We start from the raw sequence: 51,158 nt of genomic DNA, 5'->3' as shown, positions 1-51,158 counted from the left end.
TAGAGAAGATCGGGCTCTTCCAGGTCGCACGCTTCAGGATCTCCGGCCTGGTCGGCGACCTCTTCGAGGTGCTGCCGGAACTCGAGCAGAAGCTGTAAGGCTACAAGCCGCCACTTTAGGCGCACGATGCGAGCCGGCCCAAGGGCCGGCTCGCTGCCGTTTGGGCGGCGTGTGATAACTTTAGGCTATATTAGCTGAAAACGGTTTTTATTAGCACTGTGCGGCAGAGTCTGCCATCCTAGGGAATGTGGTAAGGGCAAGACCCGATTGAAACCTTTCACGGAGGAGCCAGTATGCCGCATACACTACCCGATTTACCCTATGGCTATGATGCGCTGGAACCGCACATTGATGCCATGACCATGGAGATCCACCACTCCAAGCACCACCAGACCTACGTCAATAACCTCAATGCCGCCCTCGAAGGGACCGGCCTCGAGGAGGTGCCGGTGGATGAGCTGATCGCCAATCTCGACCGGGTGCCCGAAGCGAAGCGGCAGGCGGTCATCAACAACGGTGGCGGCCACTCCAACCACTCCAAGTTCTGGCAGATGATGTCGCCCAACGGTGGCGGGGCGCCCCAGGGCCAGGTGGCCCAGGCCATCGACGGCGAGCTGGGCGGTTTCGACGCCTTCAAGGACGCGTTCACCAAGGCGGCGCTGGGCCGCTTCGGCAGTGGCTGGGCGTGGCTCTCCGTCACCCCCGAGAAGCAGCTGGTAGTGGAGAACACCCTCAACCAGGATAGCCCGCTGATGCACGGCAATACCCCGGTCCTGGGCCTGGACGTCTGGGAACACGCCTACTACCTGAAGTACCAGAACAAGCGCCCGGACTATGTGGCGGCCTTCTTCAACGTCATCAACTGGGACGACGTCGAGCGCCGCTATCAGGAGGCCAAGGCCTGATCCGTTCCCCGCGCCTAGACTGACTCTCGCCAGCCCCGAAGCCCTTGCTTCGGGGCTGTGTCGTTGGTGCCCGGGTCGCGCTCACCGGCCTGGATCGCGACAGGATGCCGGCCTCCCCTTGCCAAGCCGCCGTGGCATGGTAGGCTATGCCGCACTACGCAAATACTAATCACTTTTATTCCGCCCGGCACCCTGGCCGGGCGCCGGTCATGGGAGACCCCGCGTGAGTGATACCCCTCCCTTCGCCGCCCATGGGCGTGCGCTGCTGCTGGGTACGATCCTGGTGGCGCTGCCGGCCGCGGGTGACACCCCGCTGCCCGAGGAGGCGCTGGAGGCGCAGCGGCAGCAGGCCGCCCTGCAGGAACGCATCGATGCCGCCGACGAGGCCACTCGCGAGCAGCTGCGGGAACTGCGCGAGCTGCGCGACGAGACCCGGCGCCTGGCGGAGCACAACGCCGAGCGGGCGCCGCGCCTCGACCGCCTGGCCGAGCGGTTGGAGAGTCGCGAGGCGGCGCTGAATGCGCTGGAAAACACCCGGGAGGCGCTACCCGGCCTCAAGCGCGCCCTGGTGGAGCGCCTGGCGCGCTGGATCGAGCGAGACCTGCCGTTTCTCGTCGAATCGCGCGAGGCGCGCGTGGCGAGCCTGGAGCAGAGCCTCAGCGACCCCGAACTCTCCGAGGCCGACCAGCTCGAACGCATCCTGGGCGCCTGGCGCACCGAGCTCGACTACGGGCGCGAGCTGGATGCCTGGCGCGGCTACCTCGGGAGGGAGGGCGAGCGCCGCCGCGAGGTCGACTTTCTGCGCCTGGGGCGCGTGGGGCTGTACTACCTGACGCCGGACGGCCGCGAGGGCGGCGTGTGGCTGGCCGACGCCCGGCAGTGGGCCTCGCTGGACGAGGCCGAGCGCCGCGAGGTGCGCACCGGCCTGCGCATTGCCCGCGACCAGCGTGCCCCGGAGCTGCTGACCCTGCCGGTTTCCCAGCCCCTGGAGCGGCGCGACGACGAGGAGGGTGCGTCATGAGGCGCATTCGATACTGGCTCCAGGCCGCCCTGGTGGCGATCGCCCTGGGGGGCGCAGCGCTGCCGGCGCTGGCGCAGACCGAGGCATTGACCACGCTGCGCGCCGAGCGGGAGGCCGCCGAGGCCCGCGATCAGGCACGCCTGGCCGAACTGCTCGACGACCGGGCAGCGCTCGAGGCCACCCTGGAGGAGGCGCGAGCGGCGCATGCCGAGGCGGTGGCACGACGCGACGCCCTGGACGAGCGCGAAGCCGCGCTGACGGCCCGCCAGGCCGACCTCCAAGCCCGCCAGGCGGAGCAGGGCGACAACCTGGCCGCGGTGCTCGCCACCCTGACCCGGCACAGCGGGGAGCTGCGCGATGCCTTGAGCGACAGCTGGCTGACCCAGGGGCGTGCGGCGCTGCCGCCGCGACTCGAGGATGTCGAGGTGCTCGAACTCGAGCACCTGGAGGGACTGGCCGACGGCCTGATGGCGTTGACCGTCGAGAGCGGACGGGCGGTGCGGTTCACCGCACCGGTGGCCGGCCACGACGGCGAGGTGACCGCGCAGCCGGTGGTGCGGCTGGGCGCGGTTGCCGCATTTACCGATGCCGACCTGCTGCGCCGGGGCAGCAATGACGAGGCCCTTTCCGTGGTGCCGCGCACCCCGGCGGCGGTGGCCGAGACGCTGGCCGCCTTCCACGCCGGCGAGTCGCAGCGTCTGGCTCTCGATCCCACGCGGGGCGACGTGGTCGCGGCCCTGGCCCAGCAGCCCACCCTGATCGAACGTTTCCACCAGGGTGGGGCGGTCGGCTACGTGGTGGTGGCGCTGGGTGGCCTCGGGCTGCTGGTGGCGCTGGGCCAGTACGCCTACCTGCTGCGGGTCAGTCTGACGGTGCGTCGCCAGCGGCGCGACCTCTCGCGGTTGCGCGACGACAACCCGCTCGGGCGCGTGCTGGCGCGCTTTCGCGCCCTCGAGGCCGACCAGCCGCCGGAGGCTCTGGAGGCTCGCCTGGACGAGGCGGTGCTCGCCGAGCTGCCGCGCCTCGAGCGCGGCCAGCCGCTGGTCAAGCTGCTCGCCGCGGTGGCGCCGCTGCTCGGCCTGCTGGGCACCGTGACCGGCATGATCGTCACCTTCCAGGCGATCACGGTCTTCGGCACCGGCGACCCGCAGCGCATGGCCGGCGGCATCAGCCAGGCGCTGGTCACCACCGTGCTCGGCCTGATCACCGCCGTGCCCCTGCTGTTCGCCCATACTGCGCTGTCGGCACGCAGCCGCCACCTGGCAGGTGCGGTGGAGGGCGAGGCGAGTGCCGCCCTGGCCGAGCATCTGGAAGGGCGCCCCCATGGCGCCTTGGATCTGGCGGAGACGCGTCGCCGTGATTCTGCCCTGGCTTGAGCCCCTCGAACGCCTGATCGAGGCGGGCGGGGTCATCCTGGTGGTGATCGTGGCCGTGGCCACCGTGCTGTTCAGTCTCGCCCTGGAGCGCGTCTGGTACTTTCGCGTCACCTATCGCCGCGCGCGGCGGCGCCTGATCGAGCGCTGGGTGGCGCGCCGCGACCACCTGAGCTGGAGTGCGCGCACCCTGCGCGAGGCCTGGACGCGCCAGCTGATCGCCCGGCTGCGTCGGCCGCTGCCCTGGCTGAAGCTGCTGGTGGCCCTGTGTCCGCTGCTCGGGCTGCTCGGCACGGTCACCGGCATGATCACCGTCTTCGACAGCCTGGCGGTCAGCGATTCCAATCAGGCCCGCGCCATGGCCGACGGCGTGGCGCGCGCCACCCTGCCGACCTTGAGTGGTATGGCCGTGGCGGTGGTGGGCCTGCTGTTCACCAGCCGCCTGGAGCACATCATCCGGCGCGAGGATCAGCGGCTGCACGACCGCCTGGCCCGTGCCCTGGAGGACACCGATGCGTAGACGCCGCCTGGGCGCCGAGTCCGACGAGTCGAACGAAGTCAACCTCACGCCGATGCTCGACGTGGTCTTCATCATGCTGATCTTCTTCATCGTGACCACCAGCTTCATCAAGGAGAGCGGCGTGGAGATCGAGCGGCCCGAGTCGAGCGCGGCAAGCCCGCGTCCCGATGCCCAGGTGATGGTCGCCATCACGCAGGAGGGCGCGGTCTGGGTGGATGGTCAGGCGGTGGACGTGCACCGCGTGGGTGACACCGTGGCCCCCCTGGTCAGCGGTGACGGCAGCGTGGTGATCCAGGCCGACCGCGAGGCGGCCACCGGGCTGCTGATCCAGGTGATGGACCGCATCCGCGAGGCTGGCGTGGAGCAGGTCGCCGTGGCGGCGAGTCGGGGCACGTCATGACCCGCGCGCCCGTCTCGCTGCTCGGGGGTGGGGCGCTGGCGCTGGCGCTGTTCTGGCTGCTGGCCCTGCTGGTGGCGCCGCCGGAGGCGGACATCGAGGTGCTCGAGCCGACGACGCTGAGTCTCGTCGAGGCCGAGGCGCCGACGGAGCAGGCGCCCGCCGAGACGGCGCCCCCCACGTCGCCGCCGCCACCGCCCGCCGCGCCGGAAACGCCGCCGCCCATGCCGGAGCCGGCGCCGCTGGCCGACAGCCCCATTGCGCTGCCCGACCCCGAGCTGCCGGCCGTCGAGCCGCCCCCGCTCGAGCTCGATGCGACGCTGCCCGACCTCACCGAGCAGCAGCCCGAACCGGAGCCCGAGCCGCAACCGGAACCCGAGCCGGCCCCCCAACCGCCCCAGGCGGAACCGGAGCCGGCCACCGAACCGGCCGAAGTGGCCGAGGCGTCGCCCAGCGACAGCCTGGCCGAGGCGACTGCGGCCCCTTCCGCGGCCGCCCAGCAGGAGCCCGTTGACGTGGGCGCCCTGACCCCCACCAACCGTGTGCCGCCGGAGTATCCGGCCAGGGCCCAGCGGCGCGGCATGGAGGGCTATGTCGAGCTGACCTTCGTGATCCGCCCCGACGGCAGCGTCGATCCCGGCTCCATCCAGGTGGTAACCGCGCGCCCGCGCAATGTCTTCGACAAGGCTGCACGCCAGGCGGTGGCGCGCTGGCAGTTCGAACCCGGCAGCGGCCTGCGCCGGGCCCGCCAGCGCCTGGAATTCCAGCTGAGGTGATGCCATGACTCGCTTTCGTTTCCTTGCCGCCCTGCTGCTGTGCCTGGCGATGGCCCCGCCCGTGGCGGCGGCGCCGGCCCTGCCGGGCGACATCATCGCCGACCTGGAGGCGCTCGAGCGTCGCCTCCAGGCGGGCGAGGTTGCAGCCGTCAGTGAGCGATCCCAGGCCCAGGCCGAGCGCCTGGCCGGTGGCAATGCCGCCGATCGCTGGGCCCGGGCGCTCTACCTGCAGCTTGCCGCCAGTGCCTCGGCGCGCGCCGGCCGCGCCGAGGCGGCGGCCGACCGGCTGCGCGAGGCGCGCGACAGCGACGGGGTCGATGCCGAGCGGCGCGATCGCTGGCTGCGACAGGAAGCGGCACTGCGCCTGTCGGCCGGACAGACGGCGCAGGGAGTGGCCCTGCTCGACGACTGGTTCCAGAGTCATGCGGGCGCGCCTGACGATCACTGGCGGATGGCGCGTGCCCTGGCGGAGCTGGAGCGCTGGTCGGCGGCCGCGCGCTGGGTGGAGCGGGCGCTGGCCGATGGCGAGCCGGACGCGGCGCAGCGGGCGTTGGCGGTGGCCGTCTACCGGCGTGCCGGTCAGGACGAGCGGGCCCTCGCGCTGCTGGGCGAGGGCCTGGATGCCGACAGCGACGCTGCGGCATGGCGAGGCGCGGCAGGGCTCGCCCAGCGGCTGGGAGCACCCGGGCAGGCGGCGGCCCTCTGGGAAGCCGGGTGGCGTCTCGGCGTGCTGCGCGGCGGCGAGGATCGCCTCACCCTGGTCAAGCTGCACCTGGCCGGCGGCACCCCGGCCCGCGCGGGCGAGCACCTGGTCGAGGCGCTCGAGGAGGGCGTGCTGGCCGACACCCTGGCCCACCGACGCCTGCTGGCCCAGGCCTGGGAAACGGCACGGGATCGCGAGCGGGCGCTTTCGGCCTGGCGTTACGTCGCCCGGCGCAGCGATAGCGGCGATGACTGGCTGCGCCTGGGCCAACTGGCCCACGGCTGGGGGCGTGACGCCCTGGCGAAACGTGCTCTGGAAACCGCCCTGGCGCGAGGCGCCGAGGCGGCCGAAGCCTGGCTGGCAGTGTTGGAGAGGGAGGAGCCCGGCCGCGATGCCCGGGGAAAAAGGGAAGACTTGACCCAGGTCCCTTGACGTCCGAATTATTAATAATAATGGTTTGCATTTGCGGAAGCGGCTGATAGGCTTTCTTCCGTGGGCAGGAAGCTCCTGCCGTGTTTATCCGCACTGCCAACTCGACGAACAGAAGGGGATACGACATGAAACAGCCGCTGATCGCACTCGCCGTTGCCGGCCTGCTGAGCGCCGCACCGCTGGCCATGGCCGATGAGCAGGAGCGCGTCGATCACTTCGAGGCCAAGTCATCGGAAACCCTGGTGGAAGCGGTGGCCAACTTCACCGAGTACAACGAGAAATTGGCCGCCATTCTCGAGAAGGACGAACTCAGCGACGAGGACATGGGTAACATCCACCAGCTGAGCTATACCATCGAGGAAGCGCTGGCCAAGATCCACACCGACCTGGAGGCCGTGGCTGCCACCCTGGAGGAAGTCCACATCGGCTCTGAAACCGGCGATTACGAGGGCGTCAAGGCCAACGGCGAGGCCTACCTGAAGACGGCCTGGACCGTGGTTCGCTGAGAAATCGCGCCAGCGCCAGGTGATCGGCGGCCGCCCCCTAGGGGCGGCCGCCGGCGTCTTGGCGAGTCACAGGGAGAGGTCGGCCCAGACCGGGGCGTGGTCGGAGGGCTTCTCCATGCCGCGCAGATCGTAGTCGATGCCCGCTGCCGTGACGCTGTCGGCCAGGGCCGGCGTGACCAGGATGTAGTCGATGCGCAGGCCGCGCTTGGGGTCGCGCTCGAAGCCGCGGGAGCGGTAGTCGAACCAGCTGAAGCGGTCGTCGACCTGGGGGTGGCAGAGCCGGTAGCTGTCGGCGAGACCCCAGCGCTTGAGTCGGGCGAGCCAGTCGCGCTCTTCGGGCTGGAAGCTGGTCTTGCCCTCGCGCAGCCAGCGCTTGCGGTTGGCCTCGCCGATGCCGATGTCGATATCCTCGGGGGAGATGTTGAAATCGCCCATCACCGCCAGGCGCTCGTCGGGGCGGTGGTGCGTCTCGAGCAACTGGGATAGCTGGGCATAGAAGGCCCGCTTGTGGGGGAATTTCACCGGGTGCTCGACGTTCTCGCCCTGGGGAAAGTAACCGTTGTAGACGGTCAGCGGCGCGCCCTCGGCCGGGCGCAGGCGCACGCCGATCAGGCGGCGCTGGGCTTCTTCACCGTCGTAGGGCAGGCCGTAGTAGACCGCTTCCGGCTCGCCGCACTGGGCCGTGTCGATCATCAGCGCCACGCCGTAGTGCCCCTTCTGGCCGTGGAAGGCGACCCGGTAGCCCAGCGCCTCCACCGCCTCGCGGGGGAACTCGCTGTCCTGCACCTTGGTCTCCTGCAGGCCGATCACCGCCGGACGGTGGGTCTCCACCAGGGCCGAGAGCTGGTGAGGGCGGGCCCGCAGACCGTTGATGTTGAACGACACCAGGCGCATCAGTCGGTCTCCTTGTCGTCGTGCGGCGGATGGATGGGGATATCCTGACCGTCCTGCTGCCGTGCCTGCTTGCGCGCCGCCTGCAGCTTGCGCTGCTGACGCTTCTTCTGGGTAAAGCGGCGCGACGAGGTCACCTCGTCGGGGTTCTCGTGACGCCACTTGCGGTAGTCCTTGCGCCGGCCGGTACGGATGGTCACCTTGTCGGCCAGCGAGCGGGTCTTCTTGCGGCGGGTCATCGGCCGGACTCCTGAACGTGTCGAATGCCAAGCGGGAGGGCATTCTACCAGCCTCGACCACCGGACGCGCCCTCGTCGCGCGAGGCTGGTACAATGCCCGCCGAACGAGGCTTTCCATCCACTGTTACGGACAAGACACACAGCCTATGAGCGAGTCGGAACAGACCACAGCCCCGGCCCAGAATCGCAAGCCGAAGCGTCGGCGCCGCAAGCCGCGCCGTCGCCAGTCGAACTGGGACCTGCGCCAGTTTCAGGTGCCTGCCGTGGCGGGCAAGTGGCGCTTTCACGACTTCGACCTGCCGCTGCCGCTGATGCGCGCCATCCATGCGCTGGGCTTCGAGTACTGCACGCCGATCCAGGCGGAAGCCCTGCGCCATACCCTGCTGGGTGGCGACGTGGTCGGCAAGGCCCAGACCGGCACCGGCAAGACGGCCGCCTTTCTGATCTCGATCCTCGCCTACTTCCTTGAGGAGGAGACCCCGGACGGCCAGAAGCCCGGCGCCCCGCGGGCGCTGATCGTGGCGCCGACCCGCGAACTGGCGCTGCAGATCGAGAAGGACGCCAAGGCCCTGGCGCGCTTCACCTCACTCAACGTGGCAAGCGTCGTGGGAGGCATGGACTACCAGAAGCAGCGCGACAACCTGGGCAAGAACCTCGACATCCTGGTGGCTACGCCCGGACGGCTGCTCGACTTCCACGAGAAGCGCGACGTCGACCTCACCCAGGTGGAGATACTGGTGCTCGATGAGGCGGATCGCATGCTCTCCATGGGCTTCATCCCCGACGTCAAGCGCATCATCCGCCACACGCCCAAGAAGGAGGAGCGCCAGACCTTCCTCTTCTCGGCGACCTTCTCCCAGGACATCCTCAACCTGGCGAACCAGTGGACCCATCAGGCGGAGTACGTGGAGATCGAGGTCACCGTCGAGAACCAGGCCGACATCGATCAGCGCGTCTACCTGGTCAGCGACGACGACAAGCAGAAGCTGCTCGTCAAGCTGCTCCAGCAGGAGGATTTCGACCGCGTGATGGTGTTCGGCAACCGCCGCGACCTGGTGCGCAAGCTCGACGAGTTGTTGCGCAAGGCGGGCATCAACGTCGCCATGCTTTCCGGCGACGTGCCGCAGAACCAGCGCATCAAGACCCTGGAGTCCTTCCGCGAGGGCGAGATCCAGGTGTTGGTGGCCACCGACGTGGCGGGGCGCGGCATCCATATCGAGGACGTCAGCCACGTGATCAACTACACCCTGCCGGAGGATCCGGAGGACTACGTGCACCGCATCGGGCGCACCGGACGTGCCGGCGCCAAGGGAGTGTCGATCAGCTTCGTGGGCGAGGAGGACGCCTTCTCGCTGCCCGAGATCGAGCGCTACATCGGCGACAAGCTGCCCTGCGAGCACCCGCCTGAAGGGCTGCTATAGGCCACGCATGCTTGACGAAGCCCTGAAGGGCGAGATCCAGGGTGCCTACCGCCGCGTGCTGGACGCACTGGAACTCACTCCGCGCTACGGCCAGCGGCTGATGATCGCCGAGATCGCCCGCACCCTGGGCGGCATCACCGCCGACGAGGCGGGGCGACGCACCTCGGACGAGCACGTCTGCGTGCTCGAGGCGGGCACCGGCACCGGCAAGACGCTCGCTTACCTGCTGGCCGCGCTGCCGGTGGCCCGAGCTCACGGCAAGCGACTGGTCGTCGCCACCGCCACGGTGGCGCTGCAGGAGCAGGTGCTCCACCAGGACCTGCCGGCGCTCAAGGCACACAGCGGTCTCGACTTCGATTTCGCCCTGGCCAAGGGGCGCGGCCGCTACCTCTGCGTGGCCCGTCTCGAGCAGGCCCTCGACGGCGTGGCCGACAATCCCACGCTGTCACTGTTCGAGCAGAGCCTCGCCACTCGAGGAGGCGACGACTTCCAGGTGCTGGTGCAGGAGATGGCCGACGCCTATGGCAGCGGCCGCTGGCCCGGTGACCGGGACAGCTGGCCCAACGCCATCGAGGATGCCGACTGGCGCCGCCTGACCATCGATCATCGCCAGTGCACCAACCGGCGCTGTGGCCACTTCGGCGCCTGCGCCTTCTTCCGCGCCCGTCGCGATCTCGACAGCGCCGACGTCATCGTCGCCAATCATGACCTGGTGCTCGCCGACCTGGCCCTGGGCGGGGGCGTGGTGCTGCCGTCGCCCGGCGACTGCATCTACGTCTTCGACGAGGGGCACCACCTGCCCGACAAGGCCCTGCAGCACTTCACCCACCGCGTTGGGGTGAGCGGCGCGCTGCGCTGGCTGGGTACGCTGAAGAAGTCGCTCACCGAGCTCAACACGGCGCTGGCCGTGCAGCCGACCCTGGCGCGCCTGCTGGCCGGCCTGCCCGAGCTGATCGCCGCGCTGGAGCCGCGCCTGGGCGAGGCTTTCGCGCTCGGCCACCAGCTGGCCGGGCGGCCGGAGGGGCTGGGCGACGGCGAGGAGAGCAGGGTTCACCGCTTTGCCATGGGGCGCGTACCCGATGCCCTGCGCGACCAGGCTGGCGCGCTGGTCACGGCCTTCGCCGAGCTCTCGCGCACGCTGGAGACGATGAGCGACATCCTGCGCGAGAGCCACGACCCCGACAAGCACACCGGCCTGGCCCGCGAGCAGGCGGAAGCTTGGCTGCCGCTTATCGCCCTGCTGCATGGCCGCGCCCTGGAGGCCCACGCGCTGTGGCAGGCCTACGCTGAAAGCGACGCGGAGGGCGAGGCGCCGCGGGCGCGCTGGCTGGTGCTCGAACGTCAGGGTAGCGACGCCGAGCTGACGTTTGCGGCGAGCCCGGTCTCCGCCGCGCCGACGCTGGCGCGCACCCTGTGGGGTAGCTGCTTCGGGGCGGTGGTCACCTCGGCGACGCTCACCGCTCTGGGGCGCTTCGAACGCCTGCAGGAGCGCGCCGGCCTGGCCAACCGCTACCGCTATCAGCGCCTGCCGAGCCCCTTCGACTACTCCCAGGCGGTTCTCAGCGTGCCGCGCGAGGCGGCGGACCCAGCCGACCGCGAGGCCCACGAGCGAGCGATCGTTGATTTCGTGGTAAGCCTGGCTGACGACGAGGCGGTGCTCATGCTCTTCTCGTCGCGCGCGCAGCTGCGCGCCGTGGAGAAGGCGCTGCCGGGCGCGCTCGTCGAGCGGGTGCTGGCCCAGGATCGGCTACCCAAGCGCGAGCTCATCGCGCGTCACCGCGCGCGGGTCGACGCGGGGGAGGGCAGCGTGATCTTCGGCCTGGCGAGTTTCGCGGAAGGCATCGACCTGCCCGGCGACTACCTGACCCACGTGGTGGTCACTCGGCTGCCCTTCGCGGTCCCCGACGATCCGGTGGGGGCGACGCTGGCCGAGTGGATCGAGAGCCGTGGCGGCAATCCCTTCATGCGCATCAGCGTGCCGGATGCCTCCATTAAACTGGTCCAGGCCTGCGGGCGGTTGATTCGCAAGGAGGCCGACCGCGGGCGCATCACCCTGCTGGATCGCCGGGTGCTGACGCGACGCTACGGCCGCGCGCTGCTCGATGCCCTGCCGCCCTTCGAACGCGAGATCGACGGGGTGCGGCAAGTGCCCTGACACACAACGGCCCGCCGGAGGCGGGCCGTTCAGGCAGAGGGGCGAAGGAAGGCTCAGGCGTCGGTGCGCCGCTCGGCCAGCACCGGGGCGAGCTTCTGCGCCATGCGCGTCATGGCCTGCTCGGTAGTGTCCCAGTCGATGCAGGCGTCGGTGATGGAGACACCGTACTGCAGGTCGTCCAGGTTGTCGGGAATTTTCTGGTTGCCCCAGCCGATGTGGGATTCCACCATGAGGCCCATGATGGAGCGGTTGCCCTCGAGGATCTGATTGGTGACGTTTTCCATCACCAGCGGCTGCAGGGCCGGGTCCTTGTTGGAGTTGGCGTGCGAGCAGTCGATCATGATGTTGGGCTGCACGCCCGCCTTGCGCAGTTCCTGCTCGGCCAGTGCCACGCTGACGCTGTCGTAGTTGGGCTTGCCGTTGCCGCCGCGCAGCACCACGTGGGCGTAGGCGTTGCCGCGGGTGCGGATGATCGCTACCTGGCCGGCCTGGTTGATGCCCAGGAAGTTGTGCGGGTGGGCCACCGACTGCAGGGCGTTGACCGCCACGTCGAGGCTGCCGTCGGTGCCGTTCTTGAAGCCCACTGGACTCGACAGGCCGGAGGACATTTCGCGGTGGGTCTGGGACTCGGTGGTGCGCGCGCCGATGGCCGACCAGCTGATGCAGTCCTGCAGGTACTGCGGCGAGATGGGGTCCAGGGCCTCGGTGGCCAGCGGCAGGCCCAGCTCGGAGAGCTCGACCAGCAGCCTGCGTGAAATGTGCAGGCCCTGCTCGATCTCGAAAGAGCCGTTGATGTGCGGGTCGTTGATCAGCCCCTTCCAGCCCACGGTGGTGCGGGGCTTCTCGAAATAGACGCGCATCACGACATACAAGCTATCCTTCACCTCATCGGCCAGGCGACGCAGGCGACGTGCGTAGTCCAGGGCGGCATCCACGTCGTGGATGGAGCAGGGGCCGATCACCACCAGCAGGCGCGGGTCGCTGCCGTCAAGGATGTTCTGGATGGTGCGGCGCCCCTCGATCACCGTGCGCTCCGCGGCCTCGCTCAGGGGAATTTCCTCCTTGAGGGCCTCGGGCGTGACCAGGACATCCTGGGAGAGAACGTTGAGGTTGCTGACCTGCTGATCGGACATGGGTGCTACCTGTATCGTGTCGTGATGCGTTGATGGCAAGTTATCCGCCTACTATCGCTCGCCGATGAGGCAAAAATCAATTGGATGGGGAACCGCAAGGTGCGCCGGTCGGTCACAGCGCGGGCATCGGCATGGGCACGGCCGCTTGATGCGCAAGCGAGAAACAGGAACACTTGCCGTTTCCAGAAACGGCGATATTCAGGGACATGAGCTGCCGCCGGGCAGCAGGTTGAGACCATGCATGCAGACTTTGTTGCGACGCCCCGCCACTCCGTCACGCCGCGCCAGGATCTCTCCCGGTCGGGGAGGGTGTGAATGGGCAACCGTGAAACCGATCAGCAACTCGTGGAACGCGCCCAGCAGGGGGACACGCGCGCCTTCGATCTGCTGGTGAAGAAATACCAGCACAAGATAATCGGCCTGATTGGCCGTTACGTGCAGGACCATGCCGAGGTGCAGGACGTGGCCCAAGAGGCGTTCATCAAGGCGTATCGGGCACTCGGCAAGTTTCGCGCCGAGAGTGCCTTCTATACCTGGATGTACCGCATCGCCATCAATACGGCCAAGAACCACCTCGTCTCCAAGGGACGCCGCCCCCCCGGCAGCGACCTGGACATCGTCGATGCCGAGGTCGTCGACCACAGCGGTCGGCTGGCCGATATCGAGACGCCGGAAGCCGCGATCGCCCGCGACCAGCTCGAAGAGGCCGTCTTCGAGGCGATCGAGAAGCTCCCCGACGACCTGCGCACCGCCATCACGCTGCGCGAACTCGACGGCCTCTCCTACGAGGATATCGCCAACATCATGCAGTGCCCGGTGGGCACAGTGCGTTCGCGGATCTTCCGTGCCCGTGAAGCGGTGGATCAGCACATCCGCCCGCTGGTCACGACCTCGCGAACCCGCGAGTCGGTGGCCGATTGATGATCCAGTGCAAGGTTTTTGCACGCTTGCTGAACTGTCAGCCGTGATTGGCGTCAGATGCAGTGATCGATAGACAAGCAGGTCGGTTTTCGGTATTCCCGAGGGTGATGGCACGCCCGGTGTGCAGGGAATATGGGGAATTCATCGTAGCCAAGGCATCGGCCTTGTGGATGTGAGGACGTGAAGAATGAGTCAGAACGCACGGGAATCGCTTTCTGCCCTGATGGACAGCGAAGGTGATGATCTCGAGCTGCGCCGGGTCCTGAAGTCGCTGGAGGACGAGCCCGACGCCGCGGACGCCTGGCGACGCTATCATTTGATGCGTAGCCTCTTGCGGCGGGATCATGACATCGATGTCAGCACAGACCTCTCGGCCGGCATCCTGGCCCGCCTTGAGGAGGAGCCGGTTCCTGCGCCGGCGGCGCGCACCCCGTCGCCGCGTCGCTCCCTGCCGCTGGCCCGCGGTGCCGGCATTGCGGCGGCGGTGACCCTGATGGTGATCAGCGGCGTGCAGTTCTACAACGGCAGCGGGTTTGGCGGTGGTCAGCCCGAAGTCGCCGATACGCGTGCCGATGCACCGGCTTCCGTCGACACCGTGGCGGGGCAGCGTCGCTTCTCCCTGCCGGCTGCCTCCGGCCAGGCCGCCCAGGTGGGCCTGCCGCTCTTCGGTACCCCGCCGTCGGTCAGCGATGGGCCTTCCTTCCTCACGCCGGTGGGCAGCGACTTCGACAGTCCGCTGTTTCTGTCACCCAGCCTGCGCCAGTCGGCGAGTCGCGATCAGGAACAGGCGCGACTGCTCCAGACCTACCTGGACCGCCATGCGGAAGGGGCTGCCTATCGCAGCGGCGACGCCTGGATGCCGCTGCTGCGCGCCTCGGGTAGCGAGACCCTGGGACAGCCCTGATGCAGGCCGGGCGCACAGCGTGGCGTCTGGCGCTGCTCGCTTCACTGGCGCTGGTCGGGTCGCTGGCCCTCACGGCCTTCGCCCAGGAGGGCCCCGACGATTCCGAACCGCGGCACTTCGACTGTGCCCAGATAGCGGATTGGGAAACACCTGACTCGGCCAGGGCCTGGTATGAACGCAGCCTGTGGGCCAGCCACTGCTATGTGTTTCAGGCACGTGCGGTGCGCATCAGCTTGGATGGCGTGCGCACCGTGGCGCTCTCCCATGACGTCCAGGACGGCGTCGAGCGCCAGGTGGCGCGCTTTCTGGATGGCCCACCGGTGGTCTTCGAACGGCGCGGACGTATCGGCCGGCTGACCTGGACCGATGAGGGGGCCGAAGCGCCAGCCTCACCGGCCGGCATCGCGGCCCATCTTGAACGCTTCTACCGGCTCAGCCTTGGCGGTGAGGCGCGTATCGCCAGCCGGCGAGTGGTGCGACTGGATCTCGAGCCACTCGACGATCACCGCTATGGCCATCGGTTTTGGCTGGATCGCCAGACGGCACTGCCCCTCAAGCAGCAGCTCGTCGATGAGCAGGGGCGTGTGGTGGAGACCTTCCAGTTCACCGAACTCCAGCAGCCCCAGCTGCACGAGGGCAGTGTGATGCTGGATGAACGCCGCGCCTCTCCGCCTCTGGCGTGGCGCCCCGCCTGGCTGCCCGACGGTTTCATCGCCCAGCCCGTGGACACCCGCAGCCGTCGCCACGGCGGGCGCGTGGAGCACCGCATCTACAGCGACGGCCTCTCGACCCTGAGCTTGTTCGTGGAACCGCTCGCGGAGGAGCGCCAGCGGCTGATCCCCGGCCTGCACCGCCTGGGCATCTCGCTGGCCGTGGTGCATCACCTGCGCCGCGCGCAGCAGCCGATGCAGGTGGTCGTGATGGGGGAACTGCCGCCCCAGGTGCTGATCCGAGTGGCGGAAAATCTCGCCTGGGACACCTCGGGCTCGGCCGAGTAATGGAACCGCTGGAGCCAGCGCGGGTCGAGAAGGGCAAGTTGTCGCCGCTGTCGCGGTGGCTGACGTGAACCTTTTTCGTGGGACACGGTTATCAACTCGACGCCGGTGAGACGTACTGGCGTGACCTATTGGATACCTTGACGCAGGAGCTTTTCATGAGGCCAACAACGCGATACCTCTCTTTGTGGGTTCTGCTGGCTGCCCTGCTGCTGGGCTGGCAGTCGGCCACGGCGCAGGAATTGCCGGACTTCACCGAGCTGGTGGATGAAGTTTCCCCGGCGGTGGTGAACATCTCCACCTCGCGCACCATCGAACGCCGTGACCCTTTCCAGGGTTTCGGGGGGCAGGAGATCCCCGAGATCTTCCGCCACTTCTTCGGTGAACGCTTCCCCATGCCGCCCGGAGGCGGCGGCGGGGGCCGCAGCGAGGAGCGTCAGTCGCTCGGCTCGGGCTTCATCATCAGCGAAGACGGCTACATCATGACCAACGCCCACGTGGTGCAGGAGGCCGACGAGATTCTCGTGCGCCTCAGTGATCGCCGCGAGCTCGAGGCGGAACTGGTGGGGGCCGACGAGCGCACCGACGTGGCGCTGCTCAAGGTCGACAGCAGTGGCCTGCCCACCGTACGCACCGGCGACTCCGACGGACTCCAGGTCGGGCAGTGGGTGGCCGCCATCGGTTCGCCCTTCGGCTTCGAGCATTCGGTCACCGCTGGCATCATCAGTGCCATCAACCGCACGCTGCCCCGCGACGCCTACGTGCCCTTCATCCAGACCGACGTGGCCATCAACCCGGGCAATTCCGGCGGGCCGCTGTTCAACCTGGATGGCGAGGTGGTCGGCATCAACTCGCAGATCTTCACCCGCAGCGGCGGCTTCATGGGGCTCTCCTTCGCGATTCCCATCAACGTGGCCATGGACGTGGCCGACCAGCTGCGCGACGAGGGGCGCGTTCAGCGCGGCTGGCTCGGGGTGATGATCCAGCCGGTGTCTCGCGACCTGGCCGAGTCCTTCGGCATGGACAGCCCTCAGGGCGCCCTGATCGCCGATCTCGACCCGGAAGGTCCGGCGGCCCGTGGCGGCCTGCAGGCCGGCGATATCATCCTCGAGGTGAATGGCCAGGAGGTCGACCGCTCCAGCACCCTGCCGCGGCTGATCGGGCGCATCAACCCCGGCGAGGAAGCGGAGCTGACCATCCTGCGCGACGGCCGGGAGCGCACCGAGACGATCACCATCGGCGACTGGCCCGAGACCGAACAGGCGTCCGCTGGCGGCAGTCCCAGCGAGCCCAGCGCCCAGGCGCGCCTGGGCATCGCCGTCGAAGGGCTGGACGATGCCGAGCGCGAGCAGCTGGGCATCGAGGGCGGCGTGATGGTCAGTGACGTCGACCCGCGCGGTGCGGCTGCCGCGGCGGGCATCCGGCCGGGGGACGTCATCGTCAGCCTCGACCATCGCCTGGTGGAAAGCCCCTCCCAGCTGGCCGAACTGGTCGGCTCGCTGCCCTCGGACCGGGCCGTGCCCGTGCGCCTCTACCGCGACGGCCGCTCGCTCTTCGTCGCTCTGCGCCTCGCCGAGGAGTAGCCGATCGGGCCCTGGCTGCCCGGTGCCAATGACGCCTCGCCGCCCAGCGGCGAGGCGTCGCTGTTGTGGGGCCTTGGACGAGGCGCGCTGTCCAACCCCGTGCCATGCCGGTACAATGCGCGCATCTCTCTCGACGCGCCTGGCGGGGTGGCAAGCAAGCCCGCAAGGCGGCGCGTACACGACCCAGGTTCTATCGCATGGCAACCACAGAAGAGCGCAAAGTCATCAAGGGAATACGGAACTTCTCGATCATCGCCCACATCGACCACGGCAAGTCCACCCTGGCCGACCGCCTGATTCAGACCTGCGGTGGCCTGACCGAACGCGAGCTCAAGGAGCAGGTGCTCGATTCGATGGATCTCGAGCGCGAGCGGGGCATTACCATCAAGGCGCAGTCGGTCACGCTGGACTACCACGCCCAGGACGGCAACACCTACCAGCTCAACTTCATCGACACCCCCGGTCACGTGGACTTCTCCTACGAGGTCTCGCGCTCGCTCTACGCCTGCGAAGGGGCGCTGCTGGTCGTGGATGCGGGGCAGGGCGTCGAGGCGCAGTCGGTGGCCAACTGCTACACGGCGATCGAACAGGGTCTCGAGGTGCTGCCGGTACTCAACAAGATCGACCTGCCGCAGGCCGACCCCGACAAGGTTTCGCACGAAATCGAAGAGATCATTGGCCTCGACGCCACCGATGCCTGCCAGGTTTCCGCCAAGAATGGCATCGGCATCGAGGCGCTGCTCGAGCGCCTGGTACGCGACATTCCGCCGCCCAAGGGCGACACCCAGGCCCCGCTGCAGGCGCTGATCATCGACTCCTGGTTCGACAACTACCTGGGCGTGGTGTCGCTGGTTCGGCTTTTCGACGGCACCCTGAAGAAGGGCGACAAGATCCGCATCAAGTCCACCGGTCGCGACTGGCAGGCCAACGAGGTGGGCATCTTCACGCCGCTGCGCAAGGAAACCGGTGTCCTGCGCGCCGGTGAGGTGGGCTTCATCGTCGCGGGCATCAAGGACATCCACGGGGCTCCAGTGGGCGACACCATCACCCACGCCAAGACGCCCGACGTGCCGCGCCTGCCCGGTTTCCAGAAGGTCAAGCCTCAGGTCTACGCCGGCATGTTCCCGGTCAGCGCCGACGACTATGAGGACTTCCGCGACGCCCTGGAGAAGCTGGCGCTCAACGACGCTTCCCTGGAGTACGAGCCCGAGAACTCCGACGCCCTGGGTTTCGGCTTCCGGGTGGGCTTTCTCGGCACCCTGCACATGGAGATCATCCAGGAGCGCCTCGAGCGCGAGTATGACCTGGACCTGCTCACCACCGCGCCCACCGTGGTCTACGAGCTGGCGATGAAGAACGGCGAGGTTCTCTACGTCGCCAACCCCTCCAAGCTGCCCGACATGGCCGATGTGGAGGAGATGCGCGAGCCCATCGTGCGCGCCAGCATCCTGGTGCCCCAGGACTTCGTCGGCAACGTCATCACCGAGTGCGAAGGCCGGCGCGGGACCCAGCTCGACATGCAGTTCCTCGGCAGCCAGATCCAGCTCACTTACGAGCTGCCCATGTCTGAGGTGGTGATGGACTTCTTCGATCGCCTCAAGTCGATCTCCAAGGGCTATGCGTCCCTGGAGTACAACTTCGAGCGTTTCGAGGCGGCGAGGCTGGTACGCCTCGACGTGCTGATCAACGGCGACCGCGTCGATGCCCTGGCGGTGATCATCCACCGCGATCACGCCCATTCCCGCGGCCGCCTGCTGGTCGACAAGATGAAAGAGCTGATCCCCCGCCAGATGTTCGATGTGGCCATTCAGGCGGCCATCGGCGGCCAGGTAGTGGCCCGCTCCACGGTCAAGGCGCTGCGCAAGAACGTCACCGCCAAGTGCTACGGCGGCGACGTGACGCGCAAGAAGAAGCTGCTCGAGAAGCAGAAGGCGGGCAAGAAGCGCATGAAACAGGTGGGCCGGGTGGAGATTCCCCAGGACGCCTTCCTCGCCGTGCTCAAGGTCAACGACTAGGAACCGACGCAACATGGATTTTTCTCTTCTGCTGGTGATCGCGGTAGCGCTCACCGGAGTGATCTGGGGGCTTGACCTGATGTGGTGGCGTCCGGCACGGCGCCGCCGGCTGGCCACCGTCGAGGCCGGTACCACCGAGGGGCTGAGCGAGGCGGCCCGCCACAAGGCGGTCAAGGAGCCCTGGCCGGTCGACTACGCCCGCTCCTTCTTCCCGGTGCTGTTGGTGGTGCTGCTGCTGAGAAGCTTTTTGGTCGAGCCGTTCCAGATCCCTTCCGGCTCGATGCGCCCGACGCTGGAGGTGGGCGACTTCATCCTGGTCAACAAGTTCGCCTACGGGCTGCGCCTGCCGGTCACCAACACGCAATTCGTCGAGCTGGGCGAGCCCGAGCGCGGCGATGTCATGGTGTTCCGCTTTCCCAACGAGCCGGCGGTGAACTTCATCAAGCGTGTGGTGGGCCTGCCCGGCGACCGGCTGCGCTACGAGGACAAGCAGCTCTATATCAACGGCGAGCCGGTGCCCAAGCAACTGCTCGATCCCGCGCCGCCGGGCGAGCCCGACGAGTGGCTGCTGGAGGAGCAACTGGGCGAGCTCAGCCACCGAATCTACAATAATCCCCGGGATCCGGGGCCGCGGGTGCGCGAGGTGGTGGTGCCGGAAGGCCACTACTTCACCATGGGCGATAATCGCGACCACTCCAACGACAGTCGCTACTGGGGCTTCGTGCCGGAGGAGAACATCGTGGGGCGCGCCTTCGCCGTGTGGATGCACTGGGATGGCGGCCTGCCCAGCTTCACCAGCGTGCGACGCATCCATTGACATCGGCCGTGAACGTGGCCGGGGCGGAGCTGATGCTCCGCCGTATCAACCGCAGACTAGCAGGAGCCTCGTGAGCCATTCTCTTATCGCCTTCAGCCGACGGATCGGCCATGACTTCAGCGACATCTCGCTGCTGGAGCTGGCCCTGACCCATCGCAGCTTCGGCGGACAGAACAACGAACGTCTCGAGTTTCTCGGTGACTCCATCGTCAACTTCGTCATTGCCGAGGCGCTCTACCAGCGCTTTCCCCAGGCTCGGGAGGGGCAGCTGTCGCGCCTGCGCGCGCGCCTGGTGCGCGGCCAGACACTGGCCGAGCTGGCCCGGGAAATGGCCTTCGGCGAGTGTCTGCGGCTGGGGTCGGGCGAGATGAAAAGCGGCGGCCACCGTCGCGACTCCATCCTCGCCGATGCCGTCGAGGGGGTGATCGGTGCCATCTACCTGGATGCCGGCATGGACACCGCCCGGTCGCGGGTGTTGGCCTGGTACGCCGAGCGCCTGGAAGCGATCGACCTGCAGGATACCCAGAAGGACCCCAAGACCCGCCTGCAGGAGTTCCTGCAGTCGCGCCAGGCGTCTCTGCCGCGCTACGAGGTGGTGTCCGTCGAGGGCGAGGCCCACGACCAGACCTTCACCGTCGAGTGCCACGTGGAGCTGCTCGAGGCCTGCACCCTGGGGACCGGCTCCAGTCGCCGCCACGCCGAGCAGCAAGCCGCCGACAAGGCGCTGGTCCGGCTCGACCCGCGCGGAGGGCTGCGCACATGAGCGAGACTTGCGGCTTCGTGGCCATCGTCGGGCGCCCCAACGTGGGCAAGTCCACCCTGATGAATCGCCTCCTCGGCCAGAAGGTGTCGATCACCTCGCGCCGGCCCCAGACCACCCGCCATCAGGTGATGGGCATCAAGACCGAGGGCGAGGCGCAGTTCATCTACGTCGACACGCCCGGCATCCACATCCTGGCCAAGGATCGCAACAAGGCGATCAACCGCTTCATGAACCAGGCAGCCACCCAGGCGCTGCGCGACGTCGACTGCGTGGTCTTCATCATCGACCGCACCCGCTGGAGCGACGAGGACCAGGTGGTGCTCGAGCGCCTCGAGCACGTCACGGCGCCGGTGATCCTGGCCGTCAACAAGGTCGACCGCCTCCAGGACAAGCGCGCCCTGCTGCCGTGGCTCGAGAGCGTGGGCGCGCGGCGTGACTTCGCCGCCATCGTGCCGATCTCCGCCAAGCACGGCACCAACCTCCCCGAGCTCGAGACGGAGGTGGCCAAGCACCTGCCGGAGAGCCCGCACTACTTCCCCGACGACCAGATCACCGACAAGAGCCAGCGCTTCCTGGCCGCGGAGCTGGTTCGCGAGAAGATCATGCGTCAGCTCGGCGACGAGCTGCCCTACCAGATGACGGTGGAGATCGAGGAGTTCCGCGACGAAGGCCGGGTGGTGCACATCAGCGCCCTCGTCCTGGTGGAGCGTGCCGGTCAGAAGAAGATCCTGATCGGCGAGAACGGCGAGCGCATCAAGGCCATCGGCCGCGACGCGCGACTCGAGATGGAGCGTCTGCTCGGCGCCAAAGTGATGCTCAACCTGTGGGTCAAGGTGAAGCGCGGCTGGTCGGACAATGAAAGGGCCTTGAAGAGCCTGGGCTACGACTTGGAATGAGCCAAACCTGCCTGCGCTCGCCCATACTGCGTTAAAAACCGTCTCGATATGCTCATTTACAGATTCGTAAACTCCGCTATCTCGACGTTTTTTGCCTTGTCTGGCCTTCGCTCGACGAGGTTTGAACGCATTCCAGGCTCCGCATAATGCAGCCGCAGCCCGCCTTCCTGCTGCACAAGCGCCCCTACCGCGAGACCAGTGCGCTGGTCGACCTGCTCACCCTCGAGCACGGGCGGGTGCGGGCGGTGGCCCAGGGCGTGCAGCGCCCTGGCTCTCGCTCCCGCGGGCGGCTGCAACCCTTCTCGCCGTTGCACGTCACCTGGGTGGGCGAGGGCGAACTCAAGCGCCTGCGGCTGATGGAGAGCGGTGGGGCAGCGGCGATGCTCGCCGGCGAAGGCTTGCTATGCGGGCTCTACGCCAACGAACTGCTGACCCGCACGCTGCCGCTGGAGCTGCCGGTGGCCGAGGTGTTCGCCCACTACACGGCACTGCTCGAGGCGCTGCCGCGGCCCGAGGCCCGGGCGCCGGGGCTGCGGCGCCTGGAGGTGGCGCTGCTCGAGGCGCTGGATGCCGCCCCGCGCTTCACCGACCCGCAGGGTGGCGAGCTCGACCCCCAGCGCCGCTACCGTTTCGATGCCGCGTCCCGCGCCTTCGTCGTGGCCGATCCGGGCCTCGACGGGCGCACCCTTCGCCTGCTGGCCAGCGGCGGCTGGGATGAGCCGGGCCTGGCCGGCGCGGCCAAGGCGGTGACCCGGGCGGCGCTGGCGCCGCTGCTCGGTGCCCGGCCGCTGCGCTCCCGGGAGCTGATGCGCCAGCTTGTCGAGCGGCGTCGTTCACCGTCACACTGACCTTTTCCCATCGTGCTGCTGGAGAGTCCCATGCACCCCCCGCGCCTACTGCTCGGCGTCAACATCGACCACGTTGCCACGCTGCGCCAGGCCCGCGGCACCCGCTATCCCGACCCGGTCCAGGCCGCGCTGCTGGCCGAGGAGGCCGGTGCCGACGGCATTACCATCCACCTGCGCGAGGACCGCCGGCATATCCAGGAGCGCGACGTGCGCCTGCTGGCCGAGACGCTCAATACCCGCATGAACCTGGAGATGGCGGTCACCGACGAGATGATCGCGCTGGCCGAGCAGGTGCGCCCAGCCCATGTCTGCCTGGTGCCGGAGAAACGCGAAGAGCTGACCACCGAGGGGGGGCTCGACGTGGCCGGCAGCCTCGGCGCCGTGGCCGACGCCTGCCGGCGGCTGGCCGCCGCGGGCTGCGAGGTGTCGCTGTTCATCGACCCCGATCTGACCCAGATCGAGGCAGCGGTGAAGGCGGGCGCGCCGGTGATCGAGCTGCACACCGGTGCCTATGCCGAGGCGACAGGCGAGACCGCACGTCGCGAATACGCGCGGCTGTGCCGGGCCGCCGAGCAGGCGCTGGAGCTCGGGCTCACCGTCAACGCCGGCCACGGGCTGCACTACCATAACGTCGAGGCGATCGCCGCCATCCCCGGCATCAACGAGCTCAATATCGGCCATGCCATCGTGGCGCGTGCGCTGTTCGTGGGCCTCAAGGAAGCGGTGGCGGAGATGAAGCGGCTCATCATCGCCGGCCAGGAGGCGGGGCTGGTGGCCGCCATCGAGGCCCATGATCACGACCATGACCACGACGACCACGACCACTGAGCCATGATCATCGGCATCGGCACCGACATCGCGCGAGTGGCGCGTTTCCAGGCGGGCATGGTGCGTCATGGGCCACGCTTCGCCCGGCGCTTGCTCAGCGAAGCCGAGTTCGACCGCTTCAACGGCCATTCCCAGCCCGCCAGCTACCTGGCCAAGCGATTCGCCGCCAAGGAGGCCTTCGTCAAGGCCCTGGGCACCGGGCTGCGTCGGGGCATGCGCTGGAGCGAGATCGCGGTGGTCAACGACGCCCTCGGCCGGCCGTCACTGGTGCTGTCTGGCAAGGCTCACGAGGTGGCCAAGGCCGCCGGCGTCAAGGCGCTTCACCTGTCGCTCTCCGACGAGGCCGAGCTGGCCCTGGCCATGGTGGTGCTCGAGGGCTGAGCGGGGCTTGAGGGCTGTGTGGCGTGCCAGCCGCGCAGGCGGGCCATGGCATCGAACAGCTCCGTCATCAGGGCATCGACCGCGGCCAGTCCCCGGGATTGCAGGCGCGTCTCCAAGGTCTCGGCGATCAGCGCCAGCTCCGGGGCGCCGCAGTAGCGGCAGGCGCCGTTGAGGGCATGCACGGCATCGAGCAGAGCCTCCTCGTTGCCAGCGGCCAGGGCGTCGCGCATGGCTGCTTCGCTGGCCGGCAGGGAGCGGGCCAGCTCGTCGAGCAGCTCCCGGGCCAGGGCTTCGCTGCCGTTGGCCAGGCGGGTACCGAGTGTGAGGTCCACCACCTCCAGCCCCTCGCCGGCAGCGCCCTCGTCGGCAGCGACCTCGTCGGGCGAGTCGGGCAGGGGCAGGGCGGCTGCCTGGCTGGGGGGCAGCGTTGTCAGGTGGTGGCGCAGCAGCGCCTCCAACTGGTGGCTCTCCACCGGCTTGACGAGCACGTCCTGCAGGCCCGCCTCGCGCAGCCGCTGGCGATCCGGCGCCAGGGCGTGGGCCGTCACCGCGATCACCGGGCAGCGAGTCCAGGTGCCGCCCAGACGGCGCAGGGCCTGGGTCGTCTCGACCCCGTCCAGTCCCGGCATGCGGATGTCCATCAGCACCAGGTCAAAGTATTCGCCCTCCGCCAGGGCCAGTGCTTCCTCGCCGCTCGCCGCTTCTTCGACGGCGAGCCCCGGGCGGGTCAGCAGTTCGCGCAGCAGACGGCGGTTGCTGGCGTTGTCGTCCACCACCAGCAGACGCAGGGAGTGCCGCTCGGGCGGCGCTGTGAGGCCTTGTCGCGCCAGGCGGTGCAGGGCATCGGCGAGCTGGTGGCGGGCCAGCGGCTTGCACAGCATCTCGCTGCCTTCGGGCAGGGTCAGGTGGGGGAGTTCCAGGGGGCTGGCATTGACCAGCAGCAGCGTGGGGGCCTGGCACTCGGCCAGCTTGGCCTGCCAGTTGCAGCGAGCCGCCGACGTCAGCGGTGCCGGCAGGGTGGCCACGACCAGGGCCGGCGGTGGATCGGCCTCGCCGAGGCTGGCCACCTCGACGACCCGCGCGCCCCAGTGGCGCAGCAGGTGGGCCAGGGCGAAGCGGGTCGACGCATGGGGCTCGTAGAGGGCGACGCGCTCGCCGTGGAACAGCGGCTCCGACAATGACTCGGCCCTGGCGAGGCTTTCCAGCGGCAGGGTGAAGAAGAAGACGCTGCCCTGGCCCGGCTCGCTCTCCACGCGGATCTCGCCGCCCATCTGCTCCACCAGCTGGCGACTGATGGCCAGGCCCAGGCCGGAGCCGCCGTAGCGTCGCGTATGCCCCGGGGTGGCCTGGCGAAAGGCCTGGAAAAGCTCGCGCTGCTGCTCGGGGGTGAGGCCGATGCCGGTGTCGCTGACCCGGCAATGCAGCATGATCTGGCCGCTGGGTGACGGGTCATCGACCATCACCCGCACGATCACTTCGCCGCGTTCGGTAAACTTCAGGGCGTTGTGCACCAAGTTGGTGAGCACCTGGCGGATGCGCAGGGGGTCGCCGCGCAGCGGGGAGGGCACGTCGTCGTAGACCAGCCCGAGCAGCTCGAGATGCTTCTGGTGCGCGAGCGGCGCCTGCAGGCCCAGCACCTCGTCGACCAGCGTCACCATGTCGAACTCGGTGCGTTCCAGTTCCAGGCGTCCCGATTCGAGGCGCGAGAAGTCCAGCACGTCGTTGACCAGGGCGAGCAGGTTGTCACAGGCCAGCTGCACCTGGTCGAGCCACTCGCGCTGACGCGGCTCCAGCCGCGAGCGACCCAGCAGGCGACAGAAGCCGACGATGCCGTTGAGCGGGGTGCGGATTTCGTGGCTCATGCTGGCGAGGAATTCCGACTTGACGCGGCTCGCCTCCAAGGCGCGACGGTGGGCCAGGTCGAGCTCGATGTTCTTGACCTCGATGGTCTCCATCGATTCCTGCAGCTCGGCGGTGGTCTGCTGGATCTGGCGCTGCATGTTGTCGCGGGACTGCTCCAGGGTGTCGCTCAGGGCGTTGATGCGACGAGCGAGGCGGTTGAGTTCCGGCGACCCCTGGGTCGCGTCTAGCGGAGCGGGGCGACTCCCCTTGGCGAGGAGGTGCAGTGCCTCGGCGGCATCGTTCAGGCGAGCGTCCAGGCGGCGGCCCAGGCTGGTGCCGAGCACGAAGAGCAGTAGGCCGAGCACCAGCAGGCCCAGGCCGGTGCTCGTCAGGTGGCGGTAGAAAGCGAGCGTCAGGTGGCGGGTGTCGATGCCGAGCGCCAGCCACCCCGCGCGGGGGGCACCATCCCGACCGTCGTCGGCGCGCAGGGGCAGGACGAGTCGCCAGACATCGCCGCCGGTGTCCAGGTGGCGCTCGGCGTTCGCCGGGACAGTGAACGTGCTGTTGCGGGAACCCAGTTCGAGCAGCGGCTCCCCTGAAGGATCGTGGACCCTGACGTGGCGCACGTCGTCGAGGGCCAGCAGGCGATGCCCCAGCGTTTCCAGGCGTGACGAATCGGCCGCGGTCAGCGCCTCGGCCAGCTGCGGGGCCTGCAGCTCGGCCGCCGTGACCAGACGCTTCTGCAGGGCCGCCTTGCGCCACTGGGTGTCCTGGTGGAGAGCGATGACGGCCACCAGGGCCAGCACCGCTAGCGGCAGGCAGACAATCCACAGGGCGAGGCGGTTGCCGAGCGACATTGCAGCTTCCTTGGTCGGGACAGGGGGTGGCGCCTCCAGTATGCCACAGCTCGGTGGCTGGCCTGTCCAGTGGATGGCCCCCCGGATATAATGTTGCAATGCCCTTTTCCTAAGGACGGTTTCATGCCTTTTCCCACCATCGAGACAGTCATCGGCCACACGCCCCTGGTACGCCTCAAGCGACTCACGGCGGGGCGCAACAATACCCTGCTCGCCAAGCTCGAGGGCAACAACCCGGCCGGCTCGGTGAAGGATCGTCCGGCCCTCTCCATGCTCGAACAGGCCGAGGCGCGCGGCGAGATCGCCCCTGGTGACACCCTGGTCGAGGCAACCTCCGGCAATACCGGCATCGCGCTCGCCATGGCTGCCGCCATCAAGGGCTATCGCATGGTGCTGATCATGCCCGAGAGCGCCTCCAGCGAGCGCAAGCAGGCCATGGCTGCCTACGGCGCCCAGCTGATCACGGTCAGCAAGGAGGGCGGCATGGAGGAGGCCCGCGACCTCGCCGAGACACTGATCGCGCGTGGCGACGGCAAGCGCCTCGACCAGTTCGCCAACCCGGACAATCCCCTCTCCCACTATCAGGGCACCGGCCCGGAGATCTGGGAGCAGACCGAGGGACGCGTCACCCATTTCGTCAGCTCCATGGGCACCACCGGCACCATCATGGGGGTGTCGCGCTACCTCAAGGAGCGCAACCCCGCGGTCGAGATTGTCGGCCTGCAGCCCGAGGATGGCGCCAGCATTGCCGGCATCCGCCGCTGGCCCGAGGCCTACCTGCCGCGCATCTTCGACAGCCGCCGCGTCGACCGGGTACTGGACATCGGCCAGCACGAGGCCGAGGAGAACATGCGCCGCCTGGCTCGCGAGGAGGGCATCCTGGCTGGCGTCTCCTCCGGCGGTGCCCTCGCCGGTGCGCTGCGCGTCGCCGAGCAGGTCGAGGACGCGGTGATCGTGTTCATCGTCTGCGACCGCGGCGATCGTTACCTCTCCACCGGCCTGTTCGCCCCGGAGGCCTGAGGTGGCCATGCTCGGCAAACGCCGCCCCACGCGGCGGCGCAGTGGCGTCTCGGGGCTGCAGCGCCAGGCCGCGTCGGCGACGACACCCCCGGCGGCCGGCGCGCAAGACGCCGCGGTGAGAATCGAACGCCTCGCCCACGACGGGCGCGGGGTGGCCCATGCCCCGGATGGCAAGGCACTGTTCGTTGAGGGCGCGCTGCCCGGCGAACGGGTGACGGTCGCCGTGCATCGCGCGCGCAAGCGCTATGACGAAGCGCACGTCCGCACGCTGGTCGAGGCCTCGCCCCGGCGTGTCACGCCGCCCTGTCCCCACTACGCCCAGTGCGGTGGCTGCGACCTGCAGCACCTGTCGCTCGACGGGCAGCGTGCGCATAAGTCGGCGGTGCTGGTCGACCTGCTGGCGCGCGAGGGCGTGGCCCTCGCGGAGCCGCCCGAGCTCCTGGCCGAGCCCGATACCGCCTATCGGCGGCGCGCCCGGCTGGGTGTCAAGGTGGACAGCGAAGGCCGGGTGCACCTGGGCTTTCGCGAGCGCCACGCCAGCCACCTGGTGGATATCACCACCTGCCGCGTGCTGGTGCCGCGGCTCGAGGCGCTGCTTGGCCCCCTGCGCGAGCTACTCGAAGCGCTAGCAGCGCCGCGCCAGGTAGGCCATGTGGAGCTGATCGACAGCGACGGCGGCACGGCCGTCGTGGTGCGTCAGCTGCGCGAGAACGCGGCGGACCGCCGGTGCTGGCAGGCGTTCGGTGCAGCCCAGGGCGTGGCGGTGGGCCGCTGGCTGGGCCGTGACGGCCCGGCATTCGCCTGGCTCGGCGATGCCCCTGACCTCCACTACGCGCTGCCCGGGGCGGGCCCCGACGACAGTCTGCGTCTGGGCTTCGCCCCGGGGGACTTCGTGCAGGTCAATGCGGCGGTCAACCGCCGCCTGGTGGCCACGGCGCGCGCCTGGCTGGCGCCGCTCGCCGGGGAGCGCCTGCTCGACCTCTACGCCGGTATCGGCAACTTCAGCCTGCCGCTGGCCGCCGACGGAGCTCGGGTAGCCGCCGCCGAGGGACACCTGGCCATGGTGCAGCGCCTGATCGACAATGCCCAACACAACGCCCTGACGGTGACCGCCGAGCAGGCCGATCTGAGCGAGGCCGGCGCCGTGGCGGCGCTGCTGGCCACGCAGGCACCGGACGCCGTGCTGCTCGATCCGCCGCGCGACGGCGCCGAGGCCGTCTGCCGGGCGCTGTGTGCCCATCCGGTGCCGCGCGTGCTCTATATCGCCTGCGACCCGGCCACGCTGGCTCGCGATGCGGCACGCCTCGTGCATGGAGGGTACTGTCTCCGGCGTGTCGCGGTGGCCGACATGTTCGTGCACACCTCGCACCTGGAATCCGTGCTGCTGTTCGAGCACCCCGAGCGGCAGCCGTCAGCGCAAGGAGCTTGACGATATGGTGAAAGTGCGCGATGACCAGCCGCTCACCGCAAGCGGCGAAGTCGACATCGACCACTGGCTCGCCCGGCTGGAAGAGGACGTCAAGCTGCGCGACCGAGAGGAGCTCCGTGAGGCCTGCGAACTGGCCCAGCGTCTCGCCCGCGCTGCCGAGCGACCCCACAAGCCTTGGCTGCCGGCCGAGACCAGCTATCGCATGGGCCTGGAGATGGCCGACATCCTCGGCGAGCTCAAGCTCGACCAGACGGTGCTGGAGGCCGCGGTACTCTACCGGGCGGTGCGTGAGGGTCTGCTGTCGCTCGAGGCAGTGACCAAGCGCTTCGGCAGCGAGGTGGCCAAGCTGATCGATGGCGTGCTGCAGATGGCCGCCATCAGTAACGCCCAGACGCCGACCCAGGGCCTGGTGCAGCACGACCAGCAGGACAACCTGCGCAAGATGCTGGTCAACATGATCGACGACGTGCGCGTGGCGCTGATCAAGATCGCCGAGCGCACCTGCGCCTTGCGCCAGGTCAAGGACGCCCCGCGCGAGAAGCAGCAGCACGTCGCCCGCGAGGTGTTCGACATCTACGCGCCCCTTGCTCACCGTCTGGGGATCGGCCAGATCAAGTGGGAGCTCGAGGATCTCTCCTTCCGCTACCTCCACGAGGAGGAGTACAAGACCATCGCCCGGCAGTTGGCCGAGAAGCGCGTCGACCGCGACCGCTACATCCACGACGTGGTCGAGACCCTGCGGGGAATGCTCGGAGCCCAGGGGATTCCGCGCTACGACGTCAACGGTCGCGCCAAGCACATCTACTCGATCTGGCGCAAGATGAAGCGCAAGCGCATCGATTTCTCCCAGGTCAACGACGTGCGCGCGGTGCGCATCCTGGTGCCCGAGGTAGCCGACTGCTACACCGTGCTGGGGCTGGTGCATTCGCGCTGGCACCACGTGCCCAACGAGTTCGACGACTACATCGCCAATCCCAAGAAGAACGGCTATCAGTCGCTGCATACCGCGGTGCTCGGCCCCGAGAACAAGGTGCTGGAGATCCAGATCCGCACCTTCGCCATGCACGAGGAGGCCGAGCTCGGCGTCTGCGCCCACTGGCGCTACAAGGGTCACGACACCAAGGCCAAGAGCACCAGCTACGAGGAGAAGATCGCCTGGCTGCGCCAGGTGCTCGAGTGGCAGGAAGAGGTTGGCGACCTGGGCGACCTGCGCGAGGGGCTCTCCAGCGACGTGGCGCCGGACCGCATCTACGTCTTCACCCCGGATGGCCACGTCATCGACATGCCGCGCGTCGCCACGCCCATCGACTTTGCTTACCGCGTGCACACCGAGGTGGGCCACCGTTGCCGCGGCGCCAAGGTCAACGGGCGCATCGTGCCGCTCACCTACCGGCTCAAGACCGGTCAACAGGTGGAGATCCTCACCGCCACCAAAGGCGGGCCGAGCCGCGACTGGCTCAATCCCAACCTCGGCTATGTGCGCACGTCGCGGGCGCGCGCCAAGATCCAGGCCTGGTTCAAGCACCAGGCGCGCAGCCAGAACCTCGAGGAGGGCAAGGCGCTCTTCGAGCGCGAGATGAAGCGCCTGGATATCGAGGGCATGGACCTCGAAACCCTGGCCCACAAGGTGAACTACACCACCGCGGACGACATGTACGCGGCGCTCGGCGCCGGCGACCTGCGCGTCGGTCAGGTGCTGCACCAGGCCCAGCAGCTGTTCGGCGAGAGCGATGACCAGGAACAGCTCGATCGCCTGTTGGCCAAGCCGCGCCGTGACACCGGCAAGGGCACGGCCAGCGACATTACCGTGCTCGGCGTGGGCAACCTCAAGACCAGCATGGCCAACTGCTGTCACCCGGTACCCGGCGACCCCATCGTCGGCTTCATCACCCAAGGACGCGGCGTCACCGTGCACCGCCAGGATTGCCCCAACATCCTGCAGCTGCGCGTCGATGAGCCGCAGCGGGTGATCGAGGTGGAGTGGGGCGAGCGCGCCCACACCCAGTACCCGGTGGACATCGAGATCCAGGCCTGGGACCGCTCCGGCCTGCTGCGCGACGTCACTGGCGTGCTCAGCCACGACCGCGTCAACGTGCTCTCGGTCAACACCCTGACCGACACCCGCGACGGCATCGCGCGGATGCGCATCACCGTGGAGGTCGACGGCCTGGAGACCCTGGGCAGGCTCTTCTCGCGCATCCAGCAGCTGTCCAATGTCATCGACGTCAAGCGTCTGCGCAGCGGTGCCAAGGGCAAGAAAGCGAAGAGGAAGAAGGCATGAGCGAGACACGCCACGACCTGCAGGACCTTCTGAACCTGATGGCGGTGCTGCGCGACGCCGAGCAGGGCTGCCCCTGGGACCTTAAGCAGGACTGGGACTCCATCGTGCCCCACACCCTGGAGGAGGCCTACGAGGTCGCCGACGCCATCGAGCGGCGCGCCTTCGACGAGCTGCCCGGCGAGCTCGGCGATCTGCTCTTCCAGGTGGTCTACTACAGTCAGTTCGGTCGTGAGGAGGGGCGTTTCGACTTCCATGATGTGGTACACGCCTTGACCGCCAAGATGCTGCGCCGCCACCCTCACGTCTTCCCCGATGGGACCCTGACCTCGCGGCGCCCGCCCGGGGTCAGCGCCGAGGCGATCGAGACCCGTCAGGTCCACTCGCGCTGGGAGGCGCTCAAGGCCGAGGAGCGCGCCGAGCGGGCCAGCGACACCACCGGCACCGCGGATACCGACGGCGCCCCGGCCTCGGTGCTGGACGATGTGCCGCGCGCCCTGCCCGCCCTCTCCAGGGCGGCCAAGCTCTCCAAGCGGGTGGCGCGGGTCGGCTTCGACTGGCCCGACGCCCGCGGCGTGATCGCCAAGATCCGCGAGGAGCTCGACGAGGTGGAGGAGGCGCTGGCCCACGGCGATCACGACCACGCCGCCGAGGAGGTGGGCGACCTGCTGTTCGCCGTGACCAATCTGGCGCGGACCCTCAAGGCCGACCCCGAACGCTGCCTGCGCGACACCAACGCCAAGTTCGAGCGCCGCTTCCGGCATGTCGAGACGGCCCTGGCCGCACGCGGCATCCGCCCCCAGGACGTCGATCTGGACACCCTGGAGGCGCACTGGCAGCACGCCAAGCAGCACGACACCCCCTCAGCTCCAGCCTTGCGAGGAAAACGGCCATGAGCAACGACCTGCACGAATCGCTGCGCGACAACGTGCGTGTCCTGGGCGACAGCCTGGGGCGTACCATTGCCGACGACCTGGGCGCGGGGTTCGTCGACCGTATCGAGACCATTCGCGGCCTGGCCAAGCAGGGGCGCCAGGGCGATGCCCAGAGCAGCCGCGAGCTGATCGACTACCTGCGCAAGCTGCCGGATCGCGACCTGCTGCCGGTGACCCGCGCCTTCAATCAGTTCCTCAACCTGGCCAACATCGCCGAGCAGCACTATCGCGCCCGCTTCCGCCGGGTGGAGGACTACAAGCCCGGCAGCCAGCCGGTACTCGGCGAGCTGCTCGAGCGCGCCCGCGGCGCCGGCCACTCGCCGCGCAAGCTGGTGGAGACGCTCGCCGCCATGCGCGTCGAGCTGGTGCTTACCGCCCACCCCACCGAGGTCATCCGTCGCACCCTGATCCAGAAGTACGACGCCATCGACGAGTGCCTGTCGATCATCGAATCCTCCGCGGACTACCCGGAGCGGGCCAGCCGCGCCCGCGGCCGCCTCGAGGAACTGATCAGTCAGGCGTGGCACACCGACGAGATTCGTCACGAGCGACCCACCCCGGTGGACGAGGCGAAGTGGGGCTTCGCTGTGATCGAGAACTCGCTGTGGCAGGCAGTGCCGGCCTTCCATCGCGACCTCGACAACCTGCTGCTGGAGACCGCCGGCGAGCGGCTGCCGCTGGATGCCTCGCCCCTGGTCTTCGCCTCCTGGATGGGCGGCGACCGTGACGGGAACCCCAACGTCACGTCCAAGGTCACCCGCGAGGTGCTGCTGCTGGGGCGCTGGATGGCGGCGGACCTCTACCTGCGCGACCTCGACCAGCTCAAGGCCGAGCTCTCCATGTGGAAGGCCAACACCGCGCTCAAGGCCGAGGTGGGCGACGTCGCCGAACCCTACCGCGAGCTGCTCAAGCGCCTGGCAAGCCGGGTCGAGGCGACCCGCGACTGGGCCAAGGCCCAGCTCGACGGCAAAAGCTTCGAGGGCGGGCCGATCATCGAGACCCGCGATCAGCTCTATTCACCGCTGCTCGCCTGCTACCGCTCGCTGTGCGACGTGGGCCTCGACACCATTGCCAATGGCGTGCTGCTCGACACCCTGCGCCGAGTGGCGGTGTTCGGGGTGAGTCTCACCAAGCTCGACATCCGCCAGGAGGCGAGCCGCCACGCCCAGGTGATGGAGGAGCTCACCGATGCCCTGGAGCTCGGCCATTACCGTGACTGGAGCGAGGAGCAGCGCCAGGCCTTCCTGCTCGCCGAGCTGGAGTCGCGCCGGCCGCTGATCCCGCGGCGCTGGGAGTGTTCGACCGAGACCCGCGAAGTGCTCGACACCTTCCGTGTCATCGCCGGCGAGCACTGCGAGGCGCTGGGGACCTACGTCATTTCCATGGCTGGCCAGCCGTCGGACGTGCTCACCGTGGCACTGCTGATGAAGGAGGTGGGCGGCGAGGTGTCGCTGCCCATCGCGCCGCTGTTCGAGACCCTCGACGACCTCAATCGCGCCCCCGACGTCATCGATCGCCTGCTCGCGCTGCCCGGCTACCGGTCGCTCGCCGGCGACAGCCAGGAGGTGATGATCGGCTATTCGGATTCGGCCAAGGATGCCGGCCAGCTGGCCGCCGCCTGGGCTCAGTACCGTGCCCAGGAGCGCCTGGTGGGGGTATGCCGTCAGCACGGTGTCAACCTGACCCTCTTCCACGGTCGTGGCGGGGCCGTGGGCCGCGGTGGCGGCCCGGCCCACGCGGCCATCCTCTCCCAGCCCCCCGGGTCGGTGAACGGCAGCCTGCGCGTCACCGAGCAGGGCGAGATGATCCGCTTCAAGTTCGGCCAGCCGGACATCGCCCTGCGCTCCATGGAGATCTACGCCTGCGCGGTGCTCGAGGCGACTCTGCTGCCGCCGCCCGCCCCCGAGCCGCACTGGCGCGAGGAGATGGATCGCTTGGCCGAGATCGCCCATCGCGCCTATGTGGGCGTGGTCCGCGAGAATCCGGATTTCGTGCCCTATTTTCGTGCGGTTACTCCGGAGGGGGCGCTGGGGCGTCTACCGTTGGGGTCGCGACCCACCAAGCGGCGTCAGGACGGCGGCGTGGAGACGCTGCGCGCCATTCCCTGGATCTTTGCCTGGACGCAGATCCGCCTGATGCTGCCCGCCTGGCTGGGCAGCGGCGAGGCCTTCGCCACGCGGGTGGGGGAGGAGGGCGGTCTCGAGGTGCTACGCGAGATGCGCGACCGCTGGCCCTTCTTCGGCACCTATCTGGACATGCTGGAGATGCTGTTGGCCAAGGCCGACGTGGGGATCGCCACCTACTACGAGCGGCGTCTGGTCGACGAACCGGCCCTCAAGGCGCTGGGCGAGTCGCTGCGCGAGCGATTCACGCGCCTGCAGGGGGTGGTGTTGGAGATCCTCGACGAGGGGGTGCTGCTGGAGCAGACGCCGCTGATCCGTCAAGCCATCGAGGTGCGCAACCCCTACATCGATCCGCTGCACGGACTGCAGGCGGAGTTGCTGCAGCGCAATCGCGACGCCGACGGCGCCATAAGCGGCGAGCTCACCCGGGCCCTGATGGTGACCATGGCGGGGATTGCTGCCGGTCTGCGCAACACCGGCTGATAAGTGACGGCGCTCGTAGACTGTTCTCGGCATGATGTGCCCCGCCAATGAAACGCCCCGGCATGCCGGGGCGTTTCGGGTTCGGGCGGTCGCTGCGGGTCAGGAGGGTTGCTTGACCGTGCGCAGGTAGGGCTTGAGGGTCGTGTAGCCTTCCGGGTACTTCTTCCGTGCTTCCTCGTCGCTCACCGAGGGCGGGATGATGACGTCCTCGCCGGGTTTCCAGTTCACCGGGGTGGCGACGGTGTGCTGGGCGGTCAGCTGCACGGAGTCGAGCAGACGCAGCACCTCGTTGAAGTCGCGCCCGCTGGTCATGGGGTAGATCAGCATCGCCTTGACCTTCTTGTCGGGGCCGATGACGAATACCGAGCGCACCGTGGCGTTGTCGGCCGGCGTACGGCCTTCGGCCGACCCCTCGAGCTCGGCGGGCAGCATGTCGTAGAGCTTGGCCACTTCCAACTGGTCGTCGCCGATCATCGGGAAGTTCGGGGCGGCCCCCTGGGTTTCCTCGATGTCCTTCGACCAGGCGGCATGGTTGTCCACCGGATCCACGGAGAGGCCGATGATCTTGGTGTTGCGCTTGTCGAACTCCGGCTTCAGCTTGGCCATGTAGCCCAGCTCGGTGGTGCACACCGGGGTGAAGTCCTTGGGGTGGGAAAACAGGATGCACCAGCTGTCGCCAACCCACTCGTGGAAATTCAGCGTGCCTTGGGTGGTCTGTGCCGTGAAGTCCGGTGCGGTATCACCGATTCGCAGACTCATCGTTGTAACCTCTCGTTCCAGGGGTGAAACATTGTCGCGGCGAAGCCGCCCCAATGGGGCTTCGCCTGCCAATAACTATAGTGCATGAAACCGGGGTAACTATAGACCCGGAGCGCAAGTGCATGAAACCGGGGTAACTATAGACCCGGAGCGCAGAGGGTTAGATCCGGAGCTAGGGCCGGTCAGCCCTTTCCCGGGCAGAATCCGTTGTCGCCGTCCGCAAGGGGAGGAGCGAGAACATCTGCGCCTGCGCCAATGCGCCTAGAAGGGGATATGCAGCGAGGCAGTAATCAGGTTGAGATGCTCCATGCTCGGCGCATCGATCTCCTCGAACTCCAGTCGTCCGGTGACTCGTGACAGGTCGAAATGGGCGCCGAAGCCCTGAATGCGCGAGGTCCCCGCGGTAGCCAGCCCTGAATCCTCGTGGCGCTCCAGCGTGTCGCCGTCCCACTCCGCAACACCGGTCTTGGCATACAGGCCGAGGCGCCCCAGGCGAACACCGGCTACCAGGCTGCCGCCGATGCTGGTGGTATTCATCAGCAGGTTCTCGCTGCCCAGCGTAAGCGGTACCTCATCGCTGGCGCGATAGGTGAGCTCCGCCCCCAGGTCGAACCGCGGCAGACGGTAGGGGGAGTAGCCTGCAGTGAGCCGAAACCCCGAGGTGTAGCCGTCGGGCGTCATCACATCGGCGCCCTGCACGACCACGCCGTTGTCGAGTTGCACGAGCCGCGCCATGTCTTCGCCAGCGTACACGGGGTCGTCGACGACCGGCGTCAGCCCAAGCGTCGTCTTTGCCTCGTCCGAGGCGAGGGCCAGCGGTGACAGCATGGCGAGCATCACCGCCATGGCGGCGGCGGAAGCACTCGGTTTCATATCCCTGACCTCAAGCAGGCGGATCATCGCTGCCACCGCCTGCCTGTCACGTTCTCGTCATTATCTCATGCAGCGTAGCAAGGCCTGGGGAAGCTCGCCAGGGATGCGTGGCGCCGGGTCAATCGCATCGCCTGAGCTGGGCATCGAGCGCGGCCAGCTGCGGGGCCGCCAGTCCGTGGCGCTGCGCTGCCGCGAGCAGCGGGCCGAGGATGGCCTCGCGTTCGGTGGGGCGCCCGGCCAGCACGTCCTGCAGCATGGAGGCGCGGTTGTTGGCGGTGCCGGCCACCACGCGCCAGATCAGGGCTTGCCAGCCCGCCCGGCCCCGGCCTTCCGGCGGGGCAATGCCTTCGGCGGCGAGGATCGTGGCCACCTCCGCGATGGCCCCTTCCACCATGGGGTGGAAGGGGCGGTCGCGCAGCTGGCCGTTGCGGATGCGAAAGCGCGCCACCAGGGGGTTGATGGCGGCATTGACGGCAAGCTTCTGCCACAGCCGGGTGTGGATGTCGTCCACGGCCCGGGTCGCCAGGCCGGTGCAGCTCAGCGTTTGCGCCAAATCGGCGGCCTCGTCGGCATGGCCGCCGTCGAGGGAGCCGAGATAGGTCTCGCCGTGCCCGGCGTGGACCACCCGGGCATCGCCTTCCAGGTAGGCGCCCTCAGTGGTGGTGGCGCACAGCACGGGGCCCGGGTGGTGGGCGCTGAGGCTGGGCTGCACGCCATAGCCGTTCTGCCACAGCACCAGGCGAGTGGTGGTGCCCAGGCGTGGGGCAATGGCGGCATAGGCGGCTTCGGCGGCATAGGCTTTGGTGGTCAGGTGCACCACGCCGGGAGTGGCCTCGGGGAGGGCGTCGAGACAAGCGGTTGCCAGCGGGTGCGTCACGCGGTCGCCCTCTGGCGTGACCAGGGTCTGGCGGGCGGGCAGGGAGCGGCGGCCGACGAGCGTCACGGCGGCCCTGGTTGCCAGGCGCAGGCCGATCAGTCGCCCCAGGGCGCCGGGGCCGACAATCCAGTGGCTGGCACTCCAGTGGCTGGCATCCCAGTGGCTGGCCTCGGTCATGACGCCCCCTTCCGTCGCCGGGTGCGGCGTTGCTTGCCCTTGCCGGTGGACGTCGTGCGCCGGCGTGTCGAACGTGGCGCCGCGGCCGCCTCGCCTCGAGCGCTGTGCAGGGCCTGGCGCAGTCCCTCGGCGTCGGCACAGGCCAGCAGGCCGCGCAAATCCTCGACCAGGGCGCTGAGAAAGGGGGCGGGCGCGTCGGCCTGCTCGGCGATGGCAGTCAGGCGCTGCTCCCACTGCGCCGTGCGCTCGGGGCGGCTGGCGGCTTCCGGCAGCGAGGCGATCAGCGCGCTGCCGAGCCGCGTGGCGCGCAGCGCCTTCCCCTGCCGTACCAGGTAGCCGCGGGTCACCAGGGTTTCGATGATCCCGGCGCGGGTGGCTTCGGTGCCCAGGCCGTCGTGCTCGCGCAGGGTGCGTTTCACCGCCGGGTCTTCCACGTAGCGGGCGATGTTCATCATCGCCTTGATCAGGCTGGCATCGGTGAAGGGTTCCGGGGGGCGCGTCTCGCGATCCTCGACCCCGACGTCCTGCACCCGGCAGGCCTCTCCCTCGCGCAGGGCGGGCAGGGGCGGCGCCTCGTCCCGGGTGGTGAACAGCGGCTTCCAGCCCGGTTCAAGAATCTCCTGCCCGCTGGCACGAAAGGCCTCATCGGGGAGGGTGAAGGTCGCTTTCACCTCGCGCACGGCGAGCGCCGGGTAGAACTGGGCGAGCACGTTGCGCGCGATGAGCCGGAAGACATCGGCCTCGGCCTTGGCCAGGCGCGCCGTGTCGGCCGGCTTGCCAGTGGGGGCCAGGGCGTGGTGGGCGCCCACCTTGGCGTCGTTCCACGCCTTGGAACGCCGCCTGAAGTCGGCGCCGCCGAGCCACCGGCGCAGCGTCTCGTCGCCGCGGCAAGCGCCCTCCAGGGTGGCGCGGGCGCCGGCAAAGTGCTCCTCGGGCAGGTAGCGGCAGTCCGAGCGCGGGTAGGTGATCAGCTGATGGCGCTCGTAGAGGCGCTGGCAGATGTCGAGCACCGCCTGGGCGGAGAGCCCGAAGCGCCGGGCGGCATCCACCTGCAGGGCGGAGAGCGAGTAGGGCAGCGGCGCGGCCTGGCGCCGCTCGCGGCGCTCGAGCGCGGTCAGCCGCCCCTCGGCGCCCGGCAATCGCTCGGCCAGGGCGGCGGCCGGCTGGCGGTCGAGCAGGCGGCCCTGGTCATCGAGGGGGTGGCTGTCCCCGGGCTGCCACCAGGCGCGCAGTTCGCCGTTGGCCACGCCAAGATCCACCCACAGGGCGTAGAAGGGGCGCGGCTCGAAGTCGCGGATGGTGGCGTCGCGGCGCACCACCAGCCCCAGCACCGGGGTCTGCACCCGGCCTACCGAGAGCACCCCGTCGTGGCCCGCTTGGCGGCCGGTGAGGGTCCAGGCGCGGGTCAGGTTGATGCCGTACAGCCAGTCGGCGCGGGCGCGGGACTCGGCGGCGCGGTAGAGTGGCAGGTAGCGGGCGTTGTCCTCCAGGCGGGCGAGCGAGCGCTGCACTGCCGGGCGGTTGAGATCGCTGACCAGCAGCCGCGAGACCGGCCCCTTCCAGCCCAGGTGCTCGATCACCTCCTGGACCAGCAGCTGCCCCTCGCGGTCGGGGTCACCGGCGTGAACCACCTCGCGGGCGGACTTGAGCAGGCCGCGGATCACCGCCAGCTGGCCGCGGGCCTTGGGGCGGGGCACCAGCCGCCAGCGGTCGGGCAGGATCGGCAGGGTATCGAGGCGCCACTGCTTGAGCGCCGGGTCGTAGGCGTCGGGTGGCGCCTGTTCGAGCAGGTGGCCCAGGCACCAGGTCACGGTGGTGTCGTCGACCAGGAGTGCCCCCTCGGCGCGACGCGACGTGCCGGGCAGGGCATCGGCGATGGCTCGGGCCAGGCTGGGCTTCTCGGCGATGATCAGGCGCATGGCGGCTCGCGGCGAACAATGGCATGGACATTCTTCCAGTATTCCCCTGGGATCGCCAGGTGTAAGCTGGTTGATTGGATGTACAACTGCTGTATCAGTAGTGCCAGGGTATCCATCACGGGCGAGGGTAGGATGCGCGAACGCGGCAGGACACGGCGACTCATCAGCCTCGGCGCCCGGACCGGGGGTGCCCTGGTGCGCACGCGGCTGGGCGGTCAGGCCGACTGGCGGGCGCTGGGCGAGGCGCTGTTCGAGGGCCTCTCCGACCTCAAGGGGCCGGCCATGAAGCTCGCCCAGATCCTCGCACAGTGGGACGACCTGCTGCCGCCGGATCTCGCCGAGGAGCTCTCGCGCCTGCAGCGCCAGGCCGAACCCATGCCCTGGGCGAGCATCCGCCGCACCCTGGTCGAGGCCTACGGCGACCTCGAGACACGCTTTCGCGAAATCGAGCAGCGCCCCTTCGCCAGCGCCTCCATGGGACAGGTGCACCGCGCAGTGACTCATGACGGCGAGACGCTGGTGCTCAAGGTGCAGTATCCGGGGCTCGCCGAGGTGCTCGAGAGCGATCTCGCCCAGGTGCGCCGACTGATGCGTCTGGGCCGCTGGCTCCAGGTGCCCCAGGTGCGCCTCGATGCGCTATTCGAGGAGCTGGCGGCGAGCCTGCGCGGTGAGCTCGACTACCGTGCCGAGGCCAGTGCTCTGGCGCGTTATCGCGCGCGCTATGCGCATCGTGACGACCTGGTGATTCCCGAACCGCGCCTCGACCATTGCACCGAGCGAGTGCTCGCCATGCGCTATGTGGCGGGTACGCCATTGCGCGAACTGGAAGGTGCCGACGACGCGCTGCGCCAGCGCCTGGCGGTGACGCTCGCCGATTGGCTCACCGAGGAGCTCTTCACCCACCACGAGCTGCACGCCGACCCGCATGCCGGCAACTTCGCCGCCGATGACCAGGGTCGCCTGGTGATCTACGACCTGGGGGCGGTGATCCCCGTGCCCGAGGCCCGCCTCACCGCCATGATGCGTCTGCTCGAGGCGACGCTCGACGCCGATCCCGTGGCCATGGATGCGGCGCTGCTCGAGCTCGGCGGGCGTCAGGGGCAGGGCGCCCCGTTGGCGCTCTACGGGGAGTCCGCCGCGGCCGTGGCCCCGCTGTTCGCCCCCGGCGAGCAGGATTTCGGCGACGTGCGGGTGCACCGCCGCCTGCGCGAACTCAGCCCCAAGGTGTGGCGTGCCATGGATCGCCTGCAGCCGCCCGCCGATACGCTGCTCCTGTCGCGAACCCTCAATGGCCACTACTGGAATCTGGTGCGCCTGGGCGCGCGACTCGACATGCACGCGCGCAGCCGCCCCCTGCTGGCCTGGGCACGGCGCACCGGCAGCGGCTGAGCGGCTGCCCAGGCTCGCGCAGGGCTGGTAGACTGTGCGGTTTTTGGATGGCGGAGAGTGCGATGCTGGCGGTATGGGTAGAACAGCTGCTGGGCTTTGCCACGGGCGCCCTGGCGGCGATCCGTGAGGACGAGCACTACCCCACGCTGATGGCCTGGGCGCGGCGCCAGGGGGTCGCTCAACTGGGCGGCGACCTCGCCTTGGCCCAGGCCCTGGCACCGGAGCTGTGGACGCAGACGCCGCTCGAGCGCCTGGGGTTCGCCTGCGAGACGCTGGCACGGCCCGGGCAAAACGAGCTCTGCTGGTGCGACTCGGGGCGCAAGACCAAGCACTGCTGCGGGGCGGTGACCCTGCCGGGCGAGATCCCCGATCACCTGATGTGGATGCTTTCGCTGCGCGACTGGACAGGGCCGACGCTCAAGGCCGCGCTGGCCAGCGGGCGCGCCCCGGCGCAGGCGCTGCTCGAGGCGGGGCTGATCGCCGCCGAGAGCGGCCAACGCGGGCGGGCCCAGCAGATCCTCGAGGCGCTCTTCCAGCGCGCGGATTGGTCGCGCCTCCCCGAGCAGGCCGAGCCCGCCTTCGAGCTGCTGATCGATCTCTACCAGGAGCGCGGTTTCACGCGTAAGCGCACCGCGCTGCTCGACGAGGTGCTCGAGCGCGGTCCTCTGTTCCTGCGCGGGGTGGCGCTGGAACGGCTGTGCCTGATGCATCTGGACAACGACGACCTGGACAGCGCCCGGGACGCCTTCGTGCGCGCCCAGCAGGCGCTCCCCGACTCGCCCACGCTGGCCTACATCGAGGCGATGCTGCTGCTCCACGAAGGGCACGAACAGGAGGCCGCCGAACGGGCGCGCTTCTGGTTCCGTCGCCTGGCGCGCCAGGGCGAGCTCGACCCGGACCAGCTGCAGTTCCTCTCCGACCTGGCCGACAATCCCGGGGCGACCCTGGCCGACCAGCTGCTCAACGCCGAGGAGGACCTCGCCGAGCCGCTTGCCGCCCTGCAGGCGCTGCTCGCCGAGCTGCCGACCGCGCCGGCGCTGGACGTGCACGTCAACGCCGAGGGCGAGCTCGAGTACCATGCCAGCGCCCGCGAGGACACACTGTTCGCCGCCTGGCAGGCGCACTTCGTCGTGGCGGTGGACGAGGAGAGCGCCATGGGTTTCGAAGACGATCCCTGGCCGCATGCCGGCGACTGGCTGCGCGAACTCTGTGCCCACCCTGAGTGGCTGGATGCGCCGCGCGTCGTCCAGTCGCTGGCCCTGGCACTGACCAGCCGCTTCGGCAGCCTGCCGTGGATGTCGCCGAGCCTCTTCGAACCCCTGGCCGACCGCCTGGAGCGCTGGCTCGAGCGCGTGCGCGAGGCGGGAAACGGCCCCTTCCTGTGGGAGCGCGCCGACAACGCCGTGCTGCTGCGCACCGGCCTGGCGCTGGTGGTGGGCATGGAGCGCGGCGCCCGGGAGCGTTCGCGAGAGCTCGCCGAACGGCTGCTGGTGCTGGACGACCAGGACAGCCTCGGCCTGCAGGAACTGGTGCTCGACCAGCTGTTGCGCGAGGGGCGTGACCAGGAGGCGCTGGCCATGACCGAGCGCTACCGAGAGAGCGTGCCGGTGCTCGGTCTGCTGATGGGCCGCGTGCTGGCGCTCTACCGCCTGGGCCGACGCGACGAAGCGGGCGACGCCCTGGCCGAGGTGGAGCGCCACAACGCCCATGCCCTGGGCATGCTGTGCGCCGAGAACCCCCGGCCGGTGGCCGCGGGCCCGGATGGTGCCGCCGAGCCCGGCAGCCGCGCTGAGGCCTGGCAGTACCGCACGCTGATGCGCGACCAGTGGCGCACCACGCCGGGGGCGCTGGCCTGGCTGCGCGAGCAGCTCGACTGAGCGCAGCCGCCTGGCCTGTTTCAGGCAGCGCGGGGCGTGGGTGGTGGCACCAGGGAATGGTCGCGGCTGATCCAGATAGCCAGGGCGATGGCCGGCAGCCCCAGGGCCGTGGCGATCACGAAGAAGAGGGCATAGCCCTCGGCGGCCACCACCAGGCCGCCAAAACCGCTCAGGAACTTGCCCGGCAGGGTCATCAGCGACGAGAAGAGTGCGTACTGGGTCGCCGTGTAGGCGCGCGAGGTGAGGCTCGACAAGAAGGCGATGAACACCGCGCTGGCCAGGCCGTTGGCCAGGTTGTCGCCGACGATGGCGGCTACCAGGAAGGGCAGGCTCTCGCCGGCCAGCGCCAGGGCGGCGAACAGCAGGTTGGTGAGGGTGGCCAGGATGGCGCCCAGGACCAGGATCGGCCCGATGCCGTAGCGCGCCACCAGCAGCCCGCCCAGGATGCCGCCGCCGATGCTCATGGCGATGCCGAAGACGTTGGTGACGTTGGCGATGGTGGCCAGCGAAAAGCCCAGGTCGATGTAGAGCGGGTTGGCCATGGAGGCCATGGCCAGGTCGCTGATGCGAAACACCGCGATGAACAGCAGCAGCCACAGCGCCTTGTGACGGTGGCGGGTGAAAAAGTCGGTGAAGGGACAGACCACCGCACCGATCAGCCAGGCGCCCAGGCGGCGCAGTGCCTTGGGCCGGCCGCGGGTGGCGCGCACGAAGGCACGCACCCGCGGCTCATGAATCAGCTGGGTGGTCAGCGACAGGCGCGGCGGCTCGGGGCGCAGCAGCGCGGTGACGACCCCCACGCCGACCAGGGCCGCCATGGTCAGGTAGGCCGCTTCCCAGGAGAGCCAGGAGGCCACGTAGAGCGCGCCGGCGCCGGCGGCGAGCAGGCCGCCGCGGTAGCCGATGATGTAGGTCGAGGCCATGGCGGCCTGGACGTCATCCGGTGCCGACTCGATGCGGAAGGCGTCGATGGCGATGTCCTGGGTCGCCGAGCCGAAGGCGACCAGCAGGGCGAAGGCGGCCACCAGCGGCAGGTTACCCACCGGCTCGAGGCTGGCCAACCCGACCAGCCCGGCGGCGATCATCGCCTGGGCCAACAGCATCCAGCCGCGGCGCTGACCGAAGGCGCGGGTGAGGCCGGGCAGACTCAGACGGTCGACCACCGGCGCCCAGAAGAACTTGATCGAATAGAGAATGCCGATCCACGAGAAGAAGCCGATGGCGGCGACTTCCACGCCATCGCTGCGCAGCCAGGCGGAGAGCGTCGAGAACACCAGCAGGAAAGGCAGGCCGGCCGAGAAGCCCAGGAATAGCATGGTCACGACCGGCGGGCGCAGGTAGATGGCCAGGGCGGCCCGCCAGCTGCGCTGGGCGACAGGATAGGTCATGCGTGGCAGCGCTCCCGGCAGCACGGTGGCGACTGGGGCCCCTCGCTGCCTATCATCGATGGTAGACTGGCGCCACGCCGGGCCCTCGGGCTTTGCCGTGCGCGGCCGCCAACTGCAGCGACGGATTGTTGCAGAGCCCCGCAAGTGATACCAGCCGTAAGGAGTGCCATGAGCGATCCCGACACATCCGACGACGACGCCGTGCCGCGCTGGTACGCGATCCAGTGCAAGGGCGGGGAATCCTTTCGGGCCAGCGAGAACCTCGCCAACCAGGGCTTCGAAATCTTTCACCCGGTGCTGGAAGTACAGAAGAAGCGCCGCGGCAAGCTGGAGTGGCTCAGCGAGCCGCTGTTCCCTTATTACCTCTTCATCCGGCTCGACCGGCTGGCCAGCAACTGGCGGCCGATCCGTTCGACCCGTGGGGTGCTGAAGATCGTCACCTTCGGCGACCGGCCACTGCCGGTGGACGACGCCCTGGTCGAGACCCTGCGCAGCCATGGCAGTGACGGTCAGGATACTGCGGCCAACGTCTATTTCCGCGCCGGCGAGCCGGTCGAGATCACCGAAGGCCCCTTCCAGAACCTGAGTGCGGTCTTCGCCAACCACAGCGGGGAGGAGCGGGCCGTGGTGCTGCTCAACTTGCTGCAGCGCCAGCAGCGCCTGGAGATGCCGGTCGCCCACCTGCGTCGAAGGGAGTGACAGCCGGCACCATCCCCATTGCCATCGGAGGACCCCATGATGATCGCCCCGCAACGGGTCGTGACCCTGCACTACGTGCTCAGTGACGAGCGGGGCCACGTGCTCGACGACTCGCGAGGACGCGCTAAGCCCCTGGAGTACCTGCACGGTCACGACAACATCCTGCCCGGCCTTGAGAGCGTCCTGGATGGTCACGAGACGGGGGCGTCGCTAGAGGTGACACTCGCCCCCGGCGATGCCTACGGCGAGCGTGACGAGGCGCTAGTGCGCGAGGTCGACCGCAACGCCTTCCCGGTCGAGGAGTTGACGGCGGGCATGCGCTTCCAGACGCCGGGAGACGACGGTCCCGAGATCGTCACCGTGCTCGATGTCGCCGACGAACGGGTGCGTATCGACACCAACCACCCCCTGGCCGGCCGTACCCTGCACTATCGCCTCGAGGTGCTCGAGGTGCGCGAGGCCAACCGCGCCGAGCTCGCCAAGGGCCACCCGCTCCCGCCGGATGTCGACCCGGCTCAGGTCGAGGATCGCAAGGCGCCCTGAAAGGGCGCGCAACGCCTTGAAAACTGACTTGCATCAAGTTTATTCCCGGCAGGGCATATGCGAACCCGCTGAATTGACCCAGGTCAGTTTTCCCCCGCCGCTGACGGGCTAGAGTTCCCTCAACACATCACGAGACGGGGGAGCTGAACCATGTACTGGGATGACGCCGTAATCTTTGGCCTGGTCACCGTCGGAATGATGATCGCCTTCATGGCTGGCTGGATTGGTTTCGTGATCCGCGATCACCAGCGCAAGAAGCGCCACTGAATCCAGCAGCACAGCAAGTCGTCAGGGGAGGGGGGATTTTCCCCCCAGTGTAGCCGACCCAATTGGGTCGGCTTTTTTTGCGCGCTGTTATAGACTCATTCGAATAAAGAGAAAGCGATTTTCTACACAAGTACGCAAGGTATTCCCACCATGCTGGCACGGTTGCTATCCCGGCGCGCCGTCCTGGCGGGGCTCGGCCTCGCCGCGGCGCTGCTGCTCACGGTTCCCACTCTGGCCGGTCCCGATGCACTGGTATTGCGCCACGATGGTGGGGCAACGCGGCTCTCCGTCGCCGCGCTGCGTGACCAGGCGGACGTGCGCTTTTCCTTCTTCGATCCCTTCGCGGGGGAAGAATTGGCGGTGCGTGGGCTGGTGTTCCGTGACTTCCTGGTCGAGCACTTTGGCGAGGTGCCCGAGGCGCTGGCCTTCGATGCCTGGGACGACTATCGGGTCACCCTCGACGGCTGGGATGATCCGGGCTGGATACTGGTCACCCACCAGAACGGCGCGCCGCTGTCGTTGCGCGATCGCGGTCCGCTGCGCCTGGTCGAGCGCGACTATGGTGATCGCGATCCGGCCAACCTGCGCAACTTCAACGACTGGGTCTGGATGATCCGCAGCATCAAGGCGGTCCCGTGACCGCGAGGCCGTCCTGGCGCCGTCATGCGGGCTGGCTGTGGCTCAGCCTGATGAGCTTCACGACGCTGCTGATCTTGATCACCTACGAAACGCGTTGGGTCTACCCCGAGATTCACGCTTATTTCAGCCAGACCGGCAATCTCACCGGCCAGCAGCTTGCCACTCGCTCACGCCAGTACCTTCAAGAAGGGTTGGGTAGCCTGCTGGAGGCCCCGGATTCGGACGCCGCACGCCAAGAGGCCGGTTTCCGGCTGGAACTGGCCTACAGCCTCTTCGATATAGGCCTGTACCGCCGTGAGTATGCCTGCACCGAGCCCAGCCTGGCGGAGCTGGACGCCCTGGCCGACCGCCTCGAGATAGGGGGCGGGCTCACTCCGGCCACGCTCAACGACCACTTGTTGGGGCCGATCCGCTGCCTGACCGAGATCGAGATGGATCAGCTCGAACGGCGCAGTGCGGTGACCACTGCCTTCGTCGAAGAGACCCGCCGTCACCAGGGCGTGGTGCTGGGCGGTAGCCTGGTAATCTTCCTGATGGGGCTGGTGTTCTGGTGGATGCACGAGCGTCAGCGGCGCCAGGCCGAGCGCGCCACCCGCGAGAGCTTGCGCTGGATGGCCCGCGCCCTGCGCGACCCGCTCACCGGCGTCGGCAATCGCAGCGCCCTTCATCAGGACGTCATGGCCCAGCCCGGCAAGCCCATGAGCCTGATGCTGATCGATATTGACTACTTCAAACAGTACAACGATACCCTCGGTCACCCCGACGGTGACCAGCTGCTGCGCGAGCTTGCGCTACTTATCGACACATCGCTGGCCGGTCAGGCGCGTCTCTACCGCATGGGCGGCGACGAGTTCGCTGCCCTGTTGCTCCGTGATGACGGCGGCGGTTTGGCTGAGCGCTGTGCCACCCTTACCGCGCGGGTGCGCGAGGCAGCTATGGCTCATCCGGGGCATCCCTATCGGCGCACCGTCACCCTGAGCATCGGGGCAGCCTGCTTCGTGGCGGGCGAAGCGGGCTTTGCCAGCGGTTACGCAGCCGCCGATCGCGCGCTCTACCGCGTCAAGGAGCAGGGCCGCGACGGCTGGCTGGCCAGCGAAGGTGCAGACACCGTGGAAGAAAATGGCAAGGTGTAGCAACGCTATGTCGGAATCTGGAGAGCGGGCCCCGCCCTGACTACCATGAACACTGTTCGCCAATACCGGAGGAACGGTGTCATGAATGCGGTTACCACAACATCACGGCGGCAGCGCCGCCGTCTTCTGGCAACGCTGGGAGTGGCAGCCGCCACCGCCTACGTTGCGCCCACCCTGTTCACCCTCGGTCAGGCACAGGCCAGGCACGGTGCTGTCCAGGGCTCACGGCCGAGTCGCAGCCGCCCCAGCTACAGCCGGCCGAGCCGCAGTCATCCCAGCTACAGCCGCCCCAGTCGTCGGGACCACGACCGGGGATATCCTGACCGCGCCAACCGCCGCTGGCAGCACGAGTCAAGGCGTCGCGACTGGCACCGCCACGACCGGCAGGATCGCCGAGCGTCGCGCCGTCTCTATGTGCGCTGGCCGAGCCGCTGGTGATTCGGCGGCGCTGGCGGGGAGGCCGGCCGGAGGGGGGCGATGTTGCGCTGGCGGGCCTGGGGCGGGCGCTGCGCCTGCGTGACTGCTCGGCGATGATGGCGACCCTGCGCCAGGCGATGCCGGGCTGGCCACTCTCGGTCGAGCTGGCCCAGGGTCCGGCGCCGCCCATCCGCTTGCGCTCTGAGGGGAACGGCTATCGCCAGCACGCACCGGCGCTGCCCCGCGGCTTGTTCCTGGATAGCGCGGTTTCCGCGGCCTGCAGTCTGACCGCTGACCTGGTGTCGGCCTTCTTCGCGCGCCATCCCGAGCTGATCGGCCTGCATGCCGCCGCGGTGGAACTCGACGGGTGCCTGGTACTCTTCCCCGCGGAACACCGCGCAGGCAAAAGCACGCTGACAGCGGCCTTTGCCGCGGCCGATCAGCGGGTATTCAGTGACGATGCGTTGGCCCTGACCCCGGCAGGCGAGGGCATGGCCCTGGGCGTGGCGCCGCGCTTGCGTCTGCCCTTGCCCACGAGGCTCGAGCCAGTGTTGCATGCGTTCATCACCCGCCATGCCGGTCCCGAGGATGCCCACTACCGCTACCTGGCGCTGCCCGACGGGCAGCTGGCAGCCCACGGCGAGCGGCGTGGGCTGGGCGGCCTGGTGCTGCTGGAACGCGACGAGCACCTGGATGTGCCGGAGCTGGTGAGCCTGGCACCCGGTGACGGCGTATGGCAGCTACTGTGCCAGCACTTCGCTCATGCCGAGACCCGTGCTTCCCTGATGCCGCGTTTCCTGGCGCTCATGGAGGGCCTGCCGTGCTGGTTGCTGCGTTACGCCGACCCCATGGCGGCGGCACGCCTTGTGGCGGATCAGTTGGGCGCACCCGTCCAGGCGTCGCCGCCGCAAGCCAGCCTGTCGAGTGTGCCGCGTTCCCTGCCGCGACCGATGCCGCTCGACAGCCGGTGGCAAGCTCACCCGGCGATCCGCGACTATCCGCTGGATGACGAACTCTTCCTGATCGATCCGGAGAGCGGTGCCATTCACCGCTTGAACGTCACGGGGCGGGCTGTATGGGCCCTGCTCAGGGTTGAGGCCTTGAGCAGCGTCGAACTGGCCGCGGCATTGCAGACGCATTTCGCGGGCGCTGAGGCCTCCGTCGTCAAGGCGGACGTGCAGCAACTGCTGGCGCAGCTCGCCCACGCAGGGCTGATCGAGGCGGTGTCGGAGACGGGCTGTCAGCGGGTCGCCGTTGACCGGTCGTGATGGTCCATTCGCCAGTGGCGTTGCCAGGCGCGCAGCACCCGCTCGGGATACCAGGTCTCACCGCGACTGCCGTTGTAGCGGGCCAGCGCCCGGGTGAGATCGCCACGCTCCACGGCCAGGTAGTGGGCCAGTATCGTGCAGCCGTAGCGTAGGTTGCGCCACGGGTCCTTGAGGTCGTCGGCGGGCAGGCCCAATTCGCGAATCCAGAACGGCATGATCTGCATGAGCCCCACGGCGCCGGCCGACGACACCGCCTCGGTGCGAAATGCGCTCTCCACCTCGATCACCGCCAGCACCAGCTCCGGTGCCAGGCCGGCCAGTTTGGCTTCCTGATAGAGGCGCCGGAGCAGCTCGCGGCGCTGCTCTCCATCGGCAATGAAGCGAGCCAGGCGCGGCTCCATGGTACTGAGCCACTGGCGCGCTGCCCAGATCTCCGCCGGCGGCGGGGCCGCCTGGCGCAAGTCGTCCAGGGTGTCGCGCAGCGACGCTGACCGCTCCCCCTGAGCCGAGAGCGGCGCAGGGAGGGCGGCCAGAAAGTCACGCGTCTCGGCGCCGGCGGAGAGGGGCAGGCAGGCCGCTGCGGCAAGGGCGACGGCCCCGCACCACCTAACGCTGGATCGCCTTGCCCAGGAAGTCGAGGATCTGATCGGCCGGCACCATGGTGGCGTCACTGTCACGGCGTCCCTTGTACTCCAGCTCGCCCTTGTCGAGACCGCGGTCGCCTACCACCAGGCGGTGGGGAATGCCCATCAGCTCCTGGTCGGCGAACTTCACGCCGGGGCGCAGGTCGCGGTCGTCGAGCAGCACCTCGTAGCCTGCCTCGCTGAGCGTCCGGTAGAGCGCGTCCGACTCCTCGCGCACGCGCTGCGACTTGTGGGCGTTCATCGGTACAAGGGCGATGTGGAAGGGGGCGATGGCGTCGGGCCAGATGATGCCGGTGTCGTCGTGGTTCTGCTCGATGGCGGCGGCCACCACGCGGGTCACGCCGATGCCGTAGCAGCCCATCCAGGGGTGCACGGCTCGCCCTTCGTCGCCCAGCACGGTGGCGTTCATCGCCTCGGAGTACTTCTTGCCGAGCTGGAAGACGTGGCCCACCTCAATGCCGCGCTTGATGGCAAGCGTGCCCTTGCCGTTCGGCGAGGGGTCGCCCTCCACCACGTTGCGCAGGTCTGCCACCTTGGGCAGCGGTACGTCACGCTCCCAGTTGATGCCGAAGTAGTGCTTGCCGTCGACGTTGGCGCCGGCACCGAAGTCGCTCATCAGCGCCACGCTGCGGTCGATGACCAGCGGCATGTCGAGGTTCACCGGGCCCAGCGAGCCGGGGCCGGCGCCCACCACCTCGCGGATCTCCTCCTCGGTGGCCATGGTCAGCGGTGTGGCCACTTCCGGCAGGTGCTCGGCCTTGATCTCGTTGAGTTCATGGTCGCCGCGCACCAGCAGGGCAATCAGGCCGCCTTCGGTGCCCTGTACCATCAGCGTCTTGATGGTCTTCTCGATGGGCAGCCCGTGCTGCTCCACCAGGGTGGCGATGGTACGGGCGTTGGGCGTGTCGACCAGACGCAGTTCCTCGCTGGGTGCGGGGCGCTCGGGCGTGGTGCCCAGCGGCGCGGGCAGCGCTTCGGCCTTCTCGATGTTGGCGGCGTAGTCGGACTCGGTGGAGAAGACGATGGCGTCCTCGCCGGAGTCGGCCAGCACGTGGAACTCGTGGGAGTCGGTGCCGCCGATGGCGCCGGTGTCGGCGAGCACGGCACGGAAGTCGAGGCCCAGGCGCTCGAAGATGCGCGTATAGGCGTCGTACATCCCCTGGTAGGTCTGCTGCAAGGAGGACTGGTCGACGTGGAAGGAGTAGGCGTCCTTCATGACGAACTCGCGGGCCCGCATCACCCCGAAGCGCGGGCGGATCTCGTCGCGGAACTTGGTCTGGATCTGGTAGAAGTTGGCCGGCAGCTGCTTGTAGCTGGCGAGCTCCTTGCGCATCAGGTCGGTGATCACCTCTTCGTGGGTGGGACCGACGCAGTAGTCGCGCTCGTGGCGATCCTTGAGGCGCAGCAGCTCCGGCCCGTACTGCTCCCAGCGGCCGGACTCCTGCCACAGCTCGGCGGGCTGCACCGCCGGCATCAGCACCTCCTGGGCGCCGGCGCGGTCCATCTCCTCGCGCACGATGCGCTCCACCTTGCGCAGGGTCTTCAGGCCCACCGGCAGCCAGGTGTAGAGGCCGGAAGTGAGGCGGCGGATCATACCGGCGCGCAGCATCAGCTGGTGGCTGACGATCTCGGCGTCGGCGGGCGTTTCCTTGAGGGTGGCGATCAACAGTTGGGTGGCGCGCATGGGTCCGGCGGTTCCTTGAGCTCGTCAAATGGAAGGGGCCGCGAGTCGGCCGCAATGACCCCGCATTGTACGGCCAAGCGCTGGGCGCGGCAAAAGCCGGGTCAGGCCAGCGTCTTGAGCAAACCAGCCGCGCATCCTACGCATCGACGCGAAGAGTGATGCGTTAGTCAAGCGGCTGCCCGAGCTTGCGAGGGTCATCCTGGTTTTCGATGTAA

46 protein-coding genes are annotated in these 51,158 nt (G+C 68.7%); 35 read left to right on the top strand and 11 right to left on the bottom strand.

The window, feature by feature from the left end; translation table 11 throughout:
* Window positions 1–293 precede the first annotated feature (293 nt).
* The 8 genes from FEF15_RS14310 (at window position 294) to FEF15_RS14275 (ending at window position 6,633) form a co-directional block, all read left to right on the top strand.
* Window positions 294–905: a superoxide dismutase gene (locus FEF15_RS14310; protein WP_163559846.1), complete on the top strand. Its 612-nt coding sequence runs from the start codon at window positions 294–296 to the stop codon at window positions 903–905.
* Window positions 906–1,128: 223 nt separating this feature from the next.
* Entirely contained in the window at window positions 1,129–1,926 is a 798-nt protein-coding gene (locus tag FEF15_RS14305) for a DUF3450 domain-containing protein (RefSeq protein ID WP_240454184.1), read from the top strand.
* Entirely contained in the window at window positions 1,923–3,302 is a 1,380-nt protein-coding gene (locus FEF15_RS14300; RefSeq protein ID WP_163559845.1) for a MotA/TolQ/ExbB proton channel family protein, read from the top strand. The genes FEF15_RS14305 and FEF15_RS14300 overlap by 4 nt, the downstream gene beginning before the upstream one ends.
* The gene (locus FEF15_RS14295) at window positions 3,250–3,819 is read left to right on the top strand and encodes a MotA/TolQ/ExbB proton channel family protein (protein ID WP_163559844.1); all 570 of its coding nucleotides are present in this window, start codon (window positions 3,250–3,252) and stop codon (window positions 3,817–3,819) included. The genes FEF15_RS14300 and FEF15_RS14295 overlap by 53 nt, the downstream gene beginning before the upstream one ends.
* Window positions 3,812–4,219 carry a biopolymer transporter ExbD gene (locus FEF15_RS14290; RefSeq protein WP_163559843.1) on the top strand — a complete coding sequence of 136 codons (408 nt, stop codon included), beginning with the start codon at window positions 3,812–3,814 and terminating at the stop codon, window positions 4,217–4,219. Before FEF15_RS14295 ends, FEF15_RS14290 begins: the two co-directional genes overlap by 8 nt.
* Complete coding sequence (locus FEF15_RS14285; protein ID WP_163559842.1) at window positions 4,216–4,992, top strand: energy transducer TonB; 777 nt, start codon at window positions 4,216–4,218, stop codon at window positions 4,990–4,992. The genes FEF15_RS14290 and FEF15_RS14285 overlap by 4 nt, the downstream gene beginning before the upstream one ends.
* Before the next feature lie 4 nt (window positions 4,993–4,996).
* Window positions 4,997–6,127 (top strand): hypothetical protein, encoded by a 1,131-nt coding sequence (locus FEF15_RS14280; protein ID WP_163559841.1) that lies wholly within the window; start codon window positions 4,997–4,999, stop codon window positions 6,125–6,127.
* A 125-nt stretch (window positions 6,128–6,252) separates the two neighbouring features.
* The gene (locus FEF15_RS14275) at window positions 6,253–6,633 is read left to right on the top strand and encodes a DUF6746 family protein (RefSeq protein ID WP_163559840.1); all 381 of its coding nucleotides are present in this window, start codon (window positions 6,253–6,255) and stop codon (window positions 6,631–6,633) included.
* Between the two features lie 66 nt (window positions 6,634–6,699).
* Here the strand turns inward: FEF15_RS14275 and xthA are convergent, their stop codons facing one another.
* Window positions 6,700–7,527, bottom strand: coding sequence for an exodeoxyribonuclease III (gene xthA / locus FEF15_RS14270; RefSeq protein WP_163559839.1), 828 nt, complete (start codon window positions 7,525–7,527; stop codon window positions 6,700–6,702).
* Window positions 7,527–7,763 (bottom strand): hypothetical protein, encoded by a 237-nt coding sequence (locus tag FEF15_RS14265; protein ID WP_163559838.1) that lies wholly within the window; start codon window positions 7,761–7,763, stop codon window positions 7,527–7,529. The genes xthA and FEF15_RS14265 overlap by 1 nt, the downstream gene beginning before the upstream one ends.
* A 146-nt stretch (window positions 7,764–7,909) precedes the next feature.
* Between FEF15_RS14265 and rhlB the strand changes: the two genes are divergently transcribed.
* Together rhlB and dinG are read left to right on the top strand one after the other, a co-directional pair.
* Window positions 7,910–9,184, top strand: a complete 1,275-nt coding sequence (rhlB, locus tag FEF15_RS14260) for an ATP-dependent RNA helicase RhlB (protein WP_163559837.1) — start codon at window positions 7,910–7,912, stop codon at window positions 9,182–9,184.
* Between the two features lie 7 nt (window positions 9,185–9,191).
* The gene (gene dinG / locus FEF15_RS14255) at window positions 9,192–11,339 is read left to right on the top strand and encodes an ATP-dependent DNA helicase DinG (RefSeq protein ID WP_163559836.1); all 2,148 of its coding nucleotides are present in this window, start codon (window positions 9,192–9,194) and stop codon (window positions 11,337–11,339) included.
* 53 nt (window positions 11,340–11,392) lie between these two features.
* Here the strand turns inward: dinG and FEF15_RS14250 are convergent, their stop codons facing one another.
* Window positions 11,393–12,472, bottom strand: coding sequence for a 3-deoxy-7-phosphoheptulonate synthase (locus FEF15_RS14250; protein WP_163559835.1), 1,080 nt, complete (start codon window positions 12,470–12,472; stop codon window positions 11,393–11,395).
* A gap of 315 nt (window positions 12,473–12,787) precedes the next feature.
* Between FEF15_RS14250 and rpoE the strand changes: the two genes are divergently transcribed.
* From rpoE to acpS, 11 genes are all read left to right on the top strand, one after another.
* A complete protein-coding gene (rpoE, locus tag FEF15_RS14245) occupies window positions 12,788–13,393 on the top strand; it encodes an RNA polymerase sigma factor RpoE (protein ID WP_163559834.1) in 606 nt (201 codons plus the stop codon).
* Between the two features lie 187 nt (window positions 13,394–13,580).
* Complete coding sequence (locus FEF15_RS14240; RefSeq protein WP_163559833.1) at window positions 13,581–14,297, top strand: RseA family anti-sigma factor; 717 nt, start codon at window positions 13,581–13,583, stop codon at window positions 14,295–14,297.
* A complete protein-coding gene (locus FEF15_RS14235) occupies window positions 14,297–15,295 on the top strand; it encodes a MucB/RseB C-terminal domain-containing protein (protein ID WP_163559832.1) in 999 nt (332 codons plus the stop codon). The genes FEF15_RS14240 and FEF15_RS14235 overlap by 1 nt, the downstream gene beginning before the upstream one ends.
* Window positions 15,296–15,450: 155 nt before the next feature.
* Window positions 15,451–16,875: a DegQ family serine endoprotease gene (locus tag FEF15_RS14230; RefSeq protein ID WP_163559831.1), complete on the top strand. Its 1,425-nt coding sequence runs from the start codon at window positions 15,451–15,453 to the stop codon at window positions 16,873–16,875.
* Window positions 16,876–17,072: 197 nt separating this feature from the next.
* Window positions 17,073–18,890 carry a translation elongation factor 4 gene (gene lepA / locus FEF15_RS14225; protein WP_163559830.1) on the top strand — a complete coding sequence of 606 codons (1,818 nt, stop codon included), beginning with the start codon at window positions 17,073–17,075 and terminating at the stop codon, window positions 18,888–18,890.
* Window positions 18,891–18,903: 13 nt separating this feature from the next.
* Window positions 18,904–19,707, top strand: coding sequence for a signal peptidase I (gene lepB / locus FEF15_RS14220; RefSeq protein ID WP_163559829.1), 804 nt, complete (start codon window positions 18,904–18,906; stop codon window positions 19,705–19,707).
* Window positions 19,708–19,777: 70 nt separating this feature from the next.
* On the top strand, window positions 19,778–20,470 hold the full coding sequence (gene rnc, locus FEF15_RS14215; protein WP_163559828.1) for a ribonuclease III: 693 nt from the start codon (window positions 19,778–19,780) through the stop codon (window positions 20,468–20,470).
* On the top strand, window positions 20,467–21,366 hold the full coding sequence (era, locus tag FEF15_RS14210) for a GTPase Era (protein ID WP_163559827.1): 900 nt from the start codon (window positions 20,467–20,469) through the stop codon (window positions 21,364–21,366). Before rnc ends, era begins: the two co-directional genes overlap by 4 nt.
* A 146-nt stretch (window positions 21,367–21,512) precedes the next feature.
* Window positions 21,513–22,214 (top strand): DNA repair protein RecO, encoded by a 702-nt coding sequence (recO, locus tag FEF15_RS14205; protein WP_163559826.1) that lies wholly within the window; start codon window positions 21,513–21,515, stop codon window positions 22,212–22,214.
* A gap of 30 nt (window positions 22,215–22,244) precedes the next feature.
* Window positions 22,245–23,042, top strand: a complete 798-nt coding sequence (gene pdxJ, locus FEF15_RS14200; protein WP_163559825.1) for a pyridoxine 5'-phosphate synthase — start codon at window positions 22,245–22,247, stop codon at window positions 23,040–23,042.
* A 3-nt stretch (window positions 23,043–23,045) separates the two neighbouring features.
* Complete coding sequence (gene acpS, locus FEF15_RS14195; protein WP_163559824.1) at window positions 23,046–23,423, top strand: holo-ACP synthase; 378 nt, start codon at window positions 23,046–23,048, stop codon at window positions 23,421–23,423.
* Here acpS and FEF15_RS14190 read toward each other — a convergent pair.
* Entirely contained in the window at window positions 23,363–26,122 is a 2,760-nt protein-coding gene (locus tag FEF15_RS14190) for an ATP-binding protein (RefSeq protein ID WP_163559823.1), read from the bottom strand. The genes acpS and FEF15_RS14190 overlap by 61 nt on opposite strands.
* A gap of 123 nt (window positions 26,123–26,245) precedes the next feature.
* On the opposite strand from FEF15_RS14190, the gene cysM reads away from it, so the two are divergent.
* Genes cysM through ppc form a run of 5 tightly spaced genes read left to right on the top strand, consistent with a single transcriptional unit; the run spans window position 26,246 to window position 34,390 of the window.
* Window positions 26,246–27,142: a cysteine synthase CysM gene (cysM, locus tag FEF15_RS14185; protein ID WP_163559822.1), complete on the top strand. Its 897-nt coding sequence runs from the start codon at window positions 26,246–26,248 to the stop codon at window positions 27,140–27,142.
* A gap of 1 nt (window position 27,143) precedes the next feature.
* Entirely contained in the window at window positions 27,144–28,571 is a 1,428-nt protein-coding gene (locus tag FEF15_RS14180; protein WP_163559821.1) for a TRAM domain-containing protein, read from the top strand.
* 4 nt (window positions 28,572–28,575) lie between these two features.
* The gene (gene relA / locus FEF15_RS14175; protein ID WP_163559820.1) at window positions 28,576–30,852 is read left to right on the top strand and encodes a GTP diphosphokinase; all 2,277 of its coding nucleotides are present in this window, start codon (window positions 28,576–28,578) and stop codon (window positions 30,850–30,852) included.
* Entirely contained in the window at window positions 30,849–31,745 is an 897-nt protein-coding gene (gene mazG, locus FEF15_RS14170) for a nucleoside triphosphate pyrophosphohydrolase (RefSeq protein ID WP_163559819.1), read from the top strand. Before relA ends, mazG begins: the two co-directional genes overlap by 4 nt.
* Window positions 31,742–34,390, top strand: a complete 2,649-nt coding sequence (gene ppc, locus FEF15_RS14165) for a phosphoenolpyruvate carboxylase (RefSeq protein WP_163559818.1) — start codon at window positions 31,742–31,744, stop codon at window positions 34,388–34,390. Before mazG ends, ppc begins: the two co-directional genes overlap by 4 nt.
* 99 nt (window positions 34,391–34,489) lie before the next feature.
* On the opposite strand, the gene FEF15_RS14160 is transcribed toward ppc, so the two are convergent.
* The 4 genes from FEF15_RS14160 to FEF15_RS14145 all read right to left on the bottom strand — a co-directional run bounded on the left by FEF15_RS14160 (window position 34,490) and on the right by FEF15_RS14145 (window position 38,995).
* Complete coding sequence (locus FEF15_RS14160; RefSeq protein WP_163559817.1) at window positions 34,490–35,149, bottom strand: peroxiredoxin; 660 nt, start codon at window positions 35,147–35,149, stop codon at window positions 34,490–34,492.
* A 261-nt stretch (window positions 35,150–35,410) separates the two neighbouring features.
* Window positions 35,411–36,022, bottom strand: a complete 612-nt coding sequence (locus FEF15_RS14155; protein ID WP_163559816.1) for a hypothetical protein — start codon at window positions 36,020–36,022, stop codon at window positions 35,411–35,413.
* Between the two features lie 118 nt (window positions 36,023–36,140).
* Complete coding sequence (locus FEF15_RS14150; protein ID WP_163559815.1) at window positions 36,141–37,076, bottom strand: 2-dehydropantoate 2-reductase; 936 nt, start codon at window positions 37,074–37,076, stop codon at window positions 36,141–36,143.
* Window positions 37,073–38,995 carry a DNA topoisomerase III gene (locus FEF15_RS14145; RefSeq protein ID WP_163559814.1) on the bottom strand — a complete coding sequence of 641 codons (1,923 nt, stop codon included), beginning with the start codon at window positions 38,993–38,995 and terminating at the stop codon, window positions 37,073–37,075. The genes FEF15_RS14150 and FEF15_RS14145 overlap by 4 nt, the downstream gene beginning before the upstream one ends.
* A gap of 132 nt (window positions 38,996–39,127) precedes the next feature.
* On the opposite strand from FEF15_RS14145, the gene FEF15_RS14140 reads away from it, so the two are divergent.
* The gene (locus FEF15_RS14140; RefSeq protein WP_163559813.1) at window positions 39,128–40,384 is read left to right on the top strand and encodes an AarF/ABC1/UbiB kinase family protein; all 1,257 of its coding nucleotides are present in this window, start codon (window positions 39,128–39,130) and stop codon (window positions 40,382–40,384) included.
* A 62-nt stretch (window positions 40,385–40,446) separates the two neighbouring features.
* Window positions 40,447–42,261: an SEC-C domain-containing protein gene (locus FEF15_RS14135; protein ID WP_163559812.1), complete on the top strand. Its 1,815-nt coding sequence runs from the start codon at window positions 40,447–40,449 to the stop codon at window positions 42,259–42,261.
* A gap of 20 nt (window positions 42,262–42,281) precedes the next feature.
* Here the strand turns inward: FEF15_RS14135 and FEF15_RS14130 are convergent, their stop codons facing one another.
* Window positions 42,282–43,649 (bottom strand): MFS transporter, encoded by a 1,368-nt coding sequence (locus FEF15_RS14130; protein ID WP_163559811.1) that lies wholly within the window; start codon window positions 43,647–43,649, stop codon window positions 42,282–42,284.
* A gap of 168 nt (window positions 43,650–43,817) precedes the next feature.
* Between FEF15_RS14130 and rfaH the strand changes: the two genes are divergently transcribed.
* From rfaH to FEF15_RS14100, 7 genes are all read left to right on the top strand, one after another.
* Window positions 43,818–44,348 (top strand): transcription/translation regulatory transformer protein RfaH, encoded by a 531-nt coding sequence (rfaH, locus tag FEF15_RS14125; RefSeq protein ID WP_163559810.1) that lies wholly within the window; start codon window positions 43,818–43,820, stop codon window positions 44,346–44,348.
* Between the two features lie 36 nt (window positions 44,349–44,384).
* On the top strand, window positions 44,385–44,891 hold the full coding sequence (locus tag FEF15_RS14120; protein ID WP_163559809.1) for a peptidylprolyl isomerase: 507 nt from the start codon (window positions 44,385–44,387) through the stop codon (window positions 44,889–44,891).
* Between the two features lie 150 nt (window positions 44,892–45,041).
* A complete protein-coding gene (ccoM, locus tag FEF15_RS19645) occupies window positions 45,042–45,158 on the top strand; it encodes a cytochrome c oxidase subunit CcoM (RefSeq protein WP_276208215.1) in 117 nt (38 codons plus the stop codon).
* A gap of 150 nt (window positions 45,159–45,308) precedes the next feature.
* Window positions 45,309–45,797 (top strand): hypothetical protein, encoded by a 489-nt coding sequence (locus FEF15_RS19455; protein ID WP_240454183.1) that lies wholly within the window; start codon window positions 45,309–45,311, stop codon window positions 45,795–45,797.
* Window positions 45,794–46,930 (top strand): GGDEF domain-containing protein, encoded by a 1,137-nt coding sequence (locus tag FEF15_RS14110; protein WP_240454182.1) that lies wholly within the window; start codon window positions 45,794–45,796, stop codon window positions 46,928–46,930. Before FEF15_RS19455 ends, FEF15_RS14110 begins: the two co-directional genes overlap by 4 nt.
* A gap of 81 nt (window positions 46,931–47,011) precedes the next feature.
* Window positions 47,012–47,368, top strand: a complete 357-nt coding sequence (locus FEF15_RS14105; protein WP_163559808.1) for a hypothetical protein — start codon at window positions 47,012–47,014, stop codon at window positions 47,366–47,368.
* Window positions 47,365–48,615: a PqqD family protein gene (locus FEF15_RS14100; protein WP_240454181.1), complete on the top strand. Its 1,251-nt coding sequence runs from the start codon at window positions 47,365–47,367 to the stop codon at window positions 48,613–48,615. The genes FEF15_RS14105 and FEF15_RS14100 overlap by 4 nt, the downstream gene beginning before the upstream one ends.
* Here FEF15_RS14100 and FEF15_RS14095 read toward each other — a convergent pair.
* On the bottom strand, window positions 48,588–49,076 hold the full coding sequence (locus tag FEF15_RS14095; protein ID WP_240454180.1) for a transglycosylase SLT domain-containing protein: 489 nt from the start codon (window positions 49,074–49,076) through the stop codon (window positions 48,588–48,590). The genes FEF15_RS14100 and FEF15_RS14095 overlap by 28 nt on opposite strands.
* A 145-nt stretch (window positions 49,077–49,221) precedes the next feature.
* Complete coding sequence (locus FEF15_RS14090) at window positions 49,222–50,943, bottom strand: proline--tRNA ligase (protein WP_163559807.1); 1,722 nt, start codon at window positions 50,941–50,943, stop codon at window positions 49,222–49,224.
* Between the last annotated feature and the right edge of the window lie 215 nt (window positions 50,944–51,158).

The sequence above is a fragment of the Halomonas sp. NO4 genome (assembly GCF_010994375.1).
Lineage (GTDB): Bacteria > Pseudomonadota > Gammaproteobacteria > Pseudomonadales > Halomonadaceae > Halomonas.
This window is presented reverse-complemented; position numbering and strand designations above follow the sequence as displayed.

What these genes read in the sequence shown, in the direction of transcription:
- FEF15_RS14295 (WP_163559844.1), top strand. Translation starts at nt 3,250, where the DNA reads ATGGCGCCTTGGATCTGGCGGAGACGCGTCGCCGTGATTCTGCCCTGG.
- FEF15_RS14145 (WP_163559814.1), bottom strand. Translation starts at nt 38,995, where the DNA reads ATGCGCCTGATCATCGCCGAGAAGCCCAGCCTGGCCCGAGCCATCGCC.
- lepB (WP_163559829.1), top strand. Translation starts at nt 18,904, where the DNA reads ATGGATTTTTCTCTTCTGCTGGTGATCGCGGTAGCGCTCACCGGAGTG.
- ccoM (WP_276208215.1), top strand. Translation starts at nt 45,042, where the DNA reads ATGTACTGGGATGACGCCGTAATCTTTGGCCTGGTCACCGTCGGAATG.
- FEF15_RS14235 (WP_163559832.1), top strand. Translation starts at nt 14,297, where the DNA reads ATGCAGGCCGGGCGCACAGCGTGGCGTCTGGCGCTGCTCGCTTCACTG.
- FEF15_RS14285 (WP_163559842.1), top strand. Translation starts at nt 4,216, where the DNA reads ATGACCCGCGCGCCCGTCTCGCTGCTCGGGGGTGGGGCGCTGGCGCTG.
- FEF15_RS19455 (WP_240454183.1), top strand. Translation starts at nt 45,309, where the DNA reads ATGCTGGCACGGTTGCTATCCCGGCGCGCCGTCCTGGCGGGGCTCGGC.
- xthA (WP_163559839.1), bottom strand. Translation starts at nt 7,527, where the DNA reads ATGCGCCTGGTGTCGTTCAACATCAACGGTCTGCGGGCCCGCCCTCAC.
- FEF15_RS14130 (WP_163559811.1), bottom strand. Translation starts at nt 43,649, where the DNA reads ATGACCTATCCTGTCGCCCAGCGCAGCTGGCGGGCCGCCCTGGCCATC.
- FEF15_RS14160 (WP_163559817.1), bottom strand. Translation starts at nt 35,149, where the DNA reads ATGAGTCTGCGAATCGGTGATACCGCACCGGACTTCACGGCACAGACC.
- cysM (WP_163559822.1), top strand. Translation starts at nt 26,246, where the DNA reads ATGCCTTTTCCCACCATCGAGACAGTCATCGGCCACACGCCCCTGGTA.
- FEF15_RS14250 (WP_163559835.1), bottom strand. Translation starts at nt 12,472, where the DNA reads ATGTCCGATCAGCAGGTCAGCAACCTCAACGTTCTCTCCCAGGATGTC.
- FEF15_RS14140 (WP_163559813.1), top strand. Translation starts at nt 39,128, where the DNA reads ATGCGCGAACGCGGCAGGACACGGCGACTCATCAGCCTCGGCGCCCGG.
- dinG (WP_163559836.1), top strand. Translation starts at nt 9,192, where the DNA reads ATGCTTGACGAAGCCCTGAAGGGCGAGATCCAGGGTGCCTACCGCCGC.
- FEF15_RS14150 (WP_163559815.1), bottom strand. Translation starts at nt 37,076, where the DNA reads ATGACCGAGGCCAGCCACTGGGATGCCAGCCACTGGAGTGCCAGCCAC.
- FEF15_RS14265 (WP_163559838.1), bottom strand. Translation starts at nt 7,763, where the DNA reads ATGACCCGCCGCAAGAAGACCCGCTCGCTGGCCGACAAGGTGACCATC.
- FEF15_RS14230 (WP_163559831.1), top strand. Translation starts at nt 15,451, where the DNA reads ATGAGGCCAACAACGCGATACCTCTCTTTGTGGGTTCTGCTGGCTGCC.
- rhlB (WP_163559837.1), top strand. Translation starts at nt 7,910, where the DNA reads ATGAGCGAGTCGGAACAGACCACAGCCCCGGCCCAGAATCGCAAGCCG.
- pdxJ (WP_163559825.1), top strand. Translation starts at nt 22,245, where the DNA reads ATGCACCCCCCGCGCCTACTGCTCGGCGTCAACATCGACCACGTTGCC.
- FEF15_RS14310 (WP_163559846.1), top strand. Translation starts at nt 294, where the DNA reads ATGCCGCATACACTACCCGATTTACCCTATGGCTATGATGCGCTGGAA.
- FEF15_RS14240 (WP_163559833.1), top strand. Translation starts at nt 13,581, where the DNA reads ATGAGTCAGAACGCACGGGAATCGCTTTCTGCCCTGATGGACAGCGAA.
- recO (WP_163559826.1), top strand. Translation starts at nt 21,513, where the DNA reads ATGCAGCCGCAGCCCGCCTTCCTGCTGCACAAGCGCCCCTACCGCGAG.
- era (WP_163559827.1), top strand. Translation starts at nt 20,467, where the DNA reads ATGAGCGAGACTTGCGGCTTCGTGGCCATCGTCGGGCGCCCCAACGTG.
- relA (WP_163559820.1), top strand. Translation starts at nt 28,576, where the DNA reads ATGGTGAAAGTGCGCGATGACCAGCCGCTCACCGCAAGCGGCGAAGTC.
- FEF15_RS14275 (WP_163559840.1), top strand. Translation starts at nt 6,253, where the DNA reads ATGAAACAGCCGCTGATCGCACTCGCCGTTGCCGGCCTGCTGAGCGCC.
- FEF15_RS14120 (WP_163559809.1), top strand. Translation starts at nt 44,385, where the DNA reads ATGATGATCGCCCCGCAACGGGTCGTGACCCTGCACTACGTGCTCAGT.
- FEF15_RS14190 (WP_163559823.1), bottom strand. Translation starts at nt 26,122, where the DNA reads ATGTCGCTCGGCAACCGCCTCGCCCTGTGGATTGTCTGCCTGCCGCTA.
- FEF15_RS14155 (WP_163559816.1), bottom strand. Translation starts at nt 36,022, where the DNA reads ATGAAACCGAGTGCTTCCGCCGCCGCCATGGCGGTGATGCTCGCCATG.
- acpS (WP_163559824.1), top strand. Translation starts at nt 23,046, where the DNA reads ATGATCATCGGCATCGGCACCGACATCGCGCGAGTGGCGCGTTTCCAG.
- FEF15_RS14090 (WP_163559807.1), bottom strand. Translation starts at nt 50,943, where the DNA reads ATGCGCGCCACCCAACTGTTGATCGCCACCCTCAAGGAAACGCCCGCC.
- mazG (WP_163559819.1), top strand. Translation starts at nt 30,849, where the DNA reads ATGAGCGAGACACGCCACGACCTGCAGGACCTTCTGAACCTGATGGCG.
- ppc (WP_163559818.1), top strand. Translation starts at nt 31,742, where the DNA reads ATGAGCAACGACCTGCACGAATCGCTGCGCGACAACGTGCGTGTCCTG.
- rfaH (WP_163559810.1), top strand. Translation starts at nt 43,818, where the DNA reads ATGAGCGATCCCGACACATCCGACGACGACGCCGTGCCGCGCTGGTAC.
- lepA (WP_163559830.1), top strand. Translation starts at nt 17,073, where the DNA reads ATGGCAACCACAGAAGAGCGCAAAGTCATCAAGGGAATACGGAACTTC.
- FEF15_RS14135 (WP_163559812.1), top strand. Translation starts at nt 40,447, where the DNA reads ATGCTGGCGGTATGGGTAGAACAGCTGCTGGGCTTTGCCACGGGCGCC.
- FEF15_RS14105 (WP_163559808.1), top strand. Translation starts at nt 47,012, where the DNA reads ATGAATGCGGTTACCACAACATCACGGCGGCAGCGCCGCCGTCTTCTG.
- FEF15_RS14290 (WP_163559843.1), top strand. Translation starts at nt 3,812, where the DNA reads ATGCGTAGACGCCGCCTGGGCGCCGAGTCCGACGAGTCGAACGAAGTC.
- rpoE (WP_163559834.1), top strand. Translation starts at nt 12,788, where the DNA reads ATGGGCAACCGTGAAACCGATCAGCAACTCGTGGAACGCGCCCAGCAG.
- FEF15_RS14280 (WP_163559841.1), top strand. Translation starts at nt 4,997, where the DNA reads ATGACTCGCTTTCGTTTCCTTGCCGCCCTGCTGCTGTGCCTGGCGATG.
- FEF15_RS14300 (WP_163559845.1), top strand. Translation starts at nt 1,923, where the DNA reads ATGAGGCGCATTCGATACTGGCTCCAGGCCGCCCTGGTGGCGATCGCC.